49 protein-coding genes and 1 tRNA gene (2 of these 50 running past the window's edge) are annotated in these 56,534 nt (G+C 66.8%); 21 read left to right on the forward strand and 29 right to left on the reverse strand.

Translation table 11 applies throughout. From position 1 onward, the window contains the following. Nucleotides 1-471, forward strand: the 3' portion of a protein-coding gene (gene greB / locus AC0KVN_RS10965) for a transcription elongation factor GreB (RefSeq protein ID WP_435566952.1). 15 nt of this gene lie to the left of the window's left edge; only the last 471 of its 486 coding nucleotides appear in the window; its start codon lies off the left edge, out of view; its stop codon occupies nt 469-471. Between the two features lie 100 nt (nt 472-571). Here the strand turns inward: greB and AC0KVN_RS10970 are convergent, their stop codons facing one another. After that, a complete protein-coding gene (locus AC0KVN_RS10970) occupies nt 572-1,444 on the reverse strand; it encodes a LysR family transcriptional regulator (RefSeq protein ID WP_435566953.1) in 873 nt (290 codons plus the stop codon). 107 nt (nt 1,445-1,551) lie between these two features. Between AC0KVN_RS10970 and bla the strand changes: the two genes are divergently transcribed. Both bla and AC0KVN_RS10980 read left to right on the forward strand, forming a co-directional pair. Then, a complete protein-coding gene (bla, locus tag AC0KVN_RS10975; RefSeq protein ID WP_435566954.1) occupies nt 1,552-2,478 on the forward strand; it encodes a subclass B3 metallo-beta-lactamase in 927 nt (308 codons plus the stop codon). A gap of 60 nt (nt 2,479-2,538) precedes the next feature. Further along, the gene (locus tag AC0KVN_RS10980) at nt 2,539-3,360 is read left to right on the forward strand and encodes an SDR family oxidoreductase (RefSeq protein WP_278983637.1); all 822 of its coding nucleotides are present in this window, start codon (nt 2,539-2,541) and stop codon (nt 3,358-3,360) included. Between the two features lie 29 nt (nt 3,361-3,389). On the opposite strand, the gene AC0KVN_RS10985 is transcribed toward AC0KVN_RS10980, so the two are convergent. Next, complete coding sequence (locus tag AC0KVN_RS10985) at nt 3,390-5,000, reverse strand: GMC family oxidoreductase (protein ID WP_435566955.1); 1,611 nt, start codon at nt 4,998-5,000, stop codon at nt 3,390-3,392. A gap of 165 nt (nt 5,001-5,165) precedes the next feature. Here AC0KVN_RS10985 and AC0KVN_RS10990 point away from each other — a divergent pair, with 165 nt between their 5' ends. Then, on the forward strand, nt 5,166-5,777 hold the full coding sequence (locus tag AC0KVN_RS10990) for a DJ-1/PfpI family protein (protein WP_435566956.1): 612 nt from the start codon (nt 5,166-5,168) through the stop codon (nt 5,775-5,777). Between the two features lie 7 nt (nt 5,778-5,784). Here the strand turns inward: AC0KVN_RS10990 and metW are convergent, their stop codons facing one another. Both metW and metX read right to left on the reverse strand, forming a co-directional pair. Then, nucleotides 5,785-6,378 (reverse strand): methionine biosynthesis protein MetW, encoded by a 594-nt coding sequence (gene metW, locus AC0KVN_RS10995; protein WP_010337324.1) that lies wholly within the window; start codon nt 6,376-6,378, stop codon nt 5,785-5,787. Then, nucleotides 6,375-7,505 (reverse strand): homoserine O-acetyltransferase MetX, encoded by a 1,131-nt coding sequence (gene metX, locus AC0KVN_RS11000; RefSeq protein ID WP_435566957.1) that lies wholly within the window; start codon nt 7,503-7,505, stop codon nt 6,375-6,377. Before metX ends, metW begins: the two co-directional genes overlap by 4 nt. 75 nt (nt 7,506-7,580) lie before the next feature. Here metX and AC0KVN_RS11005 point away from each other — a divergent pair, with 75 nt between their 5' ends. After that, on the forward strand, nt 7,581-8,540 hold the full coding sequence (locus AC0KVN_RS11005) for a 2-hydroxyacid dehydrogenase (protein ID WP_483656107.1): 960 nt from the start codon (nt 7,581-7,583) through the stop codon (nt 8,538-8,540). Between the two features lie 264 nt (nt 8,541-8,804). On the opposite strand, the gene AC0KVN_RS11010 is transcribed toward AC0KVN_RS11005, so the two are convergent. Genes AC0KVN_RS11010 through AC0KVN_RS11020 form a run of 3 tightly spaced genes read right to left on the reverse strand, consistent with a single transcriptional unit; the run spans nt 8,805 to nt 14,681 of the window. Continuing rightward, a complete protein-coding gene (locus AC0KVN_RS11010; RefSeq protein WP_483656108.1) occupies nt 8,805-12,377 on the reverse strand; it encodes an error-prone DNA polymerase in 3,573 nt (1,190 codons plus the stop codon). Beyond that, on the reverse strand, nt 12,374-13,969 hold the full coding sequence (locus AC0KVN_RS11015) for a Y-family DNA polymerase (RefSeq protein ID WP_483656109.1): 1,596 nt from the start codon (nt 13,967-13,969) through the stop codon (nt 12,374-12,376). The genes AC0KVN_RS11010 and AC0KVN_RS11015 overlap by 4 nt, the downstream gene beginning before the upstream one ends. Beyond that, on the reverse strand, nt 13,863-14,681 hold the full coding sequence (locus AC0KVN_RS11020; RefSeq protein ID WP_063976440.1) for an ImuA family protein: 819 nt from the start codon (nt 14,679-14,681) through the stop codon (nt 13,863-13,865). Before AC0KVN_RS11020 ends, AC0KVN_RS11015 begins: the two co-directional genes overlap by 107 nt. Nucleotides 14,682-14,768: 87 nt before the next feature. Between AC0KVN_RS11020 and AC0KVN_RS11025 the strand changes: the two genes are divergently transcribed. Next, nucleotides 14,769-15,524, forward strand: coding sequence for an isocitrate lyase/PEP mutase family protein (locus AC0KVN_RS11025; protein WP_435566961.1), 756 nt, complete (start codon nt 14,769-14,771; stop codon nt 15,522-15,524). A gap of 33 nt (nt 15,525-15,557) precedes the next feature. Here AC0KVN_RS11025 and AC0KVN_RS11030 read toward each other — a convergent pair whose 3' ends face one another. The 6 genes from AC0KVN_RS11030 to AC0KVN_RS11055 all read right to left on the reverse strand — a co-directional run bounded on the left by AC0KVN_RS11030 (nt 15,558) and on the right by AC0KVN_RS11055 (nt 25,248). Then, entirely contained in the window at nt 15,558-17,195 is a 1,638-nt protein-coding gene (locus AC0KVN_RS11030; protein ID WP_435566962.1) for an alpha-N-arabinofuranosidase, read from the reverse strand. Nucleotides 17,196-17,251: 56 nt separating this feature from the next. Continuing rightward, nucleotides 17,252-18,058: a transglutaminase-like domain-containing protein gene (locus tag AC0KVN_RS11035; RefSeq protein WP_435566963.1), complete on the reverse strand. Its 807-nt coding sequence runs from the start codon at nt 18,056-18,058 to the stop codon at nt 17,252-17,254. Between the two features lie 63 nt (nt 18,059-18,121). After that, entirely contained in the window at nt 18,122-18,817 is a 696-nt protein-coding gene (locus AC0KVN_RS11040; RefSeq protein WP_026109532.1) for a hypothetical protein, read from the reverse strand. 38 nt (nt 18,818-18,855) lie between these two features. Next, on the reverse strand, nt 18,856-23,076 hold the full coding sequence (locus AC0KVN_RS11045) for a translocation/assembly module TamB domain-containing protein (protein WP_435566964.1): 4,221 nt from the start codon (nt 23,074-23,076) through the stop codon (nt 18,856-18,858). Next, entirely contained in the window at nt 23,076-24,806 is a 1,731-nt protein-coding gene (locus AC0KVN_RS11050) for an autotransporter assembly complex protein TamA (protein WP_483656135.1), read from the reverse strand. The genes AC0KVN_RS11045 and AC0KVN_RS11050 overlap by 1 nt, the downstream gene beginning before the upstream one ends. 16 nt (nt 24,807-24,822) lie before the next feature. Beyond that, nucleotides 24,823-25,248 carry a hypothetical protein gene (locus AC0KVN_RS11055; RefSeq protein ID WP_483656110.1) on the reverse strand — a complete coding sequence of 142 codons (426 nt, stop codon included), beginning with the start codon at nt 25,246-25,248 and terminating at the stop codon, nt 24,823-24,825. A gap of 150 nt (nt 25,249-25,398) precedes the next feature. Here AC0KVN_RS11055 and recJ point away from each other — a divergent pair, with 150 nt between their 5' ends. The 3 genes from recJ (at nt 25,399) to AC0KVN_RS11070 (ending at nt 28,366) form a co-directional block, all read left to right on the forward strand. Further along, nucleotides 25,399-27,165 carry a single-stranded-DNA-specific exonuclease RecJ gene (gene recJ, locus AC0KVN_RS11060; protein ID WP_435566966.1) on the forward strand — a complete coding sequence of 589 codons (1,767 nt, stop codon included), beginning with the start codon at nt 25,399-25,401 and terminating at the stop codon, nt 27,163-27,165. A gap of 101 nt (nt 27,166-27,266) precedes the next feature. Beyond that, a tRNA-Glu gene (locus tag AC0KVN_RS11065) sits at nt 27,267-27,341 on the forward strand. A gap of 371 nt (nt 27,342-27,712) precedes the next feature. Further along, complete coding sequence (locus AC0KVN_RS11070) at nt 27,713-28,366, forward strand: Crp/Fnr family transcriptional regulator (protein ID WP_004208652.1); 654 nt, start codon at nt 27,713-27,715, stop codon at nt 28,364-28,366. 12 nt (nt 28,367-28,378) lie between these two features. Here the strand turns inward: AC0KVN_RS11070 and AC0KVN_RS11075 are convergent, their stop codons facing one another. The 4 genes from AC0KVN_RS11075 to AC0KVN_RS11090 all read right to left on the reverse strand — a co-directional run bounded on the left by AC0KVN_RS11075 (nt 28,379) and on the right by AC0KVN_RS11090 (nt 33,043). Further along, complete coding sequence (locus tag AC0KVN_RS11075; protein ID WP_435566967.1) at nt 28,379-29,830, reverse strand: TRAFs-binding domain-containing protein; 1,452 nt, start codon at nt 29,828-29,830, stop codon at nt 28,379-28,381. 24 nt (nt 29,831-29,854) lie between these two features. Then, nucleotides 29,855-30,337, reverse strand: a complete 483-nt coding sequence (locus tag AC0KVN_RS11080) for a nucleotide synthetase (protein ID WP_097384611.1) — start codon at nt 30,335-30,337, stop codon at nt 29,855-29,857. Between the two features lies 1 nt (nt 30,338). Next, nucleotides 30,339-31,934, reverse strand: coding sequence for a toll/interleukin-1 receptor domain-containing protein (locus AC0KVN_RS11085; RefSeq protein ID WP_435566968.1), 1,596 nt, complete (start codon nt 31,932-31,934; stop codon nt 30,339-30,341). Between the two features lie 179 nt (nt 31,935-32,113). Then, complete coding sequence (locus AC0KVN_RS11090) at nt 32,114-33,043, reverse strand: LysR family transcriptional regulator (RefSeq protein WP_010339588.1); 930 nt, start codon at nt 33,041-33,043, stop codon at nt 32,114-32,116. A gap of 122 nt (nt 33,044-33,165) precedes the next feature. On the opposite strand from AC0KVN_RS11090, the gene AC0KVN_RS11095 reads away from it, so the two are divergent. From AC0KVN_RS11095 to AC0KVN_RS11110, 4 genes are all read left to right on the forward strand, one after another. Continuing rightward, entirely contained in the window at nt 33,166-33,864 is a 699-nt protein-coding gene (locus AC0KVN_RS11095; RefSeq protein WP_004208647.1) for a pirin family protein, read from the forward strand. Between the two features lie 147 nt (nt 33,865-34,011). Further along, nucleotides 34,012-34,332, forward strand: a complete 321-nt coding sequence (locus AC0KVN_RS11100; protein ID WP_435566969.1) for a hypothetical protein — start codon at nt 34,012-34,014, stop codon at nt 34,330-34,332. A gap of 29 nt (nt 34,333-34,361) precedes the next feature. Next, nucleotides 34,362-35,258 carry a pirin family protein gene (locus AC0KVN_RS11105; protein WP_435566970.1) on the forward strand — a complete coding sequence of 299 codons (897 nt, stop codon included), beginning with the start codon at nt 34,362-34,364 and terminating at the stop codon, nt 35,256-35,258. A gap of 11 nt (nt 35,259-35,269) precedes the next feature. After that, nucleotides 35,270-35,650: an OsmC family protein gene (locus tag AC0KVN_RS11110; RefSeq protein WP_333701647.1), complete on the forward strand. Its 381-nt coding sequence runs from the start codon at nt 35,270-35,272 to the stop codon at nt 35,648-35,650. A 79-nt stretch (nt 35,651-35,729) separates the two neighbouring features. On the opposite strand, the gene AC0KVN_RS11115 is transcribed toward AC0KVN_RS11110, so the two are convergent. Together AC0KVN_RS11115 and AC0KVN_RS11120 are read right to left on the reverse strand one after the other, a co-directional pair. After that, nucleotides 35,730-36,200, reverse strand: coding sequence for a low molecular weight protein-tyrosine-phosphatase (locus tag AC0KVN_RS11115; protein WP_435566971.1), 471 nt, complete (start codon nt 36,198-36,200; stop codon nt 35,730-35,732). Then, nucleotides 36,197-37,645 carry a helicase HerA domain-containing protein gene (locus tag AC0KVN_RS11120; RefSeq protein WP_004208642.1) on the reverse strand — a complete coding sequence of 483 codons (1,449 nt, stop codon included), beginning with the start codon at nt 37,643-37,645 and terminating at the stop codon, nt 36,197-36,199. The genes AC0KVN_RS11115 and AC0KVN_RS11120 overlap by 4 nt, the downstream gene beginning before the upstream one ends. 114 nt (nt 37,646-37,759) lie before the next feature. Here AC0KVN_RS11120 and ppc point away from each other — a divergent pair, with 114 nt between their 5' ends. After that, nucleotides 37,760-40,462: a phosphoenolpyruvate carboxylase gene (ppc, locus tag AC0KVN_RS11125; protein WP_169861953.1), complete on the forward strand. Its 2,703-nt coding sequence runs from the start codon at nt 37,760-37,762 to the stop codon at nt 40,460-40,462. Between the two features lie 181 nt (nt 40,463-40,643). On the opposite strand, the gene AC0KVN_RS11130 is transcribed toward ppc, so the two are convergent. Both AC0KVN_RS11130 and AC0KVN_RS11135 read right to left on the reverse strand, forming a co-directional pair. Further along, a complete protein-coding gene (locus tag AC0KVN_RS11130; protein ID WP_435566973.1) occupies nt 40,644-41,558 on the reverse strand; it encodes a bifunctional helix-turn-helix transcriptional regulator/GNAT family N-acetyltransferase in 915 nt (304 codons plus the stop codon). A 163-nt stretch (nt 41,559-41,721) separates the two neighbouring features. Further along, the gene (locus AC0KVN_RS11135) at nt 41,722-42,276 is read right to left on the reverse strand and encodes an outer membrane protein (protein ID WP_214866204.1); all 555 of its coding nucleotides are present in this window, start codon (nt 42,274-42,276) and stop codon (nt 41,722-41,724) included. 315 nt (nt 42,277-42,591) lie between these two features. Between AC0KVN_RS11135 and AC0KVN_RS11140 the strand changes: the two genes are divergently transcribed. Next, nucleotides 42,592-43,314 carry a peptidase gene (locus AC0KVN_RS11140; protein ID WP_435566974.1) on the forward strand — a complete coding sequence of 241 codons (723 nt, stop codon included), beginning with the start codon at nt 42,592-42,594 and terminating at the stop codon, nt 43,312-43,314. 14 nt (nt 43,315-43,328) lie between these two features. Then, entirely contained in the window at nt 43,329-44,015 is a 687-nt protein-coding gene (locus AC0KVN_RS11145) for a hypothetical protein (RefSeq protein WP_435566975.1), read from the forward strand. Nucleotides 44,016-44,102: 87 nt separating this feature from the next. On the opposite strand, the gene AC0KVN_RS11150 is transcribed toward AC0KVN_RS11145, so the two are convergent. After that, nucleotides 44,103-44,555 (reverse strand): peptidylprolyl isomerase, encoded by a 453-nt coding sequence (locus tag AC0KVN_RS11150; protein ID WP_037508415.1) that lies wholly within the window; start codon nt 44,553-44,555, stop codon nt 44,103-44,105. 183 nt (nt 44,556-44,738) lie between these two features. On the opposite strand from AC0KVN_RS11150, the gene mgtE reads away from it, so the two are divergent. Then, a complete protein-coding gene (gene mgtE, locus AC0KVN_RS11155) occupies nt 44,739-46,190 on the forward strand; it encodes a magnesium transporter (RefSeq protein WP_483656111.1) in 1,452 nt (483 codons plus the stop codon). Nucleotides 46,191-46,213: 23 nt separating this feature from the next. Next, the gene (locus tag AC0KVN_RS11160) at nt 46,214-46,612 is read left to right on the forward strand and encodes a DUF1489 family protein (RefSeq protein ID WP_007710206.1); all 399 of its coding nucleotides are present in this window, start codon (nt 46,214-46,216) and stop codon (nt 46,610-46,612) included. A gap of 19 nt (nt 46,613-46,631) precedes the next feature. Here the strand turns inward: AC0KVN_RS11160 and AC0KVN_RS11165 are convergent, their stop codons facing one another. From AC0KVN_RS11165 to AC0KVN_RS11190, 6 genes are all read right to left on the reverse strand, one after another. Further along, nucleotides 46,632-47,948 carry a metal-dependent hydrolase family protein gene (locus tag AC0KVN_RS11165; RefSeq protein WP_483656112.1) on the reverse strand — a complete coding sequence of 439 codons (1,317 nt, stop codon included), beginning with the start codon at nt 47,946-47,948 and terminating at the stop codon, nt 46,632-46,634. 67 nt (nt 47,949-48,015) lie between these two features. Further along, a complete protein-coding gene (locus AC0KVN_RS11170; protein WP_435566977.1) occupies nt 48,016-49,422 on the reverse strand; it encodes a UdgX family uracil-DNA binding protein in 1,407 nt (468 codons plus the stop codon). A 10-nt stretch (nt 49,423-49,432) separates the two neighbouring features. After that, nucleotides 49,433-49,903, reverse strand: coding sequence for a hemerythrin domain-containing protein (locus tag AC0KVN_RS11175; protein WP_017500069.1), 471 nt, complete (start codon nt 49,901-49,903; stop codon nt 49,433-49,435). 61 nt (nt 49,904-49,964) lie between these two features. Further along, the gene (locus AC0KVN_RS11180; protein WP_010339604.1) at nt 49,965-50,321 is read right to left on the reverse strand and encodes a hypothetical protein; all 357 of its coding nucleotides are present in this window, start codon (nt 50,319-50,321) and stop codon (nt 49,965-49,967) included. 82 nt (nt 50,322-50,403) lie between these two features. Continuing rightward, nucleotides 50,404-51,645 carry a putative DNA modification/repair radical SAM protein gene (locus AC0KVN_RS11185; RefSeq protein WP_435566978.1) on the reverse strand — a complete coding sequence of 414 codons (1,242 nt, stop codon included), beginning with the start codon at nt 51,643-51,645 and terminating at the stop codon, nt 50,404-50,406. A gap of 44 nt (nt 51,646-51,689) precedes the next feature. Beyond that, the gene (locus AC0KVN_RS11190) at nt 51,690-53,552 is read right to left on the reverse strand and encodes a CHASE3 domain-containing protein (protein WP_435566979.1); all 1,863 of its coding nucleotides are present in this window, start codon (nt 53,550-53,552) and stop codon (nt 51,690-51,692) included. Nucleotides 53,553-53,668: 116 nt separating this feature from the next. Between AC0KVN_RS11190 and AC0KVN_RS11195 the strand changes: the two genes are divergently transcribed. Next, nucleotides 53,669-54,823, forward strand: a complete 1,155-nt coding sequence (locus tag AC0KVN_RS11195; RefSeq protein WP_435566980.1) for an FAD-dependent oxidoreductase — start codon at nt 53,669-53,671, stop codon at nt 54,821-54,823. A gap of 30 nt (nt 54,824-54,853) precedes the next feature. Here AC0KVN_RS11195 and AC0KVN_RS11200 read toward each other — a convergent pair whose 3' ends face one another. Then, entirely contained in the window at nt 54,854-55,747 is an 894-nt protein-coding gene (locus AC0KVN_RS11200) for an NAD(P)/FAD-dependent oxidoreductase (RefSeq protein ID WP_435566981.1), read from the reverse strand. Nucleotides 55,748-55,866: 119 nt separating this feature from the next. On the opposite strand from AC0KVN_RS11200, the gene AC0KVN_RS11205 reads away from it, so the two are divergent. Continuing rightward, a complete protein-coding gene (locus AC0KVN_RS11205) occupies nt 55,867-56,331 on the forward strand; it encodes an Rrf2 family transcriptional regulator (protein WP_097384593.1) in 465 nt (154 codons plus the stop codon). Between the two features lie 46 nt (nt 56,332-56,377). Then, a protein-coding gene (locus AC0KVN_RS11210; RefSeq protein WP_483656113.1) for a hydantoinase B/oxoprolinase family protein crosses the window boundary here: on the forward strand, nt 56,378-56,534 show its beginning. It continues 3,425 nt past the right edge of the window; the window shows 157 of its 3,582 coding nt (coding positions 1-157); the start codon lies at nt 56,378-56,380; its stop codon lies off the right edge, out of view.

The following is a 56,534-nucleotide window of genomic DNA, read 5'->3' on the forward strand; positions in this document are numbered from 1 at the left end:
CCCAATTATATCAGCCCCGAGGGCTTTGCGAAGCTGCGCGCGGAATATGACCATCTGCTCGGTGTCGAGCGGCCGCGCATCGTCGAGGTGGTGAGCTGGGCCGCGGGCAATGGCGACCGCAGCGAAAATGGCGACTATCTTTATGGCCGCAAGCGGATGCGCGAGATTGACGGGCAGTTGAAGCGCCTGTCGAAGAAGATGAAGGACGCCAAGGTCGTCGACCCGCGCCAGCAGCCCGATAAGGGGCGGGTCTATTTCGGCGCGACCGTCACCATCGCCGACGAGGATGATCATCATCGCACCGTGACGATCGTCGGCAATGACGAGGCGGACGCCGGCGCCGGCCGGATCGGCTGGGGATCACCGATCGCCCGAGCCCTGCGCGGGGCGGCCATCGGCGACCTGCGCCGGGTGCATCTGCCTGTCGGGGAAAAGGAATATGAGGTGATGGCGATCAGCTATCCGCAATAGGATTTCGATCGCTTAACTTCCCATATTTCCCGCACATTTCGACATTATATTTCCAATCCCTGTAACATCCTTGCGCCGGCCGCCCCCATTATAGGGGCGATCAGCCCTGTAGGACAGCATCCGCCAGCCAGGCGCGGAAGGCGGCCATGGCGGGGCTGTCGGGGCGGGACAGCAGGCGGGTGAGCCAATAGCCGCCGACATCGACGCTCTCAGGAAAAGGCTGGACCAGCCGCCCGGCCTGCAGATCGGCGGCGAACATCGCGACCGGGGCGAGCGCAACGCCAAGGCCGGCCCGTGCCGCCTCCACCATCAGCAGCGAGGTGTCGAACATCGGGCCGCGCAGCGGCGGGCAGGGGGCGCCGGCGGCGGCGAACCAGCGCGGCCATTCGTCGGCGCGATAGGAGCGCAGCAGCGGCGCGCGCGCAAGCGCGGCGGGATCGGCCAGGCGGACCGCAAGGGCGGGCGTGCAGAGCGGGGCGAGCGGCGCGCGCAGGATCGGCTGGGCATGGGTGCCGTGCCAGGCGCCCTCGCCAAAGCGGATCGCCAGGTCCAGCCCCTCGCCGGCCAGGTCGACCCGGTTATTGTTGGTCATCAGCCGCAGGTCGACATGGGGGCAGGCGCGGGCGAAATCGGCAAGGCGCGGCAGCAGCCAGCCGCCGGCAAAGGTGCCGACCACGCCCAGCGTCAGCACTTCATGCAGCCGCCCGCCCTCGATCCGCTCCAGCGTGCCGCCGACCCGGTCGAACGCATCGGCCAGCACCGGGAGTAGCGCCAGCCCCTCGTCGGTCAAGGCCAGCCCGCGCGGCAGGCGGCGGAACAGCGGCGCGCCGATCCGCGCCTCAAGCTGCGCGACCTGCTGGCTGACCGCGCCCTGGCTGACGCAGAGTTCGAGGCCGGCGCGGGTGAAGCTGAGATGCCGGGCGGCAGCCTCGAAGGCGCGCAGGGCATTGAGCGGCAATTGGGCGCGATCCATGGATCAGGCATAAGACCAGCTAATGGCTGTGTCGAGAATTGATGCTTTGTCGCAAGCCGGTATCTCCCGCAATCTCTGCCCATCACCAAGCATATAGGGGTAGGACGATGCGCAACTGGATGGGCGTAGGTATCAGCATGGCTGCGATGTTTCTGGGCGGGCCGGCCTGGACGAAGGCGGCGGATGATCCACTGCTGCGGCCGATCGCACTGGCCTCGTCCAAGCGCTGGCTGGCGCCGCAGGCGCCGGTCCGGCTGCATGGCCAGACCTATCTGGTCGGGTTCGGCGGCCTCAATGTCGCGCTCATCAAGACGAGTGCCGGGCTGATCCTGATCGACGGCGCGGTGCCGCAGGCGGTGCGCGACGTGGAGGCGAACATCAGGGCGCTGGGCTTTTCGATTCGCGACGTGAAGCTGATCCTGAGCACCGAACCGCATTTCGACCATGCTGGCGGGCTGGCTGCGCTGGCCCGCGACAGTGGCGCGACGGTGGTGGCGAGCGCGCCGGCGGCGGCCGTGCTGCGCACTGGCGGCATCGATCCGGCCGATCCGCAGGCGGCCTGGCTGGAGCGTTTTCCCGCCGTGCGCCGGCTGCGCGCGGTCAAGGATGGGGAGGAGATCCGGCTGGGCGACACGGTCATCACCGCCGTCGCGACGCCGGGCCATACGATGGGCAGCATGAGCTGGCGCTGGAAAAGCTGCGAGGGTCGGCAATGCGCGACCATGGTCTTCGGCTCCAGCCTCAATCCGATCGCGGCCGATGGCTATGCGTTTTCCGATCCGGCGCACCGGCCGGTGGTCGATGCCTTTCGCGCGACCTTTGCCAAGGTGGGCGTAATGGACTGCGACCTGTTGATCACCGCTCATCCCGATCCGGCCGACCCGGCGAAGCTGGCGCGCCTGCGGGCGAAGCGCGTGCCCAATGCCTTCATCGATCCGACCGCCTGCCGTCGCTATGCCGACCGCGCCGCCGGGATGCTGGACAAGAAGCTGGCATCGGAAGGGGAAACGCGCAGTTATAGCCGGGGCCAATAGCCCCTTTCCCTGCCAGCCTTAATTTGCGACACTATTGTTGTAAATATAAAGGAGGGCAGGATGCAGATCGCAGGCAGAACGATATTCATCACCGGGGGTGGCGGCGGCATTGGCGCAGGGATGGCTCAAGCCTTTGCCGAGCAGGGCGGGCGCATCATCCTGGCCGATATCGACGCGGGTTTCGCCGAAGCGGAGGCGGCGAAGCTGCCGGCGGGGACGGACGCGATGGCGCTGCCGATCGACGTCACCAGCCGCGACAGCTGGGCGCAGGCGAAAGCGGCGGCGGAGGCGCGCTTCGGGCCTGTGGATATCCTCTGCAACAATGCCGGGATCGCGTCGGGCTTCGCGCCGCTGATCGACATGGACCCGGCCGATTTCGACCGGCTGGTCGCGGTCAACTTGACCGGCGTCTATAATGGCATCGCCTGTTTCGCGCGGGCGATGGTCGACCGGGGCGCGGGGCATATCGTCAACACATCGTCGATGAACGGGCTCAACCCCTTCGGCCTGTTCGCCGCCTATTCGGCCAGCAAGTTCGGCGTGCTGGGCCTGTCGGATTCGCTGCGGCAGGAACTGGCGCCCCATGGCGTCGGCGTCTCCACCCTGTTCCCCGGCCTGACCCGCAGCCGCATGTCGGAATCCGACACGGTCGGGCCGGGCGCGATGGACCCGGCGCGGCTGGCGCAGATTCGCGCCAACATGATGGAGCCGATCTGGCTGGGCCGGGCGGTGGTGCGCGCGGTCGAGCAGGACCAGCCCTATATCATTACCCATCCCGAATATCGCGACGACCTGGCCCGCCGGTTCGATACGATCCTGGCGGCGTTCGGCGAACCGGCCCAGCCGGGCTATCGCACGGGAGCGTCGGCAACCGGGCGCTGACTGAGGCGCGAAAGCTCAGGCCAGAAAGCTCAGGAACGGGCGGCGGCGAGGATCATCTCCGCCCCCTTTTCCGCGATCATCATGGTCGGCGCATTGGTGTTGCCCGACGTGATCGTCGGCATCACCGATGCGTCGATGACGCGCAGCCCGGCAAGGCCATGGACGCGCAATTGCGGGTCGACCACCGCGCGCGGGCCGCTGCCCATGGCGGCGGTGCCGACCGGATGGAAGATGCTGCTGGCGATCGCGCCGATCCCTTCGAGCAGGGCGGCGTCATCCTGCCGCTCCGGGCCGGGCCGGAACTCCTGCGGCGCATAGGGGGCGAGGGCCGGCTGGCCGACGATCGCGCGGGTGACGCGCACCGCCTCGATCGCGACCTGGCGGTCTTCGGCGGCGGAGAGATAATTGGGGCGGATGGCGGGCGGGGCGAGCGGATCGGCAGACCTGATCCACACATCGCCCCGGCTGTGCGGGCGCAGGTTGCAGACGCTGGCGGTGAAGGCGGGAAAGGCGTCGAGCGCGCCACCGAACGCGGCCAGGCTCAAGGGCTGGACATGATATTCGAGATTGGCGGTGGCATGACGCGGGTCGGATTTGACGAACATGCCAAGCTGGCTGGGCGCCATCGACAGCGGCCCGGAGCGGCTGGCCAGATAGTGCAGGCCCATCCACGCCTTGCCCAGCCATGATCCGGCCCGGCCGTTGAGGGTGGCGATGCCGTTCACCCGATAGGCGCAGCGTATCTGGAGATGATCCTGCAGATTTTCGCCGACGCCCGGCCGGTCGGCCAGCACGTCGATGCCGAGTGCGGCTAGCCGGGCGCCGTCGCCGATGCCCGATCGCTGGAGGATGGCGGGGCTGCCGATCGAGCCGGCCGACAGGATGACTTCGCCATCGGCCTGCGCGGTGCAGGCGTCGCCGTCCAGCAGGAAGCGCACGCCGGTGGCGCGGCCCTGCGCGATCGTCACCCGGTCGATCGTCGCGCCGGTGACGATGCGCAGATTGGGGCGGTTCATCGCCGGGCGCAGGAAGGCGTCGGCCGCGCTCCAGCGCCGGCCGCGCCGCTGCGTCACCTGAAAATAGCCCGAGCCCAGATTGTCGCCGCCGTTGAAGTCGGCGGTTTCGGGCACGCCATATTGGCTGGCGGCCTGGCGGAAACGGTCGAGCAGATCCCAGCGCAGCCTTTGCCGCTCGACCCGTATCTCGCCGCCTGCGCCATGGGTGGCGCTGGCCCCGTCCTGATGATCCTCCGCCCGCACGAAATAGGGCAGGACATCGTCCCAGCCCCAGCCGATATTGCCGGCCTGGCGCCAGCCATCATAATCGGCGGCCTGGCCGCGCATGTAGATCATGCCGTTGATCGAGCTGCTGCCGCCGATCACCCGGCCGCGCGGATAGGCGATGGCGCGGGCGCCAAGGCCGGCCTCGGCCTCGGTCTTCAGACACCAGTCGGTGCGCGGATTGCCCATGCAATAGAGATAGCCGACCGGGATCTTTATCCACAGCCAGTCATCCTTGCCGCCGGCCTCCAGCAGCAGCACGCGGTTGCGCGGATCGGCGCTCAGCCGGTTGGCCAGCACGCATCCCGCGCTGCCCGCGCCCAGGATGATATAATCCCAGCGGCCATAATCCCGGTCCATCGCCTCTCCTCTTGTGCGCGGAACATGGCCCGGCGGGGGCGGCGGCGTAAAGGGGAAGGGCGGGCGCGGTGGCGATATCTGGCCGGGCCATGGCCTGCAAACTGGCCATGGGCGTGGCCGGGCAAGCGGCTATGGCAGGCGAGTGACGGCACAGGAGGATGACCAATGCAGATTGCGATACTGACGTTCGAGGGGTTCAACGAACTGGACAGTTTCATCGCCGCCGCCATCCTCAACCGGATGAAGCCGCAGGGCTGGGCCGCCTATATCACCGCGCCCGACGAGACGGTGACGTCGATGAACGGGGTGAGGGTGCAGCGGCAGCGGCCGCTGGACTTTGCGGCCGAGGCGGACGCGGTGCTGGTCGGCAGCGGCATCCGCACGCGCGAGATTGCGGCCGATGCCGCCATGCTGGGACGGATCGCGCTCGACCCGGCGCGCCAGCTGATCGGGGCGCAATGTTCGGGCACGCTGCTGCTGGCGAAGCTGGGCCTGGTCGGCGACCTGCCGGCCTGCACCGACCTGACCACCAAGCCCTGGGTGATGGAGGCGGGGGTGCGGGTGATCGACGCGCCCTTCATCGCCCATGGCAATGTCGCGACGGCGGGCGGCTGCCTGTCGGCGCCCTATCTCGCCGCCTGGATGATCGCGCGGGGCGGATCGATGGCGGATGCGGAAGCGTCGCTCCATTATGTCGCACCGGTGGGCGAAAAGGCCGACTATGTCGCGCGGGCACGGGCGGTGATCGCGCCGTTCGTGGAAGCGGTGCCGGCCTGACGGGCGCCTATCTGCGCAGCAGGAACACCGCATGTTCAGCGAACAGATTGGCGTTCGCATGGGTGGTTTCCTTGTCCCCTTTCAGGAACCACTGGCCGTCGATGGTCCAGCCGCGATCCTTTACCAGCGCGCGGAAATCATCGACCGTCACATGATGGATGTTGAGCGTGTCATACCAGGTGTCGGGCAATAGCCGCGTCACCGGCATGCGACCGCCCCACAGCAGCGACAGGCGGCCGCGCCAATGGGCGAAATTGGGGAAGGAGACGAAGGCCTGGCGGCCTATGCGCAGCAATTCCTCCACCACCAGGTCGGGGCGCCGGGTCGTCTGCAGCGTCTGGCTGAGGATCGCATAGTCGAAGCTGGCGTCGGGATAATAGGCCAGGTCGGTGTCGGCGTCGCCCTGCACCACCGACAGGCCGCGGCCGACCGCGGCGGCGACATTGGAGCCGTCGATCTCCAGCCCGCGTGCGTCGACCTGGCTGGTGTCGCGCAGCGCCGCCATCAGCGCGCCGTCGCCGCAGCCGACATCCAGCACCCGCGTGCCGGGCCGCACGGTGCGGGCGATCAGCGCCAGATCGGGGCGGAGAAGATCGCTCATGCCCGGCCACCGCGCAGGAAGCCGTCGACCACCCGGTTCAGTTCCGGGCTTTCGAGCAGGAAGGCGTCATGGCCGAAGGGGCTGGATAGTTCAACGAAGCTGGCCTGCGCGCCCGAGGCGTTGAGGGCATGGACGATCGCGCGGGATTCGGCGGTGGGATAGAGCCAGTCGGTATCGAAGCTGACGAGGCAGAAGCGCGCCCGCGTCGCGGTGAAGGCTTTGGCCAGCGATCCGCCATGATCCTCGGCTATGTCATAATAATCCATGGCGCGGGTGATGTAGAGATAGGAGTTGGCGTCGAACCGCTCGACGAAGCTCAGCCCCTGATGGCGCAGATAGCTCTCCACCTGGAAGTCCGCGTCGAAGCCGAAGGTCTTGGCGTCACGCCCCTGCAGCCGCCGCCCGAATTTCTCGGTCAAGCCCGCTTCGGAGAGATAGGTGATATGCGCCGCCATGCGGGCGACGGCGAGGCCCGCGCTCGGCACCTTCCCATCGGCATAATAGTCGCCGCCGCGCCAGAACGGATCGGCCATGATCGCCTGGCGCCCGACCTCGTGAAAGGCGATATTCTGCGCGCTGTGCCGCGCGGTCGAGGCGATGACGACGCAGCGTTCGACCCGGTCGGGGAAGAGCGTGGGCCAGGTCAGCGCCTGCATGCCCCCCATCGACCCGCCGATCACCGCCGCCAGCCGATCGACGCCCAGATGGTCGAGCAGCATCGCCTGCGCCCGCACCATGTCGGCGATGGTCAGCACCGGGAAGCGCATCGCATAGGGATCGCCCAGCGCCGGATCGATGCTGGCGGGACCGGACGATCCCATGCAACTGCCGATGACGTTGGAGCAGATGATGAAATGGCGCGCCGGGTCGACCGGCCGGCCTTCGCCCACCATCCGCCACCACCAGCCGGGCTTGCCGGTGACGGGGTGGTCCGATGCGACATATTGGTCGCCGGTCAGCGCGTGGCAGATCAGGATGACGTTGGATTTGTCCGCATTCATCTGCCCGTAGGTCTCATAGGCGATGTCGACGGGGGACAGGCTGGCGCCGCTCGACAGCGGCAGCGGACCGGGAAGGCGGGCCTGGCGGCGCAGGCCGAAACGTGTGTCAGGGGAAACGCTGGCCATGACATCGGGCTAAGACGAGGGAAAGAGGCTGTCAATTGGCGGGGCGGGGTGGCGATCGGCCTGCGCCGTGCCTAGATGGAGGGCATGACCGATCAGACCCGCCCGACCATCGTCGCCTATGGCCCGCTCTATCCCTATCTGACCGACCAACTGGAGCAGCGCTTCACCGTCCATAATGTGGCGGCGGATGCGGATCTGTCCGCGCTGCCGGCCGAGGTGCTGGAGGCGCGCGCGCTGGTCAGCTTCGGATCGGTCGGGGCGCCCGCCGCCATCATGGACGCGCTGCCGAAGCTGGAGATGATCGGGCTATTCTCGGTCGGCTATGACAAGGTCGATATCGATCATGCCCGCGCAAAGGGCATCCGCGTCACCAATACGCCTGATGTGCTGACCGACGATGTCGCGGACCTGGCCGTTGGCCTTCTCTATGCGACGGTGCGCAACATCGCGGCGAATGATCGGCTGGTGCGGTCGGGCGGCTGGGCGCGGGGCGAAAAGCCGGCGCTGGCGGGCCGGGTGACCGGCGCGACCATCGGCATATTGGGGCTGGGCCGGATCGGCCGGGCGATCGCAAAGCGGCTGGAGCCGGTGGCCGGCGAGATCCTCTATCATAATCGCAAGCCGGCAGCCGACACCGCCTATCGCTATGTCGCCGACGCGATCGACTTTGCGCGCCAGAGCGAGGTCATCATCGTCGCCACGTCGGGCGGGCCGGAAGCGGCTAAGCTGGTCGATGGCGCGATGCTGGACGCGCTCGGGCCGGACGGCGTCATCGTCAACATCAGCCGGGGCGGCGTGATCGACGAGGTTGCGATGGTCGAGCGGCTGGCCGACAAGCGCATCGCCGGCGCGGGGCTGGACGTGTTCGCGCACGAACCGCATGTGCCCGAAGCGCTGTTCGCGATGGACCATGTCGTGCTGCAACCCCATCAGGGCAGCGCCACCGTCCACACCCGCAAGGCGATGGCCGACCTGGTGGTCGCCAATCTGGACGCCTGGTTCGCCGGGGAAGCGCTGCTGACGCCGGTGGTATAGGATGGGTGGGAAGCGGACTGTCCGAAAATCCTCCCCAAGCAAGCTTGGGGAGGAACTGGAAACGTCCGCTTCTGGTCGTTTCTTGCAAGTTCTAGCCGGCGTCATCCTGACGAAAGTCAGGATCCATTCTGCGCTATGGCGGATGGGGAGCGCTGAATGGATCCCGAATCAAGTCCGGGATGACGGAACCGGCGAGGTCCGCTTTTCTGACCGACGATCGAACAAGCCGACGATAGTGAATCGCCGCTAGCCGTCCTTGCAATCTCAATGGAAGTCGCGCGATTTGGGTAGAATGCGCACGTCGCGGGGGTGACGGGCGGCGGGGGCGGCCTGTATCGGCGGTTCGGATTGCGACAATCGGTTGAGGTCGGCGGTGCGGTCGTGGATGCGGCTGGCCATCAGATGGACGACGCCTTCCTTGCTGCGCTGCACCTCGCCCTCGACCAGCATCAGCCGGCTGGCCATGACCGAGCGGCGCTGCAGCTCGAACAGGCGCGCCCAGAGCAGGATATTGGTGATGCCGGTCTCATCCTCGATGGTGATGAAGACGGCATTGCCCTTGCCCGGCCGCTGGCGCACCAGCACCACGCCGGCGGTGCGGACGCGCGCGCCATTCTTCGCCGCGCTGGTCTGGGCGCAGCTCAGCACGCCTTCGGCCGCGAACACCGGACGCAGGAACTGCATCGGATGGCCCTTGAGCGAGAGGCGGGTCACCGCATAATCGTCCATCACCTGTTCGGCGAGCGGCATGGCGGGCAGCATCGCATCCGTCTCCTCCCCCAGTTCGCGCGCAGCGCGGTCGTGCCGGCGGGCGGCGGCGAACAGGGGCAGTTCGTCCGAGGGGGTACGGCGCGCCTCCCATAGGGCGGTGCGCCGGTCCTGCCCCAACGAGCGGCAGGCATCGGCATCGGCCAGCAGCCGCAGCGCCCGCGCGGGCAGGCCGGCGCGCCGGGCCATATCCTCGATGCTGGTGAAAAGGCCGCCCTGCGCCCGCGCCGCCACCATCTGCGCCGCCCATTGTTCGCGGAAGCCATCGACCTGGCGCAGGCCAAGCCGCAGCGCCAGCGCCCGGCCGGTGCCTTCGCCCTTGTCCGCGCGACGGCTGCGCAGCAACGGTTCCAGGCCATTGTCCCAGCCGCTCATATTGACGTCGACATCATGGATGGCGACGCCATGCTCGCGCGCGTCGCGGACCAGTTGGGCCGGGGCATAGAAGCCCATCGGCTGGGAATTGAGCAGGGCGCAGGCGAAAATGGCGGGCTGGTGGCATTTGATCCAGGCCGAGACATAGACCAGCCGGGCGAAGGACAGGGCATGGCTTTCGGGAAAGCCATAGCTGCCGAACCCTTCGATCTGCTTGAAGCAGCGCGCGGCAAACTCCGCCTCATAACCGCGCGCGGTCATGCCGTTGATCATCTTCTCGCGGAAATGATGGATGGTGCCGACATTGCGAAAGGTCGCCATCGCGCGGCGGAGTTGGTTGGCTTCCACATTGGAAAATTCGGCAGCCGTGATGGCGAGCTTCATCGCCTGTTCCTGGAACAGGGGGACGCCATAGGTCTTGCCAAGCAGGGCCTTGAGTTCATCCGCCGGGCCATGTTGGGGACTGGGCGAGGGATAGGTCACCTTTTCCTCGCCGCACCGCCGTCGCAGATAGGGATGGACCATGTCGCCCTCGATCGGGCCGGGCCGCACGATCGCCACCTGCACGGTCAGGTCATAGAGGGTGCGCGGCCTGAGGCGCGGCAGCATATTGATCTGGGCCCGGCTTTCGACCTGGAACACGCCGATGCTCTCGCCCGTGCAGAGCATGTCATAGACGGCCGGGTCGCTGGAATTGAGGTCGACCGTCAGACGATGGTCGCCCAGTCCATGGTCGCGCATCAGGTCGAACGCCTTGCGGATGCAGGTCAGCATGCCGAGCGCTAATATGTCGACCTTCATCAGGCCGAGCGCGTCGATATCATCCTTGTCCCATTCGATGAAGCTGCGGTCGGCCATCGCCGCATGATGGAGCGGCACCGTCTCGTCGAGCCGGTTTTGGGTCAGCACGAAGCCGCCGACATGCTGCGACAGGTGACGGGGAAAGGGGGCGTCCAGCAACTGGCCGATCAGCGCACGGAGCTGCATGATCTGCGGGTTGTCGAGCGCGAAGCCGGCCTCGACGATGCGCTGGTCGCCGACATCGCCCGAATAGCTGCCCCAGACGGTGCTGGAGAGGCGGGTTGCGACATCTTCGCTGAGGCCCAGCACCTTGGCGACCTCGCGCACGGCGCTGCGCGAACGATAATGGATCACGGTCGCGGCGATGCCCGCGCGATGGCGGCCATAGCGCTCATAGATATATTGCATCACCTCCTCGCGCCGCTCATGTTCGAAATCGACGTCGATGTCGGGTGGCTCGTCCCGCTCCTCCGACACGAAGCGGGAAAAGAGCAGGTCATGCTGTTGCGGGTCGACCGAGGTCACGCCCAGCAGGAAGCAGACCATCGAATTGGCCGCCGATCCGCGCCCCTGGCACAATATGCCCTTGCTGCGCGCGAAGGCGACGATGTCGTGTACGGTCAGGAAATAATAGGCATAGTTGCGCTCGCCGATCAGCTTGAACTCCTCGTCCATCAGCGTGCGCACCTTGTGGGGGATGACCGGGCCATAGCGGGCATGGGCGGCGCTGACGGTCAGTTCCTCCAGCCATTGCTGCGCGCTCCAGCCCTCCGGCACCGGCTCGTGCGGATATTCGTAGCGCAGCTGGTCCAGGGTGAAGCGGATGGTGGAGAGGAAGCGGATCGTTTCGGCCACCGCCTGCGGACAGGTGCGGAACAGATGGGCGATCTCGGCCGGGGCATGGATATGGCGCTCGGCATTGGCCTCCAGTTTCCTGCCCGCCCTGGCGATGGTCGTGCCCTCGCGAATGCAGCTCAGCACATCCTGCAGCGGCCGCTGTTCGGGGCTGGCATAAAGGGCGTCCATCGTCGCCAGCAGCGGCACGCCGGTCTGCGCCGCCAGATCGGTGAAGCCGGCCAGCCGTCGCGCATCGCGCCCGTCGCGGCGCAGCGCGGCGCCCAGCCAGATGCGACCAGGGGCTAGGCGATGGAGGCGCAGCAACAGGGCTTCCAGTTCGGTCGGGCGCGGCGGCGGCACCAGGCTCAGATGCTTCTGGCGGATCGCTTCGCCGGGCGGACGATCGGCAAAATCATAATCGACCGGGTGGCGATGCGCCTGCTGCTCGGTCGCGCTGGCATAGGGCAGGACGATCAGTTGCAATTCGTCGAGATGACCGGTCAGATCCTCATAGCGCAGGATGCAGTCGCCCTTGATCGAGCGGAGATTGCCGACCGTCAGCAATTTGGTGAGTTCGCCCCAGCCGCGCCGGGTACGCGGATAGGCGATGATGTCGGGCGTGCCGTCGACGAACACCAGCCGGGCGCCGACCACCAGGCGTATATCGCTCTCGCAGCCCTGTTCCTCTTCCGGGCTAAGCATGAGCGGCAGACCGGCCTCTTCCCTGGCTTTCATCAGGGCGGCGCGCGCCTTTTCCGGGGCCTTTTTGAGGGCGACATGGGCGCGGACCACGCCGGCGACGCTGTTGCGGTCGGCAATGCCGATGCCGGTGAGGCCCAATGCCATGGCGCGTTTCACCATGTCGCTGGCGTGGGAGGCGCCGCGCAGGAAGGAGAAATTGGTGGCGGCGACCAGTTCGGCGAAGGGGGGCTCGGCCTGTGCCGGGCGCGGCGGGGCGGGTTTGGTTTTTTCTCGGGCTGCTTCGCTCGCGTTCAATTCGCGCCGGTCGATCGATCGGGGTTTGGCGGGGTCGGGCGGCGGGCGCCGGCCGCTCATGCGAACAGGCCGTGGATATACCAGCCGGGATGGACCGTCTCCGCGCCATAGAGGCCGTGGCGGAAGATCCAGTAGCGGCGGCCGCGCGCATCCTCGACCCGATAATAGTCGCGGGTGCGGCCGGTGCTTTCGCCTTCGATCGCGCCGTCTTTGGCCTGCCACCATTGCGGCGCGATCCGCTCCGGCCCTTCGAACCGGGTGACTTCATGCAGGGTGCGGCGCCAGCGGAAACGGTGGGGCGGGCCGTCGGGCACTTCCGCGATCACATCGATCGGCTGGGGCGGATCGAACAGATGGAGCGGGCGCATCGGCGGATCGCCGGGCTCGCCGACCGGCACCCAGCCTTCGGGCGCGCGATGCTCGACCGCCGGCAGCGCCAGCTGCGCCTGTTCGGGAATATGGCTGTCGTGTGGTTCCAGCCGCTGGATGCGCGCGCGCCCGGCGCGGATCGACAGGCGATCGACCAGCGCCTCCACGCCCTCGCTCTTGCGCGCCTCGCCCCCTTCGAGCGCGAGCTGGGTCGCCGCCATCGGGTCGGCGCGCGGCACGGTGAGGCGCAGCATGTCGAAGCCGAAGCCGGGATCGAGCGGGTCGGACAGGCTGTCGATCCGTTCCTGGAACAGGCGCATGATCGCGGGCGCGTCGCGGATCGGCAGGCTGGTTTCGACCCGGATCGGGAAGGCGAGGCCGTCGCTGCGGAAGAAGACGGCTTCGAACCGGCGGCCGCCCTGGCCGCGCTCGGCCAGTTGTTCGCCGGCTTCCGCTGCCATCTCCGCCACGACCTTGATCGCATGGGCGCTGCTGCCCATCGGTTCGGCGAAGCGCCGTTCGACCCGGATCGCCGGGCGCGGGCGGCGTGGGGCAAGCGGGCGATGGCCCAGGCCCAGCAGTGCATGGAGCGCGTCCACAGCCTCCTCGCCGAAGCGGGCGGCGAGCGCGGCGGCCGGGCGCGCGGCGAGATCGCCGACGGTGCGCAGTCCTGCCCGGCGGAGAGCCACCGCGCTCTCCGCCTCCAGCTCCAGCGCCTCGACCGGGAGGCGGCGCACCGCCGCATCCTCGTCAGGCGCGGGGGCGGCGGGGAAACGGGCGAGCGCATGGGCGGCCTCGGGCGATGCGGCGATGGCGTGGCGCACGCGCATGCCATGCCGTTCCAGCCGGTCGGTCGCGGCCTGCGCCAGTTCCGCTTCGCCATCCCACAGATGGGCGCATCCGCTGATGTCGAGCATCAGGCCATGGCCGGAATCGAGCGCGGCATTGGGGGTGTAGCGGGCGCAGCCGTCGCATAGCCGCTCCAGCCAATCCTGGTCGCCATGGGGATCGGCCTCGAACACGCGCAACTCCGGCTCGCGGGCGCGCGCATCGGCCAGCGTCATGCCGGTGGTAAGGCCCGCCGCCAGCGCATCGGCATCCAGCGTCGCGAGCCGCATCGCGCCGCGGACATTTTCCACCACCACCGCGGGCGAATCGCCCTGCGCGGCCCAGAGATCAGGCCGCGCGATCCGCAGCCGATCGATCGGCAGGAAGGGGAACCAGAGCGCCAGATAGCGGCGCGCCGTCCTGCTGTCCGTCCTGTCCATGCTCATGGCGTTCATGCCGTCCGTCTCCAAAAGCCCCTTTCTCGCCATCCCATATCAGCCGCCAGGCCAGCCCATCCGGCCCCGCCCGTCGCCGTAGCAGGCTGAGGGCGAAGGCACTGTGCCCCGGCGCATTGCCGGGCAGCGGATCGGATGGGGCGGCCGCCACCTGCCAGCGGGTTTCCGCGGCGCTGGGCACCGGATCGCCGCCGACCCGCAGCAGGAAGGCGGTGACGCCCGATTGTTCGGCGGCCAGCGCCAGTCGCCGACTGGCGGTGAGGTCGAGCAGCGGGGCACGCCCACGCAATTCGATCAGCAGCGCGCCGAGGGCGGGGCAACGCAGTCCCTCCACCGCCGCGCGCAGCAGCATCGCGTCATCGGCCATCAGCCCGATCAGCAGCCGGGCCGGATCCAGCCCCAGCGCGGCGAGGCCGGGGCCATAGGGCGATCCGCCCGCCTTGGCCGAAGCCATGGTGCGCAGCCAGAGCAGGGGTGCGTCATCCGCCGCCAGCCGGGCGAGGATCAGCGCCAGGCCAGCCGCCGCCCCTTCCTCCTCCGCCGCGCCGAACAGTTCATGCACCCGCCCGCGCAGGAGGCCGCCGTCGAGCGCCGCGTCCAGCCCGGCATGGCCGGTCGCAAGCCGGGCACAGCCGACCGTCGGCGCTGGCGTCCGGTCCAGCGCCGCGATATGCCGCTTCAGCGCGGCGAGACTTTTGATCGACTCGCTCATTGCATTTGTTCCTGATATGTTCTTATTTCGCTTCATTGGCTGCCCGAGTCAATCCGCTTGCCAATCCAGAGGACAAAGAAGGATTTCATGATGACCGACACCGCCCGCAAACGCGCCGATTTCCGTGCCCTGCACCAGGACGGCTTTTTCCTGCTGCCCAATGCGTGGGACGCGGGCAGCGCGGTGCGGCTGGCGAAGAAGGGCTTTCGCGCAATCGCGTCGACCAGTGCCGGCGCGGCCTGGGCGGCGGGCAAGGATGATGGCGAACTGGGCCGCGACGCGGTGCTGGCGCATCTGGAGATGCTGGTCGCGGCGACCGACCTGCCGGTCAACGCGGATTTCGAAAATGGCTTTGCCGATGCGCCCGAGGATGTCGCCGCGAATGTGACGCTGGCGGCGCAGACCGGCATTGCCGCCCTGTCGATCGAGGACTGGTCGGGCAGCGCGCTCTATGACCTGCCGCTGGCGGTGGAGCGGATCGCGGCCGCGCGCGAAGCGATCGACCGGATCGATCCGGCGCTGATGCTGGTCGGGCGCAGCGAGAATTTCCGCGTGCCCGGCATGGCGCCGAGCGAGAGCATCGCCCGCGCCGTCGCCTATGCGGAGGCGGGAGCCGACTGCCTGTTCGTGCCTTTCCTGCTCGATCATGGCGCCGTCGCCGAACTGGTGGCGGCGGTCGCGCCCAGGCCGGTCAATGTCGTCATCCATGACTATGACACGGCCGGCATCGCCGCGCTGGCGGCACTGGGCGTGCGCCGTTGCAGCATCGGCGCCAGCCTGGCCCAGATCAGTTGGGCGGCGTTCGACGATGCGGCCGGACGGCTGAAGGCGGCGGAGGGGTAAGGCTCCGGAGGTGGAGTAGGGGGCTAGGCGCCCTTACTCCACCGTCACCAATGTCACCGACTTGGACGGCAGGGTCAGCGCCACCTGGCCCTGCGCCAGCCGTGCCGGCAACGGGCCAGGCACGAAGGGATCGGCGCCCTCGAAGCGGATGCGGGTGTCGATGGTCGCGGCGGTCAGCGTCCGGGCGCTCGCCTTGCGCCAGGCGCCCCCTTTCAGATCGATGCGCACCGGCCGGGTGGCGGTGGGGTCGAGATTGACGATGCTGAGATGCAGCGCGCCCGCCGTATCCTTCGACGCCGACACGCTGAGCCCCGGCAGCCGCACCGCGCCCTCGACATAGTCGGGCGCCTGCACATCGACCGGGATCATCGTCGCATTCTGATGGACCTTGTAGAGGTCGAACACATGCCAGGTCGGCGTCACCACCATCTTGGCGCCCTGGGTTAGCACCAGCGACTGGATGACATTTACCATCTGCGCGACATTGGCCATCCGCACCCGGTCGGCATGATTGTTGAAGATGTTGAGGCTCATCCCGGCGATCACCGCGTCGCGCAGCGTGCTTTCGAGATAGAGTTGCGAGGGCGCGTCCTTCTCGCTGTCGAACCAGGCGCCCCATTCATCGACTGCGATCGCCACCTGCTTTTTCGGATCATAGCGGTCCATGATCGCGGCATGGCGGCGGATCAGTTCGTCGGTCAGATGGGCGCGGGCCAGCGCGGATGCCCATTGGTCGGTGCCAAAGCCGATATTGCGCCCCTTGTTGCGCCAGTCATTGCCGGCGAAACTGTAGAAATGGAGCGACAGGCCCCACATCAGCGGGCGTTCGGTATTGTAGGCGAGCGGCGTGGGATTGGGGCGCCATTTCATCGCCTGCGCCATGACCTTTTCGGTCCATTCATAATCGTCGGTGTCCGCGCCCACCGCGATCAGCTTCGCCCGCTCGCCCGAATAGGCGCGCAGGAAGGCGGCATAATGGCGGAAGGCGGTGGCATAGGTGTCCGCGGTCATGTTGCCGCCACAGCCCCAGCTTTCGTTGCCGACGCCGATGAAGGGCACGGCCCAGGGCGCGGCATGGCCATTGGCGGCGCGTTCCTTGCCGGGCTGGCTGTCGGCCGGTGCGGTCATGTAGCGCATCCAGTCGTCCGCCTCGCGCACGCTGCCCGATCCGACATTGACCGACACGAAGGCCTTGGCGCCGATCTGGTCCAGGAAATCCATATATTCATGGGTGCCGAACGCATTGGTTTCGGCCGACTTGTCCCAGGCGGCGTTGATGCCGGCAGGGCGCTGCGCGGCCGGGCCGATGCCGTCGCGCCAATGATAGCCATCGGCAAAGCAGCCGCCCGGCCAGCGGACCACCGGCACCTTCACCTGGCGCAGCGCGGCGACCACGTCGCTGCGGATGCCGCGCACATTGGGGATGGGGCTGTCCGGCCCGACCCATATGCCTTCATAGACGCCGCGGCCCAGATGCTCGACGAACTGGCCATAGATATTGGGATCGATGGTGGCGCCGGGCTTGCCGGCGTCGACGGTCAGGACGGCACTGTCGCCGGGCGCAGCCGCCGGGGCCGATGCGCCGGCAAGGCCGGCGAGCAGGCCCGCCGTCGCCGCCAGCAGCGCCCGCCGCGTCCGCACCCAAGCCCGTCCCGAAAGCTGCACGCCCATGCCATCCCCTTCCTCAATTTGTCTGAGTATAGGCTAGGCGGGCGGCAGGGCCGGGGTCAAGGGGCCGTAACGTCCCTGGGTTCTGCCATCCGCGTCACATGGATCGCCTGTTCGTTCATCTGGGCGCTGCCGAAGATGGTCATGAAGGCGATGTCGGTGGCGTCGCGGCCGACGGCGATGCGGACCATCCCCTCGATCGGGGCCAACCCCGTCGCGTCGACCATATGCCAGGCGCCGTCGAGCCACACCTCCACCACCGCGTGGAAATCGGGCGGGTCGAGATCGGCGGCATAGACCGACACCAGCCGGGCGGGAATGTCGCGCGCGCGGATCAGCGCGGCGGTGAGGTGCGCGAAGTCGCGGCACACACCTCGCTGGGCGACAAACGTGTCGGCGGCGGTGGTGGTGATGTCCGAACTGCCCGGCACATATTGCAGATTGTCATGCACCCAGCCGACCAGCGCCTGCACCAGCGGGCCACCGTCCAGCCCTTCGAAATGGCCGCAGACGAAACTGACGAACCGGTCCGCCTCGCAATAGCGGCTGGGCCAGATGAAGGGCAGCACATCCTGCGGCAGGCTGGGCAAGGGCGAGCGGGCGAGCGAGAAGAGATCGGGCGCGGGCCGATCGACATCGACCAGCGCCTTGTAGCGGCTGAGCATCCGCCCGGTGCCGCTGCGCGTCCAGGTGCGCCGGCCGATCGCGCTGCCGCCCATCAAATTGGTCAGCGGCCCGGCATTGTCGATGATGTGCGATTGTTCGACGATGCGCTGGTCGGCCATGGCGGCGGCCTCGACGGCCATCAATACGTCGGTCGGCCCGGTAAATTCATAGTCGAGGGTCGCTTCGATCGCGAGACGCATGGCCATCCTTCAGGAGAGATTCGGCAAGATGCCATCCTGCCGATGCTGCAGGCCGCTGTCGCGCTATTCCGGCAGCTTCCCGAACGGCAGCAGCTTGCGCGCCTGGGCGGCGGCCGCCTTGCCATTGCCGGCGCGCAGGGCGGGCAGGATGGCGGCGGCATTACGCTTCATCAACTGGTCGAGCGGGGCGGGGGCAGGCGCATTGGCCGCCCGTTCGGCCAGCGCCAGCGCGCCGGCGACATCATTATGATCGGCGCGGATGCGCATCAATGCGGCCAGGCCCGAGTAGAAAGCGCGGTTGCCGCCCAGCGCGACCGCCTTGCCCAGAGCAGCCTCGCCCACCTGTTCCTTGGCCCCCAGCACGGTGCGGGCGATGAAGCTGCCAAGCTGGTCGATCGCGTCGAGATGCCAGCCGGCGATCACCATCTGTGCCTCGGCATCGCGCGGGTTGCGGGCGGCCAGCGCCTCGAACGCGGAAAGCGAGCTGCGCGCATCGGCTCGGCTGCGAGTCAGCTTGGCGCGATAGCCGATCGCGACCGCGCGTTGCAGCACCGCCTCATGATCATTGGGGGCGGTCATCAATATGCGGTCGGCGGCGCTGATGGCCTGGCCGATGAGGCTGAGCGCCCGCGCCTTGTCGCTGGTCTGGAAGGCGGCCGCGGTCAGCAGTTCGCGCGGGGTTTCCGCCAGCGCGGCCGGCGCTGCGGAGAGGGCGACGGCACAGATGAGCGGGCGGCAGAGCGACGGGGCGAAGGGCACATATTCTCCTGTTGTGGCGGCGCCACGCTGGCGCCGGATCAATAGTCCCTGGAATAACGAAGTGCGGCGGAAGATCCCGCATTGGTGCCGGTCTTCGACAGGATGCTCAGCGTCTTCGACAGGGCGACTTCCAGCTGGGTGGCGGTGAAGCCCTTCGAGTCCGTCACCACCTCCACATAGATATTGTTGGAGATATGCTGGCCGACGGCGAGCGACGTGCCGCGCCCGGTATCCTCGTCACCGCCGACGATGCCGATCCGGTCGAGGCCGGACGCGCCCTGCAGCTTGCCCATCGGGTTGAGACCGCCACTGCCGCCGCGCAGGCCGTTGAGCGCGGCCGCCAACTGGATCGCCTGTGTCGCGGACAGATTGGCGACATTGTCACCGAACAGGATGCGCGAGAGAATCTCGTCCTGCGGCAGCGCCGGCGTCGACACGAATGTGATGTCCGGCTGCTGCGCGGTGCCGGCGACGGCGATGCCGGCGCTGACATCGTCAATCTCGGTCAGCGCCTTGATTGCCAGCGTCGGGTTCATCATGTCGCCGTTGAAGGTGATGACGCCCTGATCCAGGTCGAACTGGTGACCCGAGAAGCTGTAGCGGCCGCGAATCACCTCGATCTTGCCGCTGACGCGCGGCTTGGTCGCGGTGCCGGTGACGCGCATGTCGGTCTTCCATTCGGAATCGAGGCCCATGCCGGTCACATAGATCTGATTGTCGGCGCGCAGGCGGATGTCGAGTTTCCAGTTGGTCGGCGATGCCGCGGCGGCCTTGCGGTCGGCGATGCGCTGCGCGAGCACATCCTGGCCCTCGCCCTTGCGGCGGACGCCCTGCAATTCGCGAATCTCGGTGCCGCCCTGCCAGGCGACGCGATAGCGGGTCTCGGGCAGCGACAGGTCGCCCTTGATCAAGCCGCCATTTTCCGCGCTGTTGGTGATAGCGAGGGTGCCGCTGACCACGCTGGTGATCGCTTCGCTGCGGGCGAGGCGGGCATGGTCCATCTTGACCGCGATGTTCATCGGGAAGCCGCTGTCGGCGGCCAGGCCCACCGTGCCGCTGGCCTGGACCGTGCCGTTGCCGGCGCGGCCGGAGAAGTCGCGAATGTCGAGCCGATCGTTGGTGAAGCGGCCGTCGAGCTTCATCTGGGTGACGCGGGTGCCGAAACTCGTATTGTCATAGGTCAGCGCATTGGCGCGGACCAGGCCGTTAAGCTGCGGCGCGGTCAGTCGGCCGCCGAAATCGGCCGCGACCGCGATGCCGCCGCTCAGCCGCTGATCGGCAAGGCCGGCGAAGGAGAAGAGCACGTCGGCCGGGCCGGCATAGCGAATGCCGCCGCCCAGCGGCGCGGCCATCAGCTGTTCCGACCAGTTGGCGCCCGGTCCCGGCGGGGCCATGGTGGCGACGAAGCGGCCGATCGTGCTGTTGCCCTTGCGGATGAGGCCGCGCATGTCGCCGCCGGCGGAGGACAGCTTGCCCTCGACATTCATCGACACTGCGTCGGACACGGCGGCCAGGCTCGACCGGCGGAAATCGCTGATCGCCAGGCGCGTGGTCGCGGTCGGGAAGGCGGTGCCGCTCTGGCTGTAATCGACCATGCCGGTCGCCTTGCCGCCGATGCCCAGGCCCGGATTGGCGACATTGGCGATGGCTAGGTCGAAATCCTTGAAACGGGCCTGCAGCGCCGTGTCCGTGCCGAAATGGCCAGCCAGATCGACCTTGCCCTGCGGCAGCACCAGGCTGACCGGTTCCAGCCGATAGCCGGTCTTTCCAGCGCGGATGATCGCCGGCTGGTTCAGGCGGAAATCGACATTGCTGGCCTTGCCCTGCAGCGCGACGGCATAGAGGTCGGGGCGCAGCGCGGCGTTGACCGCGACCGAGAAGGGCACGCCGCTGGAGCCGTCGGCGACCAGCTGGGCCTTGCCCCGCCCGCCCTGATAATCGAGTTTCGCCCGCGCCTTGCGCACGACATAGTCGCCATAGGCGGCATTCGCCATCTGCACGTCGGCGATCACCTTGGGCTGGTCGCTCAGCAGCATGGAGGCGGTGACGATGGCGCGGCCGATGACGATGTCGGCCTCGCCCGGCAGCTTGGCATTGCTGGCGACGGCGTTGACGTCGACGCCCTGCAGCTTGCCCACGGCGTTGAGCTTCACCGCGCCGGTGATGCCCGATCCGTTCATTGCGAGCTGGCCGGTGAAAGGGCCGGCACTGGATTGCTGGATGCGGCCGTTCATGTCGACGCCGGCGAAGCGCGCCTTGGTCACGTCGATGGTCAGCGGGCCTTGCGCGGTGCGGATCAGCACATTGGCGAAGAAGGGGCCATAGGGCGATCCGCCGGTGGCATCGAGGCGATAGCCGGCCGGTTCGCCATTCAGCTTGGCGACGACATCGGTCAGTTGCACCCCGACATTGGGGCGCGGCGCGCGCAGCACCGCCTGCGGCCGGTCCGCCGTGCCGCGCACGGTCAAGAACAGCGGGCCATATTGTTTGGAATAGGCTTCGGTGTCGAAGGCGAGCTGGCCGTTGGTGTCATAGCTGCCCGAACCGGACTTGATCTGGAAATTGGGTGCGGCACCCTTCAGCCCCGCCAGCGTGAACTTGCCCTCCGGCGTCATGCCGATCCGGCCGGACATCACCGCATTGCCGCCCAGGAAGTCACGGACCGAGGCATTTTCCCAGCGCGCGGTGCGCACGCCGAACATGCCCGACAGGCCGAAGCCGCCCTTGGGACCGGGGATCAGCTTGACGTCGGTGTTGAGGTTGACGATGCCGACGCCGTCGATCCGATAGTCGTTGACCCGGCCCTTCAGCGCGCCGCGATAGATGGCATTGTCGAGATCGGCCAAGACGATGGCGGTGGCGTCGATCTTGTCGCTGTCGAGCTTGAGATTGTCGCTGATCAGCTTGCCGCCGGCATAGGCAAAGTCGCCCTTCACTCGCAAATTGGTCATCAGGCCGCCGGCGGCGGCATTGAGGCCGGTGACGCGCTTGGCCGTCGCATTGACCGGGATGCGGATGCGATCGGCGTCGATCACGGCGCGACCGCTGGCCTTCAGATTCTCGATGCCGGTGGCGTCGAAGGCGAGGGATGTGGCGCTGATGTCATAATCGATGAACGGCGTCGCCATCGGCCCGTCGAGGATGATCGAGGCACGGACATCCTTGCCCTTCACCTTGTCCATGAAGGCGCCCGGTTGCAGCAGCGCGGCATTGATCTTGAGCGCGCTGAATGTGCTCTTACCCAGGTCCACCAGACCCTGCGCATCGGCCGACATGGCCGGCGAGCGCAGCGACCCCTTGAGGTTGACGCGCCGTTCGTTGAGGCCGGCGAACAGATCGACGTCGAGCTGCGGCCGGGTCAGCCGGTCGGCAATGTCGCCATAGACGAGGCCGGGGCGCAGCGGCCCCTTGGCGGTGAAGCTGCCGTCGCGGGCGGCGAGCGCGATATTGGCCAGTTCGCCCTTGGGCGTGGTGGCGATCAGCTTGCCGTTCCAGGCCTGCCAGGTGCCCTTGCCGTCGAGCGAGGCGGTCATGCCGTCGGGCAGGCCGCTCATCGCCGCGATCACGCCGCCCTTGGGCGCGGTCAGCGTGCCGCTCATCGCCAGGCGATTCTGTGCCGGCACCGCGTCCAGCTTCGCCTGCAGCCGATCGCCGCTGTCGACCACCGCATTGGCGGACAGCTGGGCACGGCCGTCGGCGATATGGACGACGCTGTCGATCGCGATTTCGCGCTTCTGGCCGATCACCGGCTTGGCGAGCAGGAAACGGTCGAGCCGCATCCGGTCGACGTCGATATCGAGGTCGGGCAGGATCGGCGCATTGGGATCGGTCGGGGTCTGGTTGAATTGCGGGCTGCGCGCCAGCACCACCAGCGGGCTTTCCAGATTCTGGACCGAGATGTGATTTTGCAGATAGCGGAACGGGCGCCAGACGACATGGACCCTGGGGCTGACCGCGAAAACGCCCTTGGGATCGCGCAGGATCAGGTCGTGGATGGTCATGTCGCTATAGATCGATCCCTCGATCCGGCCGACCTCGATCCCCATGCCCGATTCCATCTTGAGCGCGGCGATCTGCTTGATGAGGAAACTCTTGCCCGGCTGGGTATCGAGGAACAGCAGCAGGCCCGCGACCAGCACCACGAGCCCGACGATCAGGCCGGCCAGGCCGATGGCGATCTTCTGCCACAGCGGGCGGCCCTGGCGGATCACCACGGTCTCGGTCGCTTCGGGCGCGGGGGGAGGGGTATCTTCCGCCATCAGAAGGCCTGTCCGATACCGATGTAGAGGGCGAATTTGGATTCGCCGGGCTGGCGGTTGATCGGCATGGCTATATCTGCGCGGAAGGGTCCGAAATTGGTGTAGAAACGTCCGCCCAGGCCCACGCCATAGCGAATGTCGGAAAATTGCGGGATCTGGCTTTCATAGACCTGGCCCGCATCGACGAAGGCGACGACGCCATAATTGCCGAAGCGATAGCGGCCCTCGACCGCGAATTCATTGACTGATCGGCCGCCGATCGGATCATTGTTCGCGTCCTTTGGCCCCAGTTCCTGATAGCCATAGCCGCGCACCGACCCGCCACCGCCGGCATAGATGCGCCGCGAAGGGGCGACATCGTCGCGGGCAACGCCGTTGATCGTGCCGATCTTGGTCCGCGCCGCCAGCACGAAACTGTCGGAAATCGGATAATAGCCGGCCAGGTCGAAGCTGGCGCGGACATAGGGCGAGACATTGCCCTGCAAGGACGCCTCGGGCGACACGCGCAGATTGGCGCGGAAGCCGCTGGTGGGGTTGAGCAGGTCGTTGGAGCGGTCATAGCCGACCTGCACCGGCAGTGCGCCGATGAAATAGGTCAGCCGCTTGTTTTCCCCGCTTTCGTCGATCGTGGTATTTTCGTTCGAAAGCAGGATTTCGCCGCCATAGGTATAGGTCCAGCGCTTCTGGAAGATCGGTGTGGACTGGCGCGACCAGCTGGCATTGAGGCCCAGGGTGAAGGCTTCATAGGCGTCATATTTCTGATGGTTGACGCCGGCGCCGGCCTGGAAAGTCTTGTCGCGCTTGCCCGCATTGGACCGGCGGAAGGTGCCCGATACGCCCTGTTCCTGGGTGCCGGCGATGACGCTGGCGATCAGGGCGCCTTCGGGCGGGAACAGATTGCGATGGGTCCAGCTGCCTTCGGCGCGGAAGCCCTGTCCGGTGCCATAGCCCAGTTCGCCGGCCAGCCGCCGGGCCGGGCCGGCTTCCTGATCGACATGCAGATCGACATATTCGGTGCCATCCGGGCCGGGCTCGCCGGTCTGGACCGGATCGACCGCGACGCTGGCGAACAGGCCGGTCGCGACCAGCGCCTTGCGCAGATCGTCGACCTTGCGGCTGTCATAAAGGTCGCCTTTGTCGAAGCGGGCGATCACCGCCATATGGTCGGCGCCGAACGCCTGCTTCTCGCCGCTGGTGGTAATGGTGCGGAATGTGCCGCGCGGGCCTGGCTCGACCGGCAGCGTATAGTCGCCGGTCACGGTCGCGGGATCGAGCAAGATGTCGCGGTCGCCGATCCTGGCGAAGGCATAGCCCTGTTCCGGCAGCTTGAGCGCAACATTGGCCTCCGCCGCCTCGACCGCTGTGGCGACGATATAATCGCCGGTCTTCAAGGTCAGGCTGTCGCGGATCAGGCCGGGCGGGATGGTCTCGGGCGCATGGATGACGATCTCGCCCATCTTGTAGCGCTTGCCCGGCGTCACCGACAGGATCGCCTTCAGCGTGCCATCCTGCTGCTGGTCGAGCGAGGCGAGGGCGGTGGCATCATAATAGCCTTCCGAATGGAACAGCCGCACCGCCAGTTGCTCGTCGGCCTGGGCGCGCTGCTGCACCATCGATGCGGTCTCGGCCTTGCCCTTGCCATCGACCAGGGCGGATGCGGCACGGAACTCATCCTCCAGACCGGTCTTGCCGAACCCGTCGAGCTGGGTCGCATAGCGGACCTCGGGCATCTTTTCGTCGCTGTCATCATCGGCGACATTTTCCGGCACGGTCACGCTGTCGAGCGCGGGCAGCGGCTGGGCCAGTTCGGTTTCGACCGGCGGTTCGGTGGCGGGGGGGCAGTTCGGCGCCGGTCGCGGGCGTCGTGCCGCTGGCCGGCGCGCTGCCTTGGGCACTGCCCTGGGCCGGCATCTGCTGGTCGAGCCAGTCGTCGATCGAGGGCAAGGGGGCCTTGCTGTCGGTCGCGCTATTGCTGGCCTTGTCGTCGACGCTGCCGGCGCCGGGCAGGCGCGCGTTGAACTCGTCGTCGGGCAGGATCGGTTCTTCGTCGGCGGGCGCTGTGGTGCTGGGGGCGCTGGCCGGGACCGTCTGCGCCATCAGGGGCAGGGGAGAGGCGGCTGCCATGATCATGCCCAGCGCATGCCGAACATATCTCGCCTGCCGCTTCTTCATCTGTCTGCGATGCCCCTTTCGCACCGGGCATCCCATATGTCCGGCAAACAGGCAATACGCCCAATGACTTGCAACGGTTCCGCCTGCGTGACGATTTCGCCCGGCGGCGCGGCGCTTCCATCGGTGCCCCCGCCGGTCTAGAGCCGCTTCATGACATTTGCGCTCAACATCACCCGTTCGATCACTGGCCAGCCCTGGCGCTGGCGCGGCCTGGGGGCGGACGCGCGTTCGCCCGGCTATCAGCCCGACGATCTGGTGGCGCAACTGCTGCTGGCGCGCGGCTGTCCGCCCGACGGGGTGGAGGCGCATCGCAATCCCACCATCCGCCATTTCATGCCCGACCCCAGCCTGTTCCGCGACATGGACGCGGCGGCCGAGCGGCTGGCCGATGCGGTCCAGCGCGGCGAGGATGTGCGCATCTTCGGTGATTATGACGTCGATGGCGCGACCAGCGCGGCGCTGCTGATCCGGTTGCTGCGTGACATTGGCCTGGATGCCCGGCCCTATATCCCCGACCGCTTGATGGAAGGCTATGGCCCGTCGGGTGAGGCGCTGGTGCGGCTTGCGGGGGATGGCGCGCAACTGATCGTCACCGTCGATTGCGGCGCGCAGGCGTTCGAGGCGCTCGACATGGCTAAGGCGGCCGGGGTCGATGTCGTCGTCGTCGACCATCATAAATGCGCGGCGGCGCTGCCGGTGGCGCTGGCCCTGGTCAATCCCAACCGGCTGGACGAAAATGATGCTGCGGCCGTCCATGGCCATCTTGCCGCCGTCGGCATGGCCTTCCTGCTGGGCGCGGCCCTGCTGCGGACGCTGCGTGCGCGCGGCTGGTTCGCGACCCGGCCGGAGCCGGCGATCATGGAATTGCTCGACATCGTCGCGCTGGGCACCGTCGCCGACGTCGCGCAGCTCAAGGGGCTCAACCGCGCCTTCGTGGCGCAGGGGCTCAAGATCATGGCCAAGCGGCGCAATATCGGTCTCGCCGCACTGATGGACGCCAGCCGCCTCAATCGTGCGCCGCTCTGCCATGATCTGGGCTTCGCGCTCGGGCCGCGCATCAATGCCGGCGGGCGTGTCGGCAAGGCGGATCTGGGGGTGCGGCTGCTGACCACCGAAGATCCGGCCGAGGCCGCGCGAATCGCCGCCGAACTGGATCGATTGAACGAGGAACGGCGCGCGATCGAATCGATCGTGCAGGAACAGGCGGAGGCCTTGCTGGCGGCGCAGGACAATCGGGCCGTGGCGCTGGTCGCCGGGCCGGGCTGGCATCCCGGCGTCATCGGCATCGTTGCCGGGCGGCTCAAGGAACGGGCCGGCCGTCCCGCCATCGTCGTCGCGCTGGACGAGGATGGCGTGGGCAAGGGGTCGGGACGCTCCATTTCCGGCGTCGATCTGGGCGCGGCGGTGCTGGCGGCCAAGGATAGCGGCCTGCTGGTCGCGGGCGGCGGCCATGCGATGGCGGCGGGGCTTACCGTGATGGCGGACAAGGTCGATGCGCTGGCCGACTTCCTAGATGATCGCCTGTCGGCCGCCGTCGCGCGTGCGCGGGACGAGCGGGCGCTGCTGATCGACGCGGTGCTGGCGCCGGCCGGGGTCAATCCCGACTTCGTCGCCGCGATCGAGGCGGGCGGCCCCTATGGCGCAGGCTGGCCCGCGCCGTTGATCGCCGCCGGGCCGATGCGGGTGATTCGCGCCGATGTGGTCGGCAATGGCCATTTGCGGGCGATCATGGCGGGCGATGATGGCCGGTCGATCAAGACGATCGCCTTCCGTCAGGCCGAGTCGGAACTGGGTCAGGCGATTCTGGGTGCGCCGCGCGACCGTCGGCTGTGGGTGGCGGGCCGTGCGAAGATCGATGACTGGGGCAGCCGACCCGCCGCAGAGCTGCATCTGGAGGACGCCGCCTGGGCCGATTGAGAAAGATTGCAATTTTCTTGCGCAAAGGGGGTTGACCCTTTCGCCGGTCCCGCCTAATTGCGCCCTCGCTTCGCAGCGCTGCCACGGCGGCGACAACGAACGGCCCCTTCGTCTAGCGGTTAGGACGCGGCCCTTTCACGGCTGAAACACGGGTTCGATTCCCGTAGGGGTCACCACCTTCACAGCAAGGTGGTGCATCGCTATGAGAGCGAACCTGTCCCTGTCAGGGACCATCCAGCAGCAGATATTCTCGATCGGTCCACGCACCGGCATCTGGGTTCCACGCGCGGCGAGCCCTCTTGTGGTTGATGGCCGAACCGCGGAGATTGCGAAAAAAAAGGCCCGAAGCCATATGAAGCTCCGGGCCAAGAAAAGGTTGCCCCACCGGGGCCTCCTTCGGGTCGCGCTGATTCCCTAGGGAAATCTCCTCGGCATGGCCGTGATGCAGATCACATATTTTCCGAGAATCATCCTGCCCTCCTGTTCATCCGGAGCGCATAGGCTATGCCGGTAACGGAACGATCGATCGTCACCGAGGAGTGGAGGATTGCAGGTCGAGGAACAGGTCGAGGTGCTGGCAGCGGTTTTCCGATGTGATCGGAAGGCGGCAGAGCTGCTGCGCCGCGTGCTGGTTCCGCAGCAGGTCGGTGCCAAGCAGATATTGGCCCGGCAAGGGGAGGCGTCGCACCATTGCTGGCTGATCGTCGACGGCTGCGTGGCGGTGCAGACCTTTGGCATCGACGGCCAGCGCCAGCAATTGGCGCGTCATGGGCCGGGGGAATTTTTCGGCGCCTATCCAGCGCCCACGACGCACCGGGCGGAGATAGAGGTGCTGGTCGAGAGCCGCCTGTTGCGCGCGGAGGCACAATCGCTGGCTGCGCTGGTGGCGGGCGATGCGCAGATCGGCGCGGGCATGGCCTGGCTGCTGGCGCGGCAACTCGACCGGGCGCTGGATCGAATGGCGACCCGGTCCACCTATAGCGCGGCCGGGCGGGTCTATAGCGAATTGCTCGCGCTGGCCGATGGTCGCGACCATATCGTGCCAGCGCCGCAGGTCACCACCCTGGCGCTGAGCGCGAATACGACCCGCGAGACCGCGTCCCGCGCGATCGCCGTGCTGATCCGGCGCGGCATCGTCAGTCGGGAAGATGGTCAGATGCAGATCCATGCGCCGCGCATGCTGGCGGACATGGTCGTCTGAAGGCGCGCGCCGTCAGTTGGACGGCGGATAATAATGGCCGACCGGGCAATCGCCCTGGCGGGTCATCACTTCGCCGGCAATCTCGAACCGATAGCCGGGGCCTTGCAGCGCCATGGCGGCGGCCTGTGGCCAGGGCATGCAGATGCTGCCGGCCGGTGCGGCTGGCGCCAGGAGCAGCGCCAGGCATTCCTCGCCATCGATCGGATCATTCGGCATGACCGTTTGATATTCCAGCGCCAGCCCATGGTCCGGCCAGTCCCTCAGGATCAGGCTGGCCTGGAGCATGGCGGTGGCCATATCGTCGAATGCCTGGAAATGCAGGCCATTGGCGCTTTCGCGCATGGCTGGCGCGAGGCGCGTCGTCGATGCCAGCACAGCCTTGTTGGCGGCCTTGGGCAGCGCATCGCCAGAGGGAGGCATTGATTGTTCGAGGATGATCTTGCGCACGGGCAATGTGCGTGACTGCCACAGCCGATAGGCAGGGGCAGGCTGATCCGAGGCGCGCCCGATATGCAGTGCGATGGCCTGTGTCGCAAAGGCGTCGGCACGGCGCAGCGCCAGTCCCATGGCGATCTCGCACCCCTTGTCGATCGCCGCGTTGGACAGGCTGGTGATGGCGTCGGGCGCTTCCAGGCTGTCGGCCATGTCGATCAGGCGATCGAAGCGGGCGAGCCAATGGTCACCGAACCGGCCGACCGAGCTTTGCCGAAAGACGTCGAGACTTGTCGGCAGGACGATATGCAACTGGATGCCCCGGAAAAGGGCGCATTCGGCGATCAGGATATCGGCCCCGGCGGCGAGCGCCCCGAAGGCGGCACCCGGCGCAATCTGGTCGAGCGCCGCCTCGATCTTGCCGCGCGCTTCCTCCTCATTGTCCGGCAGGCCGATGATGCCGCTGAAATAGAGGCTGGGTGGCGGGCGCAGCGGATCGAGGATTGCGGTAGAGCGCCCCTGCCTGGTCAATATCTCGTGGAATTGCCGCAGCGTCGCGGCATGATCTTCCCAGGCGTCCGGCGCCGCCGCCATAGCCTGTGCCAGGGCGGCCTGCGCTGCGGCCTCGTCACCCAGCAGCAGATGGGCTTCGGCCGCGGTCGCCGCCAGCCAGTAGCGCGTTTCCTGCACATGATCGCCGCTGTCGAGCAGTGCCAGCACCTGGCGGGCGAGGTCGGCCGCGTCGGCGGGGCGATCGTTCAGAAAGGCGAGGGTGGCGGCATTGATGAGCGGATAGGTGGCGCGGCAGTCGCTGGCCGCCTGGAGATAGGCCTGCCGCGCCTCGTCCAGCAGCGCGGCGCGTTCGGCGCCCTCGCTGCGCAGCGCCCGATCCTTGAGCAGTCGGCCCTTGAGGGTCAGCGCATCGCTGTCGCGTGACGGCAGCAGGCCCGCCGCGCCGAACATCGTCCAGGCGCGAACGGTGTCGCCGCTGCGTGCGACCCTGCGGATTTGCGCAAGGATCGGAAGGATCATGTCGCCACCACCCCGTCGCTGCGCTCAGTCTTCCTTGGGCGGCGGATTCTTGATGTCGGGGTCGATCGACAGCGGGATCCATTTGGGTTCTGTGGCACTGGGATTTTGCAGCAGGTCGATATTGATGTTGAAGCCGTGCCGCGTGCCATATTTACCGCCCTGGTTGTAGCGTGCCTGGAACCGGACGGTCTTGTAGCGGTCCTGATCGGCGTGATAATCATCATAGATCAAGCCGCCGTAAAAGGAAGAGAGCGGCTCCTCGGTCGTGATGGCGTCGTAATTTTTCGAGAAGAACAGCTGATCGCCGATCAGGTTGATTTCCACGATCGAATTTTCGGTGATGGCGATATAGTCATGATCGGTCACGCCGGGCTGTTCATAGCGCAGCGAAACCCAACCCTCCTCGCCCTTCAGTGCGACATTGAACTGCAGCGGCGCGACGCCATCTTCCAGTTCGACCTCGATCAATGGCGCCAGGCCATATTGGGTATAATTCAGCGTCGACATTCTATTTGCTCCCCTTCGTCAATGGTTTGGCCAGCTTGCCCTGCCAGACCCGCCAGTCCTTGTTCGCCGGATCGCGCGCCACCAGGTCGGCGACGTCGGCGCGGGCTTCGGCGCGGAGCGCCTTGGCGCGATCGGTTTCACCCAGATCATAGAGCAGGTTCGACATGGAATAGCGTGCCAGCATCCAGTCCTGCAGATAGCCGGCATTTTTCGGATCACGCCGGAGCAGCGACCGCAGGATCGCGTCCTGCTTTTCGCGCTGCACCAGTGCCGCCCGGTCATCCCCCTGCAAGCGCAGCGCGTCCGCCATCCAGGCATGGCGATTGGCGAGGTCGGCGGCGATCGCCGGATCGCCGGGCGCCAGGCGCTGGACCCGCATCATGGTGTCGAGCGCGCCCTTGCAGCTTTGCAATGTTCTGTCGGGATTCTTCCTGGCGAGGGCGATGGTGCAGATATTGCCCTGCGCATAGCCCAGTTCCCGCCAATAGGCGTCGTTCGCCGGTCGTAACTGCACCAGCCTTTCGGCCAGCGCCTGATAGGATTGGAAGCGCGTCAGGGCGGCGTCGTTCCGATCGCGTATAAAATCGACATAGCCGAGCCAGAATTCGCTCTGGGCATGGGCAAACAGGCGTTGCGGGTCGTTCGGCGCGGCGGCCAGCAGGGTGGCCGTGACGCGATAGGCCTCGCGGAATTGGGCGATGGCCTCTGGCGTGTCGCCGCGCTTGAAATCATCCTCGCCCATGGCCTGCAGGATGCGGGCGCGCCGTTCGAGCGAGTCGCCCGGCAATGTTTCCAGGTCGGGCTGGTCGGCATAATAAGCGAGCGCACGCTTGTTCACCGTCTGCAGCACGTCGAGCCGGCCAACGCCCTCCAGCTTTTCCCGCAGATCGGTCAGCATGAATTCGATCAGTCCCTCTGCCTGCTGGCGCTGGCTTTCTGCCTCGCTCCTTGCCCGCGCGACAAAGACCAGCATCGCCGCCATCAATAGGACAAGAAAAAGCGCAACAAATGTGACGGCTATCACACGGCGCAACTGGCGCTGGGCGTCGCGCTGGATGATCTGGTCGAGCGGTACGCCGGTCAGGCCGGCGACGATCTTCAGCCGGGCCAGTTTGGGGCCGTCGCTGTCGGCGCGGAAATCGGCGGCGATCGGTTCACGCTCTATGCCATCGGCGTCGCGCGCGATCAGCGCGGCGGGAAAGCTGTCGACCGGCTCACCCGCGACCAGCGCGGCGATGATCGGCCGATCGGGATGAAGTTCGCGGAACAGCGCGATTTCCGCATTGACCCAGCGCGACGCCTTCGCCGCTGGCGAGCATAGCACCAGCAGGGCGTCCGACTGGGACAGGGCCAGGCGCACCTGTTCGTCGAGGCTGGAAGCAGCCGGCAATTCGGCGCGATCGCGAAAGATCGGGGTCAGCCGGCGCGGGACCGCCGCCCGGCCGGCCTGTATGCCGACCAGGCGCCTGGGCATCCGATAGGTTTCCAGCCAATGATGCAGCTTTCCCGCCGCGCGCTCGTCGGCATGGCTGTAGCTCAGAAAAGCACGATATTGGCGCGCGCCGACCGTGGCAGGCGCCTCCTTGACCTTGTTCATGCGCGACCCGCACTCACTCCATTGTCCCCCACCTGTCATTGTCGGCGTGAGCCCGGTCGGCGATACATGGTCGCCATCTTGTCGGACCCCGCCGCAATCTCCTTGGGGTGTGCCAGAAAAACATGATTCATCAAGGGGAAGCGTCGCATCGTCGGGATGACGCGGTCTTTGGCGGACGCCTAGACGTCGCTCATCCCGGCCGCCTCGCGATCGTCCGCGCCCAGCGCGACGAATTGCGCGATCAGCCAGGATGCGGCGGGGCCGGGCGGGGTGTCGCGGCGCCAGATGCCGGAAAAGCGATAGGTGCCGCCGGGATGATCGGGCATGGCGAGCCGCACCAATGTGCCCGCGACCAGATCCGCCTCGATCATCGGCAGTGGCATATTGCCCCAGCCAATCCCTTCGCGCAGCAGCGCATGCTTGGCGCCCAGGTCGGCGAGGCGCCAGGTCTTGGGGCTGGCGACCGAGAAATCGCGGCCTTCGGTAAAGCGCGACCGATCGGTCAGCACCAGCTGGGTATAGTCGCGACCGGCGCCCGGCGCGATCGCCTCCATCCGGCCGAGCGGATGATCGGGCGCGGCGACCGGGACCATCGGCACCAGCCCGGCGGACATGCTCTCAATCCCCTCGACCCCGGCCGACAGCGGCCCGGAAATGCCGATCACCGCGCCCCGATCCAGCACCATCGCCACGATCGCGCCCAGCGCCTCGGCATGGAGGCGCAACTGCACCGTGGGAAATTCCTTGGCGAAGGCGCGGAGCACCTTGCCCAGCCGTTCGGCCGGCAACATGACGTCGACCGCCAGATTGACCTCCGCCTCCAGCCCGTCGAGCAGGCCCTTCACCTTGGCGCGCAGCCCGTCCATGCCATGGGCGATGCTGCGGGCCTCCGCCAGCAGGGCGCGGCCGGCGACGGTGAGCTGCGGCTTGCGCGTGCCTTCGCGCTCGAACAGCAGCACGCCCAGCTGCGCCTCCAGATTGGCGATGCCATAGCTGATGACCGACACGGCACGATTGAGCTTGCGCCCGGCGGCGGCGAAGCTGCCGGTGTCGACGATGGTGAGGAAGATGCGCAGCTGGTCGAAGGTCGGGGTGCCGGGATTGTTCACTGTTCGATTTCCTGGAACGTTTCGATGGATTTTATCCATCTGAACGGAAATGCGTTCAAGCGCTAATTGGGTCTTCGACAGGGCGGTCCCATGATGGATGCACCGCCCGCAGGAGACACAAGATGATCGAACTTCGTCCTTTCGACAGCCTGGGTGGTGCCAATCATGGCTGGCTGGATGCTAAACATCATTTTTCGTTCGCCGGCTATCATGATCCCGCCCGCGTCCATTGGGGCAATCTGCGCGTCTGGAATGACGATACGATCGCGCCGGGCACCGGTTTCCCGCCGCACCCGCACCGCGACATGGAAATCATCACCTATGTCCGCGAAGGCGCGATCACCCATCAGGACAATCTGGGCAACAAGGGCCGGACCGAGGCCGGCGATGTGCAGGTCATGTCGGCCGGCACCGGCATCACCCATTCGGAATATAATCGCGAGGATGTGACGACGCAGATCTTCCAGATCTGGATCATCCCGACCCGCGACGGCGAAGCACCCAGTTGGGGCTCGCGTCCCTTCCCCAAGGGCGAGCGCAGCGGCCAGTTCGTGACGCTGGCGTCGGGTTACGGGAATGACAATGACGCGCTGCCGATCCGCACGGATGCGCGGGTTGTCGCCGCGACGCTCAAGGCCGGCGAGAGCGCCGAATATCCGATCGGCAAGGATCGCAAGGCCTATCTGGTCCCGGCGACCGGCGCGATCCAGATCGACGATGTGCGGGCCAATGCCCGTGATGGCGTGGCGATCCAGGATCTGGATGTCATTCGCGTGACGGCGATCGAGGATAGCGAGATCGTGCTGGTCGACGCGGCCTGACGATAAAAAGGGAAGGGGCGCGGGTAATGCGCCCCTTCTTTTCCAGAATATAGAACAGAGTGACCGATTTTATCCGGCTGATCCTGAAAGCGCCATCGCGCTAGAAGGAAGGCAAGGTAACGGTCCAGACGAACAGGGAGCCTTCTCATGCTGAACATCGCCACCCCGCGCCTCAGCTCCGCCGAATGGCTGGACGTGAAGGCAACCTTGAGCGCCGTTGCCGATTGCGGCTGTGGCGAACCGGCGGCGGCCGGCCCGGTGCGCTCGCGGATCGGCCATGCGCTCGACGCGATCCTGGGACCGAAGAAGGCCCAGCCGGTCACGCTCGCCCCGCATCTGCATGATGTTCGCGAATTTCTCTGCGAATCCGGCCGCACCCGCGCGATCGCCGAACGCCATGTCCCCACACTTGCCGCGCAGGGCTATAGCCGCGCCCAGATCGAGGCGCTGGCGCTGCTCGGCGCCTGACCCCATTTTCCGAAAAGAGGATAAGTCCCATGTCCATCCGCACTTCAGAGGTCGATGGCGTCGATCTGGTCATCCTGCCCCCGGTCCGCGATCTGGGCGATGGCTTTTCGGTCCGCCGCGCGCTGCCGTCCGCGCATCGCCGCATGGTCGGCCCCTTCATCTTCTTCGACCAGATGGGCGAGGCGACCTTCAACAGCGGCGAGGGGCTGGACGTGCGCCCGCACCCGCATATCGGCCTCGCCACCGTCACCTATCTGCTGGAGGGCGAAATCCTGCACCGCGACAGCGTCGGATCGGTCCAGTCGATCCGCCCCGGCGAGGTCAACTGGATGACCGCCGGCAGCGGTATCGTCCATAGCGAGCGGACCAGTGACGAGAATCGCGCCAAGGGCGGCAAGCTGTTCGGTCTGCAGACCTGGGTTGCGCTGCCGACGCAGGCGGAGGAAGTCGATCCGGGTTTCGCCCATCACAAGGCCGACGAAATCCCGACGATCGAGGATGCGGGCACCCGCCTGACCCTGATCGCCGGCAGTTCTGACGGTCTGGTGTCGCCGGTGAAGACCTTCTCCGACATGGTCTATGCCGATATCGTGCTGCAGGACGGCGCCCGCTATCAGCTCAAGGCCGAGCATGTCGAACGCGCCATCTATGTGGTGCAGGGCGAAGTCGAGGTGATCGGCCAGACCGGCGGCTTTGCGACCGGCGAACTGGTGGTGTTCAAGCCCGGCGCGGAGATCATCCTTCGGGCCAAAGGCGCGACCCGGCTGATGCTGATGGGCGGCGAACCGCTGCCCGAGAAGCGCCATATCTTCTGGAATTTTGTCTCGTCCTCGCCCGATCGGATCGAGCAGGCCAAGGCCGACTGGCAGGCCCAGCGCTTCGCCCCGGTGCCGGACGAGCATGAATTCATCCCCCTCCCGGCATAAGGAGCAGCATCATGGCCCAGGGCAGCGCCCATGTCGGCAAGGACCGGTATCGCACGGAAATCGTCGTCGGCGGTCATGCCATCACCGCCGACGAGCCGGAGGCGCTGGGCGGCGCCAATCTTGGCCCGGCGCCCTATGATCTGCTGCTGGCGGCGCTGGGTGCCTGCACCGCGATCACGCTGCGCATGTATGCGGAGAAGAAGGGCTGGCCGCTTGAATCGCTCGACGTCGCGCTGCGGCTGTCGGGCAAGGAGGAAAAGCGGATCGACCGAACGCTGACGATCGTCGGGCTGGACGCGGAACAGCGGGCGCGGTTGGCCGATGTTGCCGAGCGGACCCCGGTCACGCTAACCTTGAAACAGGGCCTGCCGATCGCGACGACGCTCGGCTAATGCCCAACATCCGTTCGTTTCGAGCGAAGTCGAGAAATGGCGGCGCTAACGGTTCTCGACAGGCTCGAACCGAACGGGATTAGGGATTCGTGCGCAACCGAGCCACGATTGCCCTGGCGGCGCGGGTGACATCGTCCCAGGTGATGTCGAAGCCGGCATCATTGCCATAATAGGGGTCGGTGACCCCGCTGCCCTCGCGTCCCGGCACCAGATCCATCAGCAGCGACAGGCTGGCGGTGCCGTCGGCGGGGCGGATACGGCGCAGATTGGCGAGATTGTCGCTGTCGAGCGCGAAGATATGGGTGAAGCGGTGGAAATCCGCCGGCTTCACCTGCCGCCCGCGATAGCCACTGATGTCGATGCCATGGCGCCGCGCCACCGCCTGCGCGCGTGGATCGGGCGCATCGCCGACATGCCAGTCGCCGGTGCCGGCCGAATCCACCACTATATCCAGCCCGGCCTGTTCGGCCTCCGCTCGCAGCGCGGCTTCGGCAAGCGGGGAGCGACAGATATTGCCGAGGCAGACGAACAGGACTGACGGATGCGTCATTCGGCGGCGGCCGTGCTGAGGCCGAGCGCCGGGATACCGATCGAACGGCGGCCGCCAAAATCGGTGCGCGCGACGATCACGCCCAGCTTCTCCATATATTCGATCAACCGGCGCACACGGCCGGGCGAGCTGGTGCCATAGGCGCGGGCCAGCACCGTGTCCTCCGGGCAGGGCTCGCCCTCCATCGCCGCGCGGGCGATCAGCAGGAAGGGCGCCAGCATATCTTCCGGCACCGGATCGGCGGCGCGGATCGGTTCTTCCCAGCGCGGGTCGGCCGAATCGCTCATGCCGGCGAGCGCCATGGCGAAGCGCTTGCGGAAGGCGGGCAGGTCAAGCGGCGGCTTGCGCAGCCCCTTCATCCGGCAGCGGACGCCGAAATCCTGGAACAGGGCAGCGACGCTGGGGACGGCTTCGCCCAAGTCCGCGACGATCTCGTCCAGCACGGCGATCACGATCGGCTCATTCTCGCCGAAATCCAGTTCCGGCGCGGCGGGCTTGGCCGACGGCACATCGGCGAGCTGGCGCATGATTTCCTCGGCCGGGCGGGCAGGCGGTTCGGCGCGGGGCGGGGGCGGCGGCATCGATTCTTCCTCGACCCGCGCGAACAGCAATTCCTGAAAATCCTCGCCGGTGGTGATCGGCGGCGGCATCAGCTTGTGTGTGCCGCCACGCGTGCCGGTCTTCACGGCACCGATCTTCACCGCGACCGGGCGGCGGGCGATCGCCGGACCAAGCCCCAGGAAACGGCCACGCTCCAGATCGCGGATCTGCTCGGCCTGGCGCCGTTCCATGCCCAGCAGGTCGGCGGCACGGGCCATGTCGATATCCAGGAAGGTGCGGCCCATCAGGAAGTTGGACGCTTCGGCCGCAACATTCTTGGCGAGCTTGGCCAGGCGCTGGGTGGCGATGACGCCGGCCAGGCCGCGCTTGCGGCCACGACACATCAGGTTGGTCATGGCCGCGAGCGACAGGCGCCGGGCCTCGTCCGACACATCGCCGGCGGCGACCGGGGCGAACATCTGCGCCTCGTCCACCACCACCAAAGCGGGATACCAATGGTCGCGCGGTGCATCGAACAGGGTCGACAGGAAGGTCGCGGCGCAGCGCATCTGCGCTTCCAGTTCCAGCGACTCGAGGCTCAGCACCACCGACGCGCGATGTTCGCGGATGCGGGCCGCCATCTTGACGATCTCGCGCTCATTATAGTCGCCGGCGTCGATCACGACATGGCCATATTCGTCGGCCAGGGTGACGAAATCGCCTTCCGGGTCGATCACGACCTGCTGCACCATCGGCGCGCTTTCCTCCAGCAGGCGGCGCAGAAGATGCGACTTGCCCGACCCGGAATTGCCCTGGACGAGCAGACGGGTGGCAAGCAGTTCCTCGACATCGACCAGCACGGGATTGCCCGTGCCGTCATTTCCTATGCTGATGCTGGCGGTCACGAACGTCCTTTGGCCCAGCCTGTGGCCTGCGCGCAACCCGTATTGGGTAGTTTGCCAGCGTTGGCCGCGTAATATCTTGACCATCGCATTGTTGCGATGCAGCATCGATCCATCATGGAGAGCATAAACCCCGCCCAATCCGCGCCTGCGATCACGCAGAATCCCGACATCCGTTATCTGGGACGCCTGCTGGGCGATGTCATTCGGGCCTATGGCGGGGAGAAACTCTACAAGCAGACCGAATATATCCGCTCCGCCTCGGTCGATCGCGCGCGCGGGCTGCAGGGCGCCGACCTGACCGACACGGGCCTGGATGCCCTCAATCTCGACGACACGCTCAACTTCACCCGCGGCTTCATGCTGTTCTCGATGCTCGCCAATCTGGCCGAGGATCGGCAGGGCGTGGCGGCGGAACCGGGTGCCGATGTCGCGTCGGCGGTGGCCAAGCTCGAATCGCATGGCATCGGCAAGGATGCGGTGCTGGAATTGCTGTCGCACAGCCTGATCGTGCCGGTGCTGACCGCCCACCCGACCGAGGTGCGGCGCAAGAGCATGATCGATCACAAGAATCGCATCGCCGACCTGATGCAGCTCAAGGATGCCGGACGGACCGAGACGGATGATGGCGAGAATCTGGACGAGGCGATCTTCCGCCAGATCGCGCTGCTGTGGCAGACGCGCCCGCTGCGCCGCGAAAAGCTGTTCGTGCAGGACGAGATCGACAATGTCCTGACCTATTTCCGCGACATCTTCCTGCCGACGCTGCCGGCGCTCTATGGCCGGTGGGAACGGGTGCTGGGCGCGCGGCCGCACAGCTTCCTGCGGGTCGGCAACTGGATCGGCGGCGACCGCGACGGCAACCCGTTCGTCCAGGCGCCGCAGCTGCGATCGGCGCTGGGCCGCGGCTGCGAGGCGGCGCTGGCCTATTATATGGAATCGATCCATGCGCTGGGCGCGGAACTGTCGGTCTCGACCGAACTCGCCCATGTGCCCGAAGCGGTGCTGGCGCTGGCGGAGGCGAGCGGCGACGCGTCGCCCAGTCGGCAGGACGAACCCTATCGCCGGGCCATTTCGGGCATCTATGCGCGGCTGGCGACCACCTATGTCCATCTGGTCGGCAAGGCGCCGCCGCGCCCGTCGGCACTGAAGGGCGAGCCTTACGCCGCGCCGGGCGATTTCCGCCGCGATCTCGTCACCGTGGCGCAGGGGCTGGCGAGCGAGGGCGATGGCGCGCTGTCGACCGGGGGGGCGCTCGGCCGGCTGATCCGCGCGGTCGAGACATTCGGCTTCCATCTCGCGACGCTCGACATGCGGCAGAATAGCGACGTGCATCAGCGCGTGGTCGCCGAACTGCTGAAGGTCGCCGGGGTCGAGGCGGATTATGCCGGGCTGGACGAGTTTGCCCGTATCGCCCTGTTGCGCAGGGAACTGGCGACCAACCGGCCGCTCGGCACGCGCTTTTCGGAATATTCCGAAGAGACGGCGTCGGAGCTGGCGATCGTCCATGCCGCGGCCGAGGCGCACCGCACCTATGGGCCGCAGTGCATCACCCATTATATAATTTCCAAGGCCGAAAGCGTGTCCGACATGCTGGAGGTCAATATCCTGCTGAAGGAGGCGGGCCTGTGGCGCGCGCCGGAAAATGGCGACCCGGCCAAGGCGGCGATCATGTCGATCCCGCTGTTCGAGACGATCGGCGACCTTGAGGCCGCGCCCAAGATCATGACCGCCTATTTCGGCCTGCCCGAAATTGCCGGGGTGGTGCAGGCGCGCGGCCATCAGGAAGTGATGATCGGCTATTCCGACAGTAACAAGGACGGCGGCTACATCACCTCGACCTGGAGCCTGTATAAGGCGAGCCAGGCGCTGGAGCCGGTCTTCGCCGAGGCCGGGGCGGCGATGCAGCTGTTCCACGGTCGTGGCGGCGCGGTCGGGCGCGGCGGCGGCTCCGCCTTCAAGGCGATCCAGGCGCAGCCGCGCGGCAGCGTGCAGGGGCGCATCCGCATCACCGAACAGGGCGAGGTGATCGCCGCCAAGTTCGGCACGCGCGACGTGGCTATGACCAATCTGGAAGCGATGACCAGCGCAACCCTGCTCGCCAGCCTGGAACCCGAGGGCGTGTCGGCGAAGGATGCCGCCCGCTTTGCCGCGGCGATGGATGAACTGTCGAAGAATGCCTTCACCGCCTATCGCGACCTGGTTTACGGCACCGAGGGGTTCAAGGAATTCTTCCGCCAGCTCACCCCGATCCAGGAAATCTCCGGCCTCAAGATCGGGTCGCGTCCGGCGAGCCGGACCAAGAGCACCGCGATCGAGGATTTGCGCGCCATTCCCTGGGTGTTCAGCTGGGCGCAGGCGCGGGTGATGCTGCCGGGCTGGTATGGTTTCGGCCATGCGATCGCCGCGTTCGAGGACAAGGCGCTGCTGGCCGACATGGCGCAGCATTGGTCGTTCCTGCAGTCGGCGCTGGCCAATCTGGAAATGGTGCTGGCGAAGTCGGACCTGGGCATTGCGGCGCGATATTTGCCGCTGGTCGAGGACCAGGCCAAGGCGGAAACGCTGTTCGGGCGTATCCGCGAAGGCTGGTCGCTGACCCATGACGGGCTGCTGGCGGCCACCGGCCAGTCGCGCCTGCTGGAACGGAGCCCGACGACCGAGACGTCGATCCGGCTGCGGCTTCCCTATATCGAACCGCTCAATCTGCTGCAGGTCGAACTGCTCAAGCGCTATCGCGCCGGCGAGGATGATGCCCGGATCAAGGAAGGCATCGAACTGTCGATCAACGCGATCGCGACCGCGCTGCGCAACAGCGGTTGAACTGGAATGCTACGGAGCGGGTTGGGAATGGCCGACCCGCTCTGTAGGATTTGCCGCGCTTAACTTCGCACATTTCCCGCACATTTTGATCGTATCGATCAATTGTGGGAAATCATGTTGCGAGCGGCCAACCGGTCCATCCCTCCTTATAGCATCGCCCCGCTGGGTAGGACAGGCGCGGTCAGGGAAGGAGGGTGACGCGCCAGGTCTCGCCCTCGATCGGGTCGCCGAAGACGGTGTGGACGTCGCTCGATACGCAGACGAAGCCATGCCGGGCATAGATGCGGCGCGCGGGTTCCAATATCTTGTGCGTCCAGAGCGTGACGGCGCGATAGCCCTTGTCGCGGGCGAATTGCAGGCAGGTGGCGACCAGCGCGTCGCCGATACCGCGCCGCCGCGCAAAGGGCTCGACATGGAGCAGGCGCAGCCGGGCGAGGCCGTCGCCCTCGTCGGTCAGGAATATCGCACCGGCCATGACGCCGTCGATCTCCGCGATCCAGCATTGTTCCCGGTCGGGCTTGAAGTCGCGCAGGAAGGCGGCGACGGTTTCGGCCTCCAGCGTTTCGAGCGGCCGGCCCCAGCCATGGCTGGCGGCATAGAGGATCGACTGGCGGGTGACGACCTGGCTGACCTCGCCGGTGCGGAAGGGGCGAATGGTGAAGGGGCCGCCGCTGGCGGGATCGAGCAACAGCCGGGCGCGGGTGAGCGCCTGGAGCAGATCCTGCTGCTCGACGCAGTCGAGCCGGCCCAGATCCTGGGCGACGACGGCGCGCTGGCGGCTGTCGATCTGGTCGAAGGCGGCGCGGCCGGCGGTGGTGAGGCGGATCGGCCGGGCGCGGGCATCGGCCGCTTCCTGGTCGCGGACGATCCAATCCTTCTTCTCGAAACGGGCGATCATGCGGCTGAGATAGCCGCGATCCAGGTCCAGTTCGGCCTGGAGCGTGCTGGCCAGCACCGGTTCCAGCCGGGCGATTTCGAACAGCAGCCGCGCCTCGGGCAGGTTGGCGTCACTGTCGAGGAAGCGCGCGTCGATCGCCCCCACATGGCGGGTGAAGAAGCGGTTGAAGGTGCGGATGGTTGCAATGGCCTGTTCCATGCCGACGCTTCAGCATGGATTGTTGACGGAGTCAACTATATTGGAACAGGCGAATGCGGGACGGCCGCAGTCCATGGCCGTCCCGCACCCCAGATCCCTTTATGGAAAGGGATGAAGGCTGGGCGGGTGGGCCGATCAATGACCGGCCCGCCCGTTGATGCGATCAATATTTGACGACGACGCCGGCCATCGGGCGGATCGAATGGAAATTGCCGGTGGTGTCGGCCTGGACACGCAGGCGGACATTGCTGCGCTCGGCCGAGCTGCCAAGGTCGGCGGGCGACAGTTCGAGGCCCGCGCCATAGGTCATGCCATGATAGTCGCGGCTATCCTTGCCCAGCGCGTCGAAATTGGTCCACTGATAGCCGACCTTGCCGAAGAACATGCTGTCCTTGCCGGCCTTCACGCCGACGCGGCCGGCCGCGCCATATTCCCAGTCGATGTCGCCGCTGACGCCCTTGGACACGGTGCCTTCGACGCCCAGCACGAGCGGGCCGGCAACATTATAGTTCACGCCCGCGACGCCTTCGACCATGCGGCCCTTGTAGCCGACGGGGGGAATGCCCTCCTTGCTGGTCTCGCTGTCATAATTATGCACGCCCGCCATCACGCCGACATAGGGTTCGATGCGGCGGGTGGAGCTGCTGTCGTCCTGCGCCATGGCGGCGGCAGGCAACAGGGTGGCGGCAGCAACTGCCGTGAAAAGCAGTGTCTTCATGGGGGTGACCCTTTATCTGTTTCTGAAAATTAGGCCGGGGTGTGGACCCGCCGGCATGTCCCGTGCGCTGCAAGCGTCTGCGAGGACATGGGGCATCAATGGTCGGGGCCGGCGGAAGGTTTCCTGAACGAAATGCGAAATATTGCCCGAGCCATGATTATGTGTTGGAAACGACACGGTTTCTGTCAGGGGGATGAACGAAAGTCGCTTTTTCTGAACCGCAGATAAATGCCCGATCTTGAACCGCTTTTCATTCACCACCAATTCAACCGCGCGGCGTTAACCGGGGTCATGAAGCATATGAGGAGACAGGCAATGACGCGGACCGGATCACGATTCCTGGCTGCGCTTGGTCTCGCGAGCGCGATGGCCCTGGGGGGCTGCGCCTATGATGACGGCTATGGCTATGGCGGCGTGAGCGTCGGCACCGGCTATTATGGCGGTGGCGGCTATTATGGCGACGGCTATTATGGCTCTTATGGCTATGCGCCGGGCGGCTATGGCGGCTGGTACAATGACTATTATTATCCGGGACGCGGCTATTATGTCTATGACCGCGCCGGTGCGCGGCACCGCTGGAATGACAGCCAGCGCCGCTACTGGGAAGCGCGTCGCAAGGACCGGCCGGGCAATGGTCGGCCCGGTGACGGCAGGCCCGGTTATGGGCGACCCGGTGATGGACGTCCGGGCGATGGGCGGCCGGGCTGGGATCGTCCGGGTGACGGGCGCCCCGATGGCAATCGACCGGGGGACGGACGCCCTGGCGGTCGCCCCGGCTGGAATGGCGGCGATGGTCGGCCCAATGACGGCAATTGGAGCCGTCCGCGCCCGCCGCGCGGCAATGACACGCCCGGCCGCGGGCGTCCCGGTGCCAGCGGCGGCGACCAGCGCTATGTGCCGCAGCCCGGCCAGCGCCCGCCCCAGGCGAGCCGCCCGCCGCGCGACATGGGCGGCAGCGCCCGTCCGGCGCCGCGCATGCGGTCGGACGCCGGGACAAGGGGCGGCGGCCGCGAACCGGTTCGGACCCGTCCTCAATAATGCGGGAGACGTTCATGAGGGGGATGACCGGCGCTGCATTGTTGCTGGGCCTGGTGAGTCTGACTGCCTGTGATGGGCGGGAGGAAAGTGCGATCGACAATCTGGCCAATGGCGCCAATGCCAGCCAGGTCGAAAATAATGTCCGGGCCGAGGCGCAGGCGCTGATGGAGCCGCTGGCGCCGCCGGCGCCCGGCACGCCCGGTGGCCTGCCGGTCGAACCGGCGCCGGCCGAGGAAGGCGCGATCGACCCCGACAGCGCGCAGGGCGCGGCCCAGGTGGTGCAGGGCTATTATGGCCTGCTGGAGGAAAAGCGCTTCAGCGATGCGCAGGATCTGTGGAACGACAAGAGCGCGATCGGCGCGCAGGATGATGCGCATTTCGCCGCGCGCTTCCGTGGCTTCAGCGAGATTCATGCCAATATCGGCAGCCCGGCCGAGATCGAGGGCGCGGCGGGATCGAGCTTCGTGACGGTGCCGGTGCAGGTCTATGGCCGGCTGAAGGCGAACGGCAAGCCCTGGTATCGGTTGCGCCAGGTGGTGTTGCGCCGGGTCGATGCGATGCCGGGCGCGAGCGAGGCGGATCGGCGCTGGCATATCGAATCGATCGGCGCCTATGTCGCGCCGCCGGCGGACGAGGCGGACAATGCGACCCAGACCGCGCAGCTGATTTCCGCGACCGACGGCCTGGCCCGGAAACACTGACACCGGCGCGGCGGGGCCGCACCGGTGTCGGGGCTTGGCCTGCCGCCATGCCCATGAGGGCTGGCGGCGGCCTTGACGGCGTATCGCTTAGGCGACGGTCGCCTTGACGATCTTGCCCGGCGTCTTGGGCGGCTCGCCCTTGGGCAGCGCGTCGACATGTTCCATGCCCGAGGTGACTTCGCCCCAGACGGTATACTGCCCGTCGAGGAAGGTGGCGTCGTCGAAGCAGATGAAGAACTGGCTGTTGGCGCTGTTCGGGTTCATCGCGCGGGCCATCGAGCACACGCCGCGGACATGCGGTTCGCGGCTGAATTCGGCCTTGATGTCGGGCAGCTTGGAACCGCCCATGCCGGTGCCGGTCGGATCGCCGCCCTGCGCCATGAAGCCGGGGATGACGCGGTGGAAGACCACGCCGTCATAGAAGCCGTCCTTGGCAAGGCTGGTGATGCGTTCGACATGGCCGGGCGCCAGATCGGGGCGCAGCTTGATCACGACGTCGCCGCCGCTGTCGAGGGAAAGGGTAAGGGTTTCGTCGGCCATGAAAGATCCTCTCATTGGGGAAGGCGTTGATCGCCTCATATAGAGGCTTGGGATGGGGATGGAAGCGGCTGTTTGGCAAAGCCTGTCCCATCTGTTGCCAAAGCGCGTCCAACCCCATTGCAATTATATTGTGCATCGGCGAAAGCATCGAAATGTTACAGGAACCGGACAGTTGCGCGCGCCATGACCGAACGTGGCGATTTGGCCGAGCCGCGGCCGCACGAGGAACTTGCTGACGAGAGTCTGATCTCGGCTGGTGTGGAGCAGGCCGAGTCGAGCCTGGACGAGGATGACCGGCTGAAGCCCGAATTCCTGTCCGCCGTGCTGGATGCGGTGGACGAAGGCGATATCGACCATGCGCGCGAGCTGGTTTCGCCGTTGCACCCCGCCGACATTGCCGACCTTCTGGAACTGACGCCCGCCGAGCAGCGTGGCGAAGTGGCGGCCGCGCTGGGCGATCTGGTCGGCGCGGAGGTTCTGTCCGAACTCAACGACTATGTGCGCGACGACCTGATCGGCGCGCTGGCGCCCGAGCAGGTCGCCGAATTCGCCTCCGAACTCGATACCGACGACGCCGTCGCGATCATCGAGGACATGGAGGAGGCCGACCAGCAGGCGGTGCTGGAGGCGATGGAGCCGGAAGATCGCGCCGCGATCGAGTCCGCGCTGTCCTATCCCGAAGAATCCGCCGGCCGCATGATGCAGCGCGACCTGGTCGCGGTGCCCGAGCATATGACGGTCGGCCAGGTGATCGACTATCTGCGCGACAATGGCGACCTGACCCGCGATTTCTGGGAAATCTTCGTTGTCGATGAAGGGCATAAGCCGATCGGCACCTGTCAGCTCAGCTGGGTGCTGACCTGTCCGCGCGGCATCGCCATGGCCGACCTGATGAAGCGCGAGCAGACGCTGATTCCGGTCGACATGGACCAGGAAGAAGTGGCGCTGCGCTTCCAGAAATATGCGCTGATTTCCGCCGCGGTGGTCGATGGCAGCGGCCGGCTGGTCGGCATGATCACGGTCGACGACATCGTCCACATCATTTCCGAGGAAGCGGGCGAGGATATTCTCCGCCTGTCGGGTGCGGGCGAAGGCGACATCAACGAGCCGGTGATGGACAGCTATCGCGCGCGCGTGCGCTGGCTGCTGACCAATTTGCTGACGGCGCTGGTGGCGTCCACCATCATCGGCATTTTCGAGAATACGATCGAGAAGATGGTGGCGCTGGCCACGCTGATGCCGATCGTCGCGGGGGTGGGCGGCAATGCCGGCAGCCAGACCATGGCGGTGACGGTGCGCGCGCTGGCCACCAACCAGATTACCGGGTCCAACGCCCGCCGTACCATCTTGCGCGAAATTCGCGTGGCATTGCTCAACGGCTGCACCGTGGCGCTGGTGCTGGGGCTGGGCGTGGGGCTGGTGTTCCACAATGTCGCGCTGGGCGGCGTGATTGCCGCGGCGATGATGACCAATATCGTGACCGCCGGGCTGGCGGGCGCGGCGGTGCCGCTGGCGTTCGACCGGATGAACCTCGACCCGGCGGTGGCATCCTCCATCTTCGTCACCATGATCACGGATTCGATGGGCTTCTTCGCTTTTCTGGGGCTGGCGACGGCGGCGGGATTGACCGGCTGAACCGCCGCCCCATCTAGACGACAATGCCGCTGCACCTGACCAAGATCGCCTTCCAGAGCGAAAGCCCCGCGACCCTCAAGGCCTGGCTGGAAAGCCATGCGGACGAGGCGCGCCTGACCACCCGTTACCTGCCCAAGCGGCTGGAGGAGATGGACGGCGGGTCGCTCTACTGGATTCACGGCCATGCGCTGGTCGGCCGCAGCCCGATCCTGGGATTTCAGGAGACCGGGCAGGGGCGCTACTGGATCCGGCTGGCACCGCGGCTGATCCCGGTGCGGACGGCGCCCAAGCGCGCGCATCAGGGCTGGCGCTATCTGGAGGACAAGGATGCGCCGCCCGATTTGGGCGGGGGCGAGGCGGACGATCTGGAAGCGATGCCGCCTGCCATGCTGAACGAACTGGCGCGGCTGGGGCTGGTCTGACGCCAGCCCCAGGCGAGGTTCAGATCATCGGCTTGCCATCGGCCTTCACCACGGCGCCGCCCTTCATCACGAAGCCGACCTTTTCGAGCTGGCGGACATCGGCCAGCGGATCGCCGTCGACCGCGATCAGGTCGGCATAGCGACCGGCCTGCAGCGTGCCGACATCGGCGCTGCCCAGCAGGTCGGCGGCATTGGCGGTGGCGGCCTTGATCGCCTCCATCGCGGGCATGCCCGCGCGCACCATCAGCGCGAATTCCTGGGCATTTTCGCCATGGTCGGACAGGCCGAACGTGTCGGTACCGAAAGCGATCTTGACCCCGGCGGCATAGGCATCGCGCAGATTCTTCTGCAGCAGCGGGCCGATCACCAGCGCCTTTTCGGCGGTCGAGGGATTGAGCTGTTCGGGATGTTCCTTGGCGCGCTGATAGACGCGCTCGCCCACCAGCATGGTCGGCACCAGATAGGCGCCATATTGCTTGAAGATCTTGTAGCTGCCGGCGTCGGCATAGGAACCATGCTCGATCGAATCGACGCCCAGCGCGATCGTATGGTCGATCGCCTCCTTGCCATGGGCATGGGCCGCGACCTTCATGCCAAGGCTATGGGCGGTATCGATCACCGCCTTGATCTCCTCGTCGGTCATCAACTGATGCTTGGGATCGTCGCCGATCGACATGACCCCGCCCGAGGGCATGATCTTGATGAGGTCGGCGCCCTCGCGCTTGAGCCTGCGCACGGCGATGCGGGCGGCTTCCGGGCTGTCGATCACATTGTCGCTGATGTGCGGAATGTCGGCAAATTCGACGCGCAGGCCATTGACCGCGTCGCCATGGCCGCCGGTCGGGCCGAGCGGCGTGCCCGCCACCCACAGGCGCGGGCCGGGGATGACGGCGCCGTCGATCGATTTCTTGAGCGCGACGATGACCTGCGTATCGGCGCCGCAGTCGCGGACCGAGGCGAAGCCGGCGAGCAGCGTGTTGCGCACGAAGCCGGTCGCCTCGATCGCGTCCTCATAGGCGCTGCGCGTCACCGCGTTGCGGATCGGGTCGCCGCTGTGCCAGCCGGCGGTGATATGGTCATGCGTGTCGATCAGGCCCGGCAGCACGGTCTTGGCCGACAGGTCGATCACCTCGGCGCCGGCGGGCGTGACGAAGCCCGACTGGATCGCGGTGATGCGATCGTCATGGATCAGGATCGACACTTTCTCGCGCGCGGCAGCGCCGGTGCCGTCGATCATCCGTCCGGCATGGACCACGACATCCTTGGCCATTACGGCCGGCGCGGACATCGCGACCATGCTGCATGCGGCCAGCGCCGCTGCCTTCCCCCAGATCATGTAACCCCCTGTTTAATTTGATGGCGGCAGCGTCGCGCGCAGCGGGCCGGCCGTCAACGAATTTATGTCAGGCGCGGATGGCAAGCCGTTCGCCGACCATCCGCAGATCGGCGACGAAGCGGGCCTGTTCCTGCGCCTGACGATCGGGGTCGGGCAGGCGCAGCAGATAGCTGGGATGGACGGTGATCCAGGCTTCGGTGCCGTCATCGAGCGGGATCGGCCGGCCGCGCATCGCGCCGATCGTCACCGGCTTGCCCATCAGGGCGCGGGCCGCGGTTGCGCCCAGGGCGACGATGATGCGCGGGCGGATCAGGTCCAGTTCCTGCTCCAGCCACCAGCGACAGGCCCTGATCTCCGGCACGTCAGGAGTCTGGTGCAGGCGGCGCTTGCCGCGCTGTTCATATTTGAAATGCTTGACGGCGTTGGTGACATAGGCGCGCGCGCGATCCACGCCGGCCTCCGCCAGCGCCGTGTCGAACAATTGCCCGGCGGGACCGACAAAGGGCCGGCCGGCCAGATCCTCCTGATCGCCCGGCTGTTCGCCGATGAAGAGCAAAGATGCGTCGAGCGGACCTTCGCCGAACACGGTCTGCGTGGCTGGCCCGTGCAGCGGGCAGCGGGTGCAGGCCATCGCCTCGTTGCGCAGCGCCTGCCAGGCGGCGCGGCTATTGCCGGTGCGCGCCGCGGGGCGGGGAGCGGTGGCGATCATCGCCGCCTCGCGCGCCTGGGCGCCGGCGACCAGATCGGGGATAAGGGCGGCTTCGGGCAGGTTGCGCCAATATTTGCGTGGCATTTCCGACAGCATCGCCCCGGTCTTTAAGCGGGCCGGGTTGAAGATGGCGGCATAATAGCCCTTCCACACATCTTCGACCGGATCCTCGGCCGGGGCGTCGCCGCGTTGCGCGCCCGGTCCCTCGGTCAGTGTTTCGCCATCCCAGTGGATGCTGACCTCCGGCGTCAGGATCGACCAGCGCATTGAGGCGAAGCGGCGGGTGAAGAAGCCGGCATTGGCGCGGACGATATGATGGTCGGGCTCGAACCAGGCGATGAAGCGCGGGCCGTCGCCTTCATCCAGTTCGCGGAAGCGGACGAAGGCGCGCATCTTGTGGATATCGCGCCGCACCGCCTTGGCCAGATCCTCGACCCGGCGCAGCAGCGGATCGGCGCGATCCTCCATCCGGCCGGGCACCGCGCGCACCGCCAGCAACAGGCTGTAGAGCAGGGCGAAGCGGGCGGGGTCGCGATGAAGGATCGCGCTTTGCGCCAGTTCGACAAAGGCGCGCGGCACGGAAAAGGCCGCATCCGCCGGAGCCGGGGGCAGGGGCGTCGCGTCACTGCCGAACAGGTCTGGCGTGGCGCTGCCCGCGACATCCCAGAGAATGGCGTCGGCGGGAATGGCGGCCAGGGCCAGCGCGCGGGCCGCGTCGCGCCAGCCCTCAAAATCGTCCGGCCCCGCCAGCGTCACCCGATGCATGGCTGTCCGGTCAGTCCTCCGCCTCGGCACGGGCCAGTTCGGCGGGCTTGCGGCGCGCGAACAGCTTCGCCAGCTTTTCCTCCTCGGCGGCGCTCAGTTCCTTGGCGGCGTCGGGGAACATCTCTTCCTCTTCCTCCTCGATATGGTGGAGGTAGCGCTTCTTGAGCTGGTCGAAGGTGCGGCGCCAAGCATCGCCATTGAATTTCAGGCCATCCAGCTCCTCCAGGAAATCATCGATTTCCTTATGTTCGGACACGCTGTGCTGCGCGTCCTCGCGCAGGTCGGGTTGAGCCAGCATGGTGGCGTAGAGCGTCTCTTCCTCGGCGGCGGCATGGGCCGTCACCTCGACCTTGAACTGGTCGAACAGCTTTTCCAGCCGGTCGTCATCCTTTTCGCGCGTCGCCTCCGCCATCTTGTCGAACAGCTGGCGATGGGCGTCATGATCCTGTTTCAGGCGATCGAAAATGCTGGCCTTGGCCATGGGCAATCCTCCTTCATGCGATGAAGGGGGAAACGACAGCCCGGTAAAAAGGGTCCGGCGCTTAGCCGAACAGCGCGTGGAAGATGATCGCGACCGGAACCCAGAGCAGTGCGCCCAGCAGGCTGGTGCCCCAGAGCTGCAGCAGGTCGCGGCGGAAGCGCAGGCGCAGACCGGCATGGGACAGGCCGCTATGGTCGAGCATCTGCCAGCGATGTTCGAGCGCGCGGGCCGCGATGGCGAAACCGCCGATCGCGATGATGACGCCAAGGTGCAGGACCAGCGAGCCGCCCATCTTGGCGACGATGAAGATCTGAAGCAGGCAGAAGACGACAAGGGCGGCCGCAAGATGCGTGCTGATGCGCTTGGCAAAGCCTGCGCCCTGCCGCTCCATGGCCTGATTGTCGAAAAGTGTCGCCAAAGTCCCGATCCCCTTGCTGATCGTGTTACAAGAGTTTCATGAACCGTGCTTGCGATCAACCGCAAAATTGCCTCGCTTCCCCTTAAAAAAGTTCGAGCTGGGCGGCGGGACGCCGCAACTGCGCGGACAGATCGACTCGGTCGGCCAGTTGCACCGGGCGCCAGTCGGCGGCGATCAGGAAGGGGCGCAGCTTGACGATGGATGTGGTCAGGCGCGCGACATCCTCCAGCCGCAGCCGGCGATGGCGGCGACTGGCCAGGATACGGTCGACCGCCTTCACCCCCAGGCCCGGCACCCGCAGCAGCATTTCGCGCGGGGCGCGGTTGACGTCGACCGGGAAGCTGGCGCGATGCTGCAAGGCCCAGGCGAGCTTGGGATCGATGTCGAGCGGCAGGCAGCCACTGTCCCGGTCGGTGGCGGCGGCGACTTCGGTGGCGGAATAGCCATAGAAGCGCATCATCCAGTCCGACTGGTAGAGCCGATGCTCGCGCATCAGCGGCGGGCGCTTGAGCGGCAGCACGCTGCTGGGCGAGGGGATGGGGGAGAAGGCGCTGTAATAGACGCGGCGCAGCCGGTGCCGGTCATAAAGGCTGCTCGCCCGCTGGATGATGGCGCGATCGTCGGCGGCATCGGCGCCGACGATCATCTGGGTCGACTGGCCCGCCGGGGCAAAGCGCGGGGTGTGGCGATATTTGCGGCGGGCGTCGCCCATATCGTCCATCTGGCTGCGCATCTGCGCCATCGCTCCCTCGATCCGGCGGCCGTCCTTTTCCGGCGCCAGTCGCTTGAGGCCGGGTTCGGTCGGCAGCTCGACATTGATCGACAGCCGATCGGCATGGAGGCCGGCCTGATGCAGCAGCTCCGGATCGGCATCGGGAATGGTCTTCAGATGGATATAGCCGCGAAAATCATGATCCTCGCGCAGGCTGCGGGCAACTTCGACCATCTGCTCCATCGTATAATCGGACGAACGGATGATGCCGGAGGAGAGGAACAGTCCCTCGATATAGTTGCGACGATAGAAGCTGAGCGTGAGATCGACCACTTCGCGCGCGGTGAAGCGGGCGCGGCGGACATCGCTCGACCGGCGGTTGATGCAATAATGGCAGTCGAAGATGCAGCTGTTGGTCAGCAGGATTTTCAGCAACGAGATGCAGCGGCCGTCGGGCGCATAGGCATGGCAAATGCCCATGCCTTCGGTCGAGCCTATCCCCTTGCCGTCGCGCGAATCCCGCTTGGTCGTGCCGGACGAGGCGCAGGACGCGTCATATTTGGCGGCATCGGCAAGGATTTTGAGCTTTTCACGGGTGGACAGGGCGGACATGTGTTCATGTTACGTTCCTGACGTGACCTTGTCCATAATCCAGATCAGGCCGGCTCCTCGTCCAGCACCTGGCGCACCTTGCCGGCGAGCTGGTCCATGGTGAAGGGCTTGGCCAGGAAGGCGACGCCGGGATCGAGCATGCCGTTATGGACGATGGCGTTGCGGGTATAGCCGGTGGTGTAGAGGACGCGCAGTTCCGGCCGGTCGGCACGGGCGCGGTCGGCCAGGATGCGGCCGTTGATGCCGGGCATGACGATGTCGGTGAAGAGCAGGTCGACCCGCGGTTCGATCGCCAGCATCGCCAGCGCCTGTTCGCCATCGGCCGCCTGGACGATGGTGTAGCCCAGTTCGCGCAGGGAATCGACGGACATGTGGCGCACCCGGTCCTCATCCTCGACCACCAGGATGATCTCATCCCCCTGGGCGCGGGGCAGGTCGAGGGCGATGGCGGGCGCCACCGGATCGGCGATCGGCACGCCATAATGGCGGGGCAGATAGATTTTGATCGTGCTGCCTTGACCAGGTTCGGAATAGATTTTCACATGGCCGTGCGACTGGCGGACGAAGCCGAACACCTGGCTGAGGCCCAGGCCGGTGCCCTTGCCCACGCCCTTGGTGGTGAAGAAGGGGTCGAAGGCGCGCTCGACCACGTCGGGCGTCATGCCGGTGCCGCTGTCGGTGACCGACACCAGCACATATTGGCCGGGGATCACCTCCGCATGGGCGGCGGCATAGGCATCGTCGAGATAGGCGTTGCCGGTTTCGACCGTCAGCCGGCCGCCATCGGGCATGGCGTCGCGGCCATTGACGCACAGGTTCAGGATCGCCGCTTCCAGCTGGCCGGGATCGATGCTGGCCCGCCACAGGCCGCCGGCCAGCACGCTCTCCACCCGCACCCGCTCGCCGATCGTCCGGCGCAGCATGTCCGACATGCCGCCCACCAGCTTGTTCACGTCGGTCGATTGCGGTGCCAGTGGCTGCTGGCGGGAGAAAGCGAGCAGCCGCGCGGTCAGTTGCGCGGCGCGCTGCGCCCCCTCGGTCGCATTGTCGAGGCCGTTGCTGATGCGCCGATCGATATTGGCGGGCAGGCGGCGCCGCGCCATGTCGAGCGAGCCGATCACGACCGCGAGCATATTGTTGAAGTCATGGGCGATGCCGCCGGTCAGCTGGCCGATCGATTCCATCTTCTGCAGCTGGCGGACCTGCGCCTCCATCGCCGTGCGCTGTTCCGCTTCGCTGACCAGCCGGTCATTGGCGTCGGCGAGTGCGCGCTTGGCGGCGATCGCCTCCACCATGCGGCGGCGGGCGTTGCGCAGCGCCAGCAGGCCCAGGATGATGACCAGTGCGCCGCTGACCGCCAGGCTGGCCGTCACCATGGTGGTCAGCCGGTTAGCCTCGACACTGCGCAGGCGCAGCAGCTGCTCCTCGCGCGCTTTCATCCCGGCGATATGGGTGTGAATCGTCGCCATCGCCATCAGGCCGGGGGCGAAGGCGTTGGGATCGACCGGCAGGCCGCGCCGGCGCAGTTCGATGCCGCCCTCCAGCAGGGTCAGTCGCTGGCCGAGCATCCGCCCCAGCGCGTCGACGGCCGCAGCCTGGTCCGCATTGTCCTGCACATCGGCGCGCAATTGCGCGATCTCGCGCGGCCAGTCCGCTTTGAACGTGTCGAACGGCCCCAGAAAGGGATCCTGTCTGGTCAACATATAGCCGCGCTGGGCGCTTTCGGCGGCCTGCACCCGCGACAGGATCACCGACAGGCGGTTTTCGACGCGCAGCGTGTGGTTGACCCAGCCGATCTCGGCTTGCTGGCTGCGATAGAGCCAGATGGTGCCGCCTACCGCGATCATGACGGTGGCAAGCGCGAGCAGCAGAACGACGATGGATCGTTCGGGGCGGAGCGCATTCATCTGGTCTTAATGGGCAATTAACAACGGTGGGGCAACCCGATTGTGTCTGTCATGCGACGGGTCGTTGCGGTTATGTCCGGGCACTTCGTTGAACCGGTCGGCAGATAGGGGGCGGGATGATGGACAGACGCGATTTTCTGGCGCGGGGCCTGAGCGGGCTGGGCGCCCTGTCGCTGGCGGCGGGGGCTGATGCAGCCAGCCTGTTCGATCCCCTGGCCGGGCTGGAGCCGATCCGCGCCACGCCCGATCGTATCTTTCGCATCACCGTCTGCCTGCGGCCCTTCCGCGCTGCCGGGCCGCGCATCGCGGTGGAAGAGGTGGGGCGCAAGCGGGTCGTCCATCATTATGGCCATGGCGGCAGCGGCTGGTCGCTGTCCTGGGGATCGGCCGAGGTTGCGGTCGGCATGGCGCTGGCCGAGGGGATGACGGATATTGCCGTGATCGGCGCCGGCGCGATCGGCCTCACCACTGCGCTCACCGCCCAGCGCGCCGGGGCGAAGGTGACGATCTATGCCAAGGAGCAATTTCCCGATGTGCGGTCGGCGCGGGCGACCGGCACCTGGTCGCCCGATTCACGGATCGCGATGGAGGGCGGCGTCGATGCCGGCTTTGGCGATCGCTGGGAGGCGATGGCGCGGCGATCCTTCGCTTTCTATCAGGGGCTGCTCGGCCTGCCGGGCGATCCGGTGGAATGGACCGACCGTTACATGTTGTCGGACGGTCCGGCCGTGGCGCCCGCCGTCGAGAGGGGGACGCCGGAGCGGCCCGATCGCTTCATCCGGCTGGAGGAGCGGCTGCATGACATCATGCCGCGATCGGTCGAGCTGGCGCCGGGCACCCATCCCTTCCGCACCGAGCGGGCTCGGCGCAGCAGTTCGCTGACCTTCAATGTCGCCGATCTCGCCCATCAGCTGACCACGGATTTCCTGATCGGCGGCGGCCGGATCGTGCCGATGGAGTTGCACGAACCCCAGGACGTGACGCGACTGAAACAGAAGACGGTCATCAACTGCACCGGCTATGGCGCGCGGGCCTTGTGGCGGGACGAGAGCATCGTGCCGGTGCGCGGCCAGATTGCCTGGCTGATCCCGCAGGCCGGCGCGACCTATGGCGTCTATCATGACAAGCTGGCGATGCTGGCGCGGCGCGACGGCATCGTGGTGCAGGAGGTCGGAGAGGACGACTGGTTTGGCTATGGTGACGCCAACGAAGCCCCCGACCGCGAAGCTGCCGAGGCATCGGTGCGCAAGCTGGCGGGCTTCTGGAAATAGCGCGGCGCCATCCAGCCCCGCCCTCGCCCGTCAGGCGAAGACCAGCGACTGGTGCGCGCCGACCCCGGCCTTGACGCCGGACGCGGATGCAAAGGTCGCATTGTGCATGGGGGAGGTGGCGTCGCCGGCGGCATAGACGCCGGGCACCGAGGTCAGGCCCCAGGCGTCGATGCTGATGAAGGGGCCGGTCGGGCCATCCTCCAGCGCACAGCCGAGCTGGACCGCGACATCGCTGCTGAGCCGGGTTCTGGGGGCGGTGAATAGGGCCGACACTTCGATCGTCCGGCCGTCGGCCAGTTGCACGGCGCTCAGCGCGGGCGCGTCACCGATCAGCGCGACGACGGGCACCCGCTCGATCGCGACGCCGCGCGCTTCCAGTCGGGCGCGTTCGGCATCGTCCGGCTCATATTGGCCCTGGGTGAAATAGGTGGATGGCCCCCAGTCGGGGATCAGTGCGGCCTGATGCGCGGACATCGGGTGGTTGGCGATGATGCCGAGCGGATGGTCGCGCACTTCATAGCCATGGCAATAGGGACAGTGGAGCACCGTCTCACCCCAGCGTTCGGCCATGCCGGGGATCGGCGGCAGCTCGTCGCTCACGCCGGTTGCCAATATCAGCCGCCGGGCCAGCCGGGTTTCGCCACTGGCCAGGGTCAGGGCGAAGCCGTCGCTGGCCTGCGTGGCATGGCGCACTTCGCCGGCCAGCATCCGGGCGGTGGGATAGGCAAGCAACTGGCGCGCGGCATCGCGGATGATGGCGCGGGGTGTGCGGCCATCCTGACCCAGGAAACCATGGGCGGCGTCGGCAAAGCGGTTCCGCGGCAGGCCGGCATCGATCAGCAGCACATCCTGCCGCGCGCGGGCGAGCTGCATCGCCGCCGACTGGCCGGCAAAGCTGCCGCCGATCACGATCACGTCATGCATGGGTCTTCCTTTCAATGGCTGCGCCGAATCACGATACTTGATAAGTTACATAATCGTGCCTCGCACATTTGCAACAATTGATGTTGCGTGATAGGCGAACGGAAAAGGAGACGCCTGCGATGCAGCTGGATGCGCGCCTGTCGAGAATGCTGCATATCCTGATCCATATGGATCGGCTGGACGGTCCGATGACGTCGGAGCTGGCGGCGCAGATGCTGCGCACCAATCCGGTGGTGGTGCGGCGGACCATGGCGGGCCTGCGCGACGCGGGCTATGTGCGATCGGAAAAGGGGCATGGCGGCGGCTGGACCCTGGCCCGTCCGCTTGATGCGATCCGTATCCTCGACATTTATCGCGCGGTGGGCGAGCCGCGGATCTTCTCGATCGGGCCGGCCGACCCCGATCCGCAATGCCTGGTCGAACAGGCGGTCAACGCCTCCATGGCGGCCGCGATGCAGGAAGCGGAGGCGATGCTGATTGCCCGGCTGGGGCAGGTGACGCTGGCGCAGATCGCGGCGGATTTCGACCAGCGCTATGCCGCGCTGCTGGCGACCGGGGCGATCGAACCGCTGACCGGCCATTGATCCAAGCGGCTTGCCAACCGCCTGTGGCGCGGCCATCAGGCGGGGCATGCAATGGCAATTCTGGATCGACCGCGGCGGCACCTTTACCGACGTGGTGGCACGCGACCCGCAAGGGCTTCTTCACACCGCCAAGCTGCTGTCGAGCGACCCCGAGCGCTATGCCGACGCGGCGGTCGAGGCGATCCGGCGGCTGACCGGCGCGG

It is taken from the genome of Sphingobium sp. SG1 (genome assembly GCF_057063145.1).

What these genes read in the sequence shown, in the direction of transcription:
- AC0KVN_RS11110 (WP_333701647.1), top strand. Translation starts at nt 35,270, where the DNA reads ATGGCCCAGGGCAGCGCCCATGTCGGCAAGGACCGGTATCGCACGGAA.
- metX (WP_435566957.1), bottom strand. Translation starts at nt 7,505, where the DNA reads ATGGCCAGCGTTTCCCCTGACACACGTTTCGGCCTGCGCCGCCAGGCC.
- ppc (WP_169861953.1), top strand. Translation starts at nt 37,760, where the DNA reads ATGGAGAGCATAAACCCCGCCCAATCCGCGCCTGCGATCACGCAGAAT.
- AC0KVN_RS11010 (WP_483656108.1), bottom strand. Translation starts at nt 12,377, where the DNA reads ATGAGCGGCCGGCGCCCGCCGCCCGACCCCGCCAAACCCCGATCGATC.
- AC0KVN_RS11205 (WP_097384593.1), top strand. Translation starts at nt 55,867, where the DNA reads ATGCAGCTGGATGCGCGCCTGTCGAGAATGCTGCATATCCTGATCCAT.
- AC0KVN_RS11170 (WP_435566977.1), bottom strand. Translation starts at nt 49,422, where the DNA reads ATGCATCGGGTGACGCTGGCGGGGCCGGACGATTTTGAGGGCTGGCGC.
- AC0KVN_RS11075 (WP_435566967.1), bottom strand. Translation starts at nt 29,830, where the DNA reads ATGATCCTTCCGATCCTTGCGCAAATCCGCAGGGTCGCACGCAGCGGC.
- AC0KVN_RS11115 (WP_435566971.1), bottom strand. Translation starts at nt 36,200, where the DNA reads ATGACGCATCCGTCAGTCCTGTTCGTCTGCCTCGGCAATATCTGTCGC.
- AC0KVN_RS11100 (WP_435566969.1), top strand. Translation starts at nt 34,012, where the DNA reads ATGCTGAACATCGCCACCCCGCGCCTCAGCTCCGCCGAATGGCTGGAC.
- AC0KVN_RS11035 (WP_435566963.1), bottom strand. Translation starts at nt 18,058, where the DNA reads ATGCGTCTCGCGATCGAAGCGACCCTCGACTATGAATTTACCGGGCCG.
- AC0KVN_RS11200 (WP_435566981.1), bottom strand. Translation starts at nt 55,747, where the DNA reads ATGCATGACGTGATCGTGATCGGCGGCAGCTTTGCCGGCCAGTCGGCG.
- AC0KVN_RS10980 (WP_278983637.1), top strand. Translation starts at nt 2,539, where the DNA reads ATGCAGATCGCAGGCAGAACGATATTCATCACCGGGGGTGGCGGCGGC.
- AC0KVN_RS11135 (WP_214866204.1), bottom strand. Translation starts at nt 42,276, where the DNA reads ATGAAGACACTGCTTTTCACGGCAGTTGCTGCCGCCACCCTGTTGCCT.
- metW (WP_010337324.1), bottom strand. Translation starts at nt 6,378, where the DNA reads ATGAGCGATCTTCTCCGCCCCGATCTGGCGCTGATCGCCCGCACCGTG.
- AC0KVN_RS11130 (WP_435566973.1), bottom strand. Translation starts at nt 41,558, where the DNA reads ATGGAACAGGCCATTGCAACCATCCGCACCTTCAACCGCTTCTTCACC.
- AC0KVN_RS11080 (WP_097384611.1), bottom strand. Translation starts at nt 30,337, where the DNA reads ATGTCGACGCTGAATTATACCCAATATGGCCTGGCGCCATTGATCGAG.
- AC0KVN_RS11055 (WP_483656110.1), bottom strand. Translation starts at nt 25,248, where the DNA reads ATGAAGAAGCGGCAGGCGAGATATGTTCGGCATGCGCTGGGCATGATC.
- AC0KVN_RS11095 (WP_004208647.1), top strand. Translation starts at nt 33,166, where the DNA reads ATGATCGAACTTCGTCCTTTCGACAGCCTGGGTGGTGCCAATCATGGC.
- AC0KVN_RS10970 (WP_435566953.1), bottom strand. Translation starts at nt 1,444, where the DNA reads ATGGATCGCGCCCAATTGCCGCTCAATGCCCTGCGCGCCTTCGAGGCT.
- AC0KVN_RS11190 (WP_435566979.1), bottom strand. Translation starts at nt 53,552, where the DNA reads ATGAATGCGCTCCGCCCCGAACGATCCATCGTCGTTCTGCTGCTCGCG.
- AC0KVN_RS11150 (WP_037508415.1), bottom strand. Translation starts at nt 44,555, where the DNA reads ATGGCCGACGAAACCCTTACCCTTTCCCTCGACAGCGGCGGCGACGTC.
- AC0KVN_RS10990 (WP_435566956.1), top strand. Translation starts at nt 5,166, where the DNA reads ATGCAGATTGCGATACTGACGTTCGAGGGGTTCAACGAACTGGACAGT.
- bla (WP_435566954.1), top strand. Translation starts at nt 1,552, where the DNA reads ATGCGCAACTGGATGGGCGTAGGTATCAGCATGGCTGCGATGTTTCTG.
- AC0KVN_RS11030 (WP_435566962.1), bottom strand. Translation starts at nt 17,195, where the DNA reads ATGGGCGTGCAGCTTTCGGGACGGGCTTGGGTGCGGACGCGGCGGGCG.
- AC0KVN_RS11145 (WP_435566975.1), top strand. Translation starts at nt 43,329, where the DNA reads ATGAGGGGGATGACCGGCGCTGCATTGTTGCTGGGCCTGGTGAGTCTG.
- AC0KVN_RS11050 (WP_483656135.1), bottom strand. Translation starts at nt 24,806, where the DNA reads ATGCCCGAGGTCCGCTATGCGACCCAGCTCGACGGGTTCGGCAAGACC.
- AC0KVN_RS11160 (WP_007710206.1), top strand. Translation starts at nt 46,214, where the DNA reads ATGCCGCTGCACCTGACCAAGATCGCCTTCCAGAGCGAAAGCCCCGCG.
- AC0KVN_RS11165 (WP_483656112.1), bottom strand. Translation starts at nt 47,948, where the DNA reads ATGATCTGGGGGAAGGCAGCGGCGCTGGCCGCATGCAGCATGGTCGCG.
- AC0KVN_RS11195 (WP_435566980.1), top strand. Translation starts at nt 53,669, where the DNA reads ATGATGGACAGACGCGATTTTCTGGCGCGGGGCCTGAGCGGGCTGGGC.
- AC0KVN_RS11140 (WP_435566974.1), top strand. Translation starts at nt 42,592, where the DNA reads ATGACGCGGACCGGATCACGATTCCTGGCTGCGCTTGGTCTCGCGAGC.
- AC0KVN_RS11045 (WP_435566964.1), bottom strand. Translation starts at nt 23,076, where the DNA reads ATGGCGGAAGATACCCCTCCCCCCGCGCCCGAAGCGACCGAGACCGTG.
- AC0KVN_RS11015 (WP_483656109.1), bottom strand. Translation starts at nt 13,969, where the DNA reads ATGAACGCCATGAGCATGGACAGGACGGACAGCAGGACGGCGCGCCGC.
- AC0KVN_RS11025 (WP_435566961.1), top strand. Translation starts at nt 14,769, where the DNA reads ATGATGACCGACACCGCCCGCAAACGCGCCGATTTCCGTGCCCTGCAC.
- AC0KVN_RS11185 (WP_435566978.1), bottom strand. Translation starts at nt 51,645, where the DNA reads ATGTCCGCCCTGTCCACCCGTGAAAAGCTCAAAATCCTTGCCGATGCC.
- mgtE (WP_483656111.1), top strand. Translation starts at nt 44,739, where the DNA reads ATGACCGAACGTGGCGATTTGGCCGAGCCGCGGCCGCACGAGGAACTT.
- AC0KVN_RS11175 (WP_017500069.1), bottom strand. Translation starts at nt 49,903, where the DNA reads ATGGCCAAGGCCAGCATTTTCGATCGCCTGAAACAGGATCATGACGCC.
- AC0KVN_RS10985 (WP_435566955.1), bottom strand. Translation starts at nt 5,000, where the DNA reads ATGGACCGGGATTATGGCCGCTGGGATTATATCATCCTGGGCGCGGGC.
- AC0KVN_RS11020 (WP_063976440.1), bottom strand. Translation starts at nt 14,681, where the DNA reads ATGAGCGAGTCGATCAAAAGTCTCGCCGCGCTGAAGCGGCATATCGCG.
- AC0KVN_RS11085 (WP_435566968.1), bottom strand. Translation starts at nt 31,934, where the DNA reads ATGAACAAGGTCAAGGAGGCGCCTGCCACGGTCGGCGCGCGCCAATAT.
- AC0KVN_RS11105 (WP_435566970.1), top strand. Translation starts at nt 34,362, where the DNA reads ATGTCCATCCGCACTTCAGAGGTCGATGGCGTCGATCTGGTCATCCTG.
- recJ (WP_435566966.1), top strand. Translation starts at nt 25,399, where the DNA reads ATGACATTTGCGCTCAACATCACCCGTTCGATCACTGGCCAGCCCTGG.
- AC0KVN_RS11005 (WP_483656107.1), top strand. Translation starts at nt 7,581, where the DNA reads ATGGAGGGCATGACCGATCAGACCCGCCCGACCATCGTCGCCTATGGC.